Raw genomic sequence first — 57671 nt, 5'->3', positions numbered from 1 at the left:
GTCGATAATCTGAAGGGTATCTTCAAATTCACTATAAATAGCCTGCTCAGAGAGTTCTGGCTCCATCTCCTGGAAATCGGCCAATGATTCGCGTTCGCCGACCAGAACGACTTTCAGCTTCAGTGGCATTGAAGGAACGGAGACAGGGAGAGGACGCGACTCATCAAACGCTACCCAGTCAAAATATTCGCGGTTAACGATATTTTTCAGCCGCATCCACAGCAGAGGTTGCGCCAGCAGAGTACGCAAAGAGATGATGAGAATACCGCCATTTGCCTGATGCACCAGGCCTGGCTGCAAGGTAATGTCGCCATTAAACTGGCGCAGGCAGCCAAAGACTTGTTCTGCTTCTACCCAGTCGGCAGCGACAACCTGCGTTAAAGTCGCAAAATTATCATCTGCGCTAACTGCGTTACGTAAGCGAATGGTGTGGCCGGAAATCTCATAATGACCGCCCACCAGTTGGCCTGCATCGCTTTGTAGCGCACGTGCGGCATCGGCAATAAGATTCAGATACTCAGACTCATTCGGGGCCTTTGCCAGCATAAAAGAGGAGGATGCTCGCGTATGCAGTAGCTGTTCCAGCGCAAATTGCAGTCGCGGTTGAGTATCACTGAATAAAGGATCGTTTTCGTCAATCAAATGTGGCTGTGCAAATACTTCCTGATAGCTTTCGGTATCAGGCACTAAGTCACGCCATGCAAGTTTCGTAATGGTCAAAGTTGATGTTTTTTAGTCTGTTGTCAAAGATGCGATTATACCGTAACCGGCACTTCAGCACACGTGGAAAGCGATGACAAAAGACCTGTCGTGCGCGCGAAAGCTCACAGGATGGAGATTCTTTTCATCACACAGTTAAAAAACTGATATTCTGTAAAGAGTTACACGGTAACATTGAGATCGCTATGAAATATCAACAACTTGAAAATCTGGAAAGCGGTTGGAAATGGAAGTATCTGGTGAAGAAACACCGTGAAGGGGAGTTAATTACCCGTTACGTAGAAGCCAGTGCCGCCCAGGAAGCCGTTGACGTGTTGCTATCGCTGGAAAATGAACCCGTGCTGGTAAATGGCTGGATTGACAAGCATATGAATCCAGAGCTGGTCAATCGCATGAAGCAGACAATTCGGGCCAGACGGAAACGCCATTTTAATGCGGAACATCAGTACACGCGTAAGAAATCAATCGATCTGGAATTTATTGTCTGGCAACGGCTGGCAGGTCTTGCACAGCGGCGCGGTAAAACACTTTCCGAAACGATTGTCCAGCTGATTGAAGATGCGGAAAACAAAGAGAAATATGCAAATAAAATGTCTTCTTTGAAGCAGGATTTGCAGGCCTTACTGGGTAAGGAATAACTTGCCAGGGTTATTTACTTTACTGAAGACGAAAAAAAACCCCGCATGAAGCGGGGTTTTTTACCAGACGAGAACTTAAGCCTGCGGCTGAGTTACAACGTCTTTGATGCCTTTAACTTCGATCTCTACGCGACGATCCGGAGCCAGGCAGTCAATCAGTGCAGCGCGTTGTTTCACGTTGTCACAGGTGTTGCCGGTAACCGGGTTGGATTCGCCCATACCACGTGCGGAGATCTTGTCAGACGGGATACCTTTAGAGATCAGGTAATCAACGACGGACTGAGCACGACGCTCGGACAGACCCTGGTTGTAAGCATCAGAACCGATGCGGTCAGTGTAACCCAGAACAACTACGGAACCGTCTTTCGGATCCAGGTTGCTCAGCTGGCTGTACAGCTGATCCAGAGCAGCCTGACCTTCCGGTTTCAGGGTTGCTTTGTTGAAGTTGAACAGAACGTCAGACTTCAGAGTGAAGTGCTTGGTCTGTACTTCTGGAGCCGGAGCCGGAGCCGGAGCAACTACCGGAGCTGCTTCGCCCTGACCGAAACGGTAGGAAACACCCAGGCTCAGCAGACCGTTGTCCGGACGAGTACCGATGGTGTGTGCGTCACCGATGTTGTTGGTCCACTGGTATTCCAGACGGGTAGCGATTTCAGGAGTGATCGCGTACTCAACACCACCTGCGAATACCGGGGAAACGCCGGTGTCGTGGTCTTTAAAGGATGCGCCACCAGGTACGTTAGCCTTGGTGTCTGCACGCCATACCATACCACCCAGACGAGTGTAGATGTCCAGATCGTCAGTGATTGGGTAACCCAGTTTAGCGGTCAGCTGAACGCCCTGAGCTTTGTATGCGCCATTGATGTTGTCGCCTTTGTACGGCATACGACCTAACCAGTCGTAACCCATTTCAAAGCCAACATACGGGTTAACCTGGTAACCACCAAAAGCACCTGCACCCAGTTGGTTTTCGTGGGTCGGACCATTGTTAGGAATGAAACCAGTGTCATGGTACTGGGACCAGCCCAGTTTAGCACCAGTGTACCAGGTGTTATCTTTCGGAGCGGCCTGCGCTACGGTAGCGAAACCAGCCAGTGCCACTGCAATCGCGATAGCTGTCTTTTTCATTTTTTGCGCCTCGTTATCATCCAAAATACGCCATGAATATCTCCAACGAGATAACACGGTTAAATCCTTCACCGGGGATCTGCTCAATATTAACTCTACCGATATCTTCGGCTTATGCCGAGCACCCCTGGCGATGTAAAGTCTACAACGTAGTTGAAAACTTACAAGTGTGAACTCCGTCAGGCATATGAAAAAAAAGATTTGTATAAGGCGCGTTTAACCTTTTTTGTTAACGACACTTTACAGCATAAAATCGCGGAAACCGCTTCAGACAAGCCTCCGCAGGGAAAGTTAGCCATGAGTGAAATCGTCAGACGGGCGATAAAAAAAGTTCCAGGATTAATCCTAAATTTACTTAATGATACAAATTAGAGTGAATCTTTACCCCGGAAAGTTGTCTCGTGGCGTGAGAGGATGTGCTCACTGGACGCATAATAAACCCCATTGCGTTACCTTCATTAGCGGCATCCACAAGCTCTGCATGTTCTTCTTCTGTCAGATCATCTGTTAACCAACCGATCACCACGCTGTAATTTCCCGTGCGTAAAGCGCGAACCATTGATTCCACTGTATGGCAAGGGGAAAGCTGGTTTATCTGCATCACTTTCGTTAAAGGTAGTCCAGCGGCCTGAACCCATTCACGACTCAGTTTTTGTTTTGGTGTTAACCATAGTTGCCAACGTGATTGCTGGCCGAGTTGCTGCAACAATGGCAAAAGCAGCAGTTGCGTCATCATGGGCTGATCTTCGCGATAGACAACTTCACTAATTAGCCCGGCTGTTGTGTTTTCCGTGGAGACACGCGCAATTTTGTTTGCTGCTGATGAGAACAACGAAGAACGATGTGCATAGCCTGAAGTGTACATAATCAATCCAGCCCCGTGAGTTACTGTATGAATATACAGTACATCCGGTGGCAACAAAGATCAACCCTAATTTCGGAAAGAGCCTCGCAAATTTTGTCGTTGGTGACCTGAAAACTTAAATTAATCTTGCCCCTTGATAATAAGTTGCCTATTTTCGTATTTAACGGATCCGTTAATGTGAATCATTCTTTTATATTATGATTTTAAAAGGAATTTTATGAAAAGCCTCTCTTATAAGCGGATCTATAAGTCACAAGAATACCTGGCTACGCTGGGCACTATTGAATACCGATCATTGTTTGGTAGTTACAGTCTGACCGTTGATGACACGGTATTTGCAATGGTTTCTGATGGCGAGTTGTATCTTCGGGCTTGTGAACAAAGTGCACAATACTGTGTAAAACATCCGCCAGTATGGCTGACATATAAAAAGTGTGGGCGGTTTGTTACCCTCAATTACTACCGGGTCGATGAAAGCCTATGGCGAAATCAACAAAAGCTGGTGCGCCTGTCGAAATATTCTCTGGACGCTGCGCTTAAAGAGAAAAGTACGCGCAATATCCGGCAACGGCTGAAAGATTTACCCAATATGTCTTACCATCTTGAGGCTATTCTTGGGGAAGTGGGGATTAAGGATGTACGGGCGTTACGTATTCTTGGGGCGAAAATGTGTTGGTTGCGACTGCGGCAACAGAACAGTCTGGTGACAGAAAAAATCTTATTTATGCTCGAAGGCGCAATTCTCGGTATTCATGAAGCTGCGCTCCCGGTGGCACGCCGCCAGGAGCTTGCAGAATGGGCAGATTCAATTACGCCGAAACAGGAGTTTCCTGCGGAACTTGAGTAATTCTGCGCTGCAGACGACCAATTTCTGGTAGTAATGCAATCAATAATCCGACTTGCTGTACAACCAGAGGTTCTTTGCTGTCTGCCCGTGGTTCAAGTTGCTGCATCTGTTGTTTCAGGTCAGCTAATGCCTGATTGACGCGTTCTTCATCGGCTGGTTGATGATGTAGCGCGTCATCCACATAGCAGACTGCGTCATCAAGAAACGCCAGAATTTCAGGGTTAGTTAACTGCTCACGGTGTGCGCCGAGGGCAGAAATGTAACTGGTAAACGTATGGTTAAGGCACAGTAACCGGAACGCGTCCTCGCGAATTTGCGGTGTGACATTCGGTTCGCTGGACATATTCGACACCACCGACGCCAGCTCTGCATCACGATTGTGCGCATCGCGACGAGCAATACGATATGCCAGACGGTTATCGCGCCCCTGGTGGTATTGTTCGAGAATAGCATCGAGATAACGGCAGTTAGCATCGGTTGCGCGCTCAAGCATTCGGGGCAGATTACGAAACCGCCAGTCTGGCCAGATGTAACTTACCGCAGCCCATGCAATGGCACATCCGATCAGCGTATCGATTACGCGAGGCAATGCCACTTCAAAACCTTCACCCAGCAAGTTAAAGCACAGTAGCACCAGAAGCGTAATGAACATTGTTGCATGAGCGTATTGCACGTTACGGAAGGCAAAAAAGAGAACACCGGTAATGACCAGCAGCACCAGTTGCCCTTCCAGTGACGGCACAAACCACAGCACAGGAATGCCAATCGCAATACCCACCAGCGTACCAATAATCCTTAACTTCAGGCGGTGGCGCGTGGCGTTATAGTTTGGCTGGCAGACAAATAAACTTGTCAGCAAGATCCAATACCCGTGATGCATCCCGGTTATCTGAATGATGGCGTAGCCGAAGCACAAGACCAGTGACATTCTTACCGCATGACGGAAGAGGGCGGATTCCGGCGTGAAGTGACGGCTAAGACGCAGCCAGATATCGCTCAACCCGTGCGGGCTGTCATCTGCGAGTTCATTTTCGTCATTATTATGGGGCAGCGCCTGAGCCTGTTCTGATTCAATTGTTGCCAGTTGGGCATCAATGGCGCGTAAATTGTTCAGCAAAAATCCCAGTGTTTTGAGTAAATCGGCGGGTGCGCCGTTATCGCGCATTCGCTCCAGCGCAGCATCAATATGCGTAAAAGCGCGATCAAAATGTGGATCGTGTTGATAAGGCTGACGCAGCAAAATACAGCGTGACAGTTGCTGGCAGGCCTGTCCCTGCATTGACATCAGTCGCTGGAAACGGAACAGCACGTCACTGTGGCGAAAATGTTCCCGCAACGTTTGATACTGAATATGGGAAGAGCTGGCACGCTCGTGGATATCCTGCGCCACAAAGTAGTAATGCAATGTGCGACGTGTTCCCCGCTGACCACGATCGCCGCGTAAGCGAGTCAGCAACGAGAGTTTCGTCTGATTCAGTGTCGCCATCAGTTGCCCGTTGGCGAGAGCCAAATCGTACAGCGGTGCCTGGCTTTCATCCTCTATATCAGGATCGAACATGCGTGATTTCAGTTCCAGATAACGCGCCAGTTGTTCATAGCAACGCGCCAGATTGTCCTGCAATGGGCGGACAGGGAACAGTAGGTGACCGATAAGCGTCAGGACGTTGTACCAGACGGCACCGGCAAGCAGATACATCGGCTGCTGATACCAGTGCTCATACAGAGACGTTCCCAGCATGGTGTAGATAGCGATCAGCAACGCGCCAAAAGCGATTGTTGCATAGCGTTGACCCAGACCGCCGAGCAAAATGAAACCGCTGGTGGAGAGCGTTAAGCCAATGGCAAACAGCCAGGGCCAGGGAAACAGCAATTCTACCGAGGCCGAGGCGATAAAAAAGCAGAATAGCGTAATGATAAGGTTACGCAGACGCCCAGCCAGTCGGTCGTCGAGATCGGTCAGCGCCGCTGCCACCATCCCCAGGGTCAGCGGAATCGTCAGTTTTACATCACCCAGCCACCACGGAAATGCAGTAGTACCACAAAGCGCAATAAAAATACGCGCGTAATACAGCCAGGCGCTGTTCCAGGTATAGCGTTTGAGCAAAGGACTTAGCATAAAAGCCATAATGTTAGATTATTCAAAACGACGTCGCGCATTGGCTTCACGCGCAGCACGAGCTGTTTCCACAGAAACTACGCGGCGACCGACTGGCCACAGTGCAATAGCGGCAATTTTAAAATTCGCAATGCCAACCGGAATGCCAATGATGGAAATGCATTGTGCGATACCTGTCGCAATGTGCATCAGGCATAACCACCAGCCAAAGAAAATCAGCCAGAAAATATTCAGTACCGTACCGCCAGTATTCAGCAGCACATTTTTACCTGCCGGATTCAGTTCATCGACATGAATGGCCTCATTGCCATAAGGCACCAGAGACAGTTTGGTGATCTCCCAGCAGGATCGTGTCAGCGGTAAGGTAAAAATCAGCACAATACTGACCAGGGTCGCCAACAGCCAGCCCAGAGTGGTGGCAAATCCGCCAAGCACAAAGTTCAGAATGTTCAAAACGGTACGCATAAAACCTCGCTTTACTGTGGTTTTCAGTAATGGGCGGCAATTGTAACGTTTTTTTGGGCTGGAGCACGTTTTCTCTGACGGTTACACTGATAAGAAATAACATCGTGTGGATCTACAGAGTCATGGAACTGAAAGCGACAACTCTTGGCAAACGTCTGGCACAGCACCCTTACGATCGGGCGGTGATCCTCAATGCCGGGATAAAAGTCTCCGGCGATCGTCACGAATATCTCATTCCTTTCAATCAATTACTGGCGTTTCACTGTAAACGCGGTCTGGTATGGGGTGAGCTGGAATTTGTACTGTCTGATGAAAAAGTAGTGCGTCTGCACGGCACCGAATGGGGTGAGACGCAGCGTTTTCACCGTCATCTTGATGCTCTCTGGCGGCGCTGGAGCGAAGAGATGAGCGAAATTGCGGCTGGTGTATTACAGCAGCAATTGGATCTTATTGCCGCGCGCACCAACGATAATAAATGGCTGACGCGGGAGCAAACTTCTGGCGTGCAGCAACAAATCCGCCAGGCTTTGTCGGCGTTGCCGTTGCCGGTCAATCGACTGGAAGAATTCGATAACTGCCGTGAGGCGTGGCGCAAATGTCAGGCCTGGTTGAAAGATATTGAAGGCGCTCGGTTGCAGCATAATCAGGCGTATACCGAAGCCATGCTTAACGAGTATGCGGATTTTTTCCGTCAGGTTGAATCTTCACCACTTAATCCGGCACAGGCTCGGGCAGTCGTTAATGGCGAACATTCCCTGTTAGTGCTGGCAGGCGCAGGAAGCGGTAAAACGTCGGTGCTGGTAGCGCGTGCAGGCTGGTTGCTGGCGCGTGGTGAAGCGTCCCCTGAGCAAATTTTATTGCTGGCGTTTGGTCGCAAAGCCGCTGAAGAGATGGACGAGCGTATTCGCGAACGGCTGCATACCGAAGACATTACCGCACGCACGTTTCATTCACTGGCGCTGCATATTATTCAGCAATGTAGCAAAAAAGTACCCACAGTCAGCAAACTGGAAAATGACACCGCTGCCCGGCATGAACTCTTTATTGCTGAGTGGCGTAAGCAATGCAGCGAAAAGAAAGCGCAGGCGAAGGGTTGGCGGCAATGGCTGACGGAAGAAATGCAGTGGTCAGTGCCAGAAGGTAACTTCTGGGATGATGAAAAATTACAGCGTCGTCTTGCCTCACGCCTCGATCGCTGGGTAAGTCTGATGCGGATGCACGGCGGTGCACAGGCAGAAATGATTGCCAGCGCGCCCGAAGAGATTCGCGATCTGTTCAGTAAACGTATCAAGTTGATGGCCCCGTTATTAAAAGCCTGGAAAGGTGCGCTGAAGGCAGAAAACGCCGTCGATTTTTCGGGCCTTATTCACCAGGCGATTGTGATTCTGGAGAAAGGTCGCTTTATCAGCCCGTGGAAACATATTCTGGTTGATGAATTTCAGGATATCTCGCCGCAGCGCGCAACGTTGTTAGCGGCATTACGCAAGCAAAACAGCCAGACGACGTTGTTTGCCGTTGGCGATGACTGGCAGGCGATTTACCGCTTCAGTGGCGCGCAAATGTCGCTCACCACGGCTTTCCATGAAAACTTTGGTGAAGGCGATCGCTGTGATTTAGACACGACTTACCGTTTTAACAGTCGTATCGGTGAGGTGGCAAACCGGTTTATTCAGCAGAACCCAAGTCAGTTGAAAAAGCCGCTAAATAGCTTAACCAATGGAGACAAAAAAGCCGTCACGTTATTGGATGAGAGCCAGCTTGACGCTTTGCTGGATAAGCTCTCTGGTTATGCCAAACCGGAAGAGCGCATTCTGGTTCTGGCGCGTTATCACCACATGAGGCCTGCCAGCCTGGAAAAAGCGGCAACACGCTGGCCGAAGTTGCAAATCGATTTTATGACTATTCATGCCAGCAAAGGGCAACAGGCGGATTACGTGATTATTGTTGGCTTGCAGGAGGGGAGTGATGGCTTCCCGGCCGTGGCACGTGAGTCGATTATGGAAGAGGCGCTACTGCCGCCGGCTGAGGATTTCCCGGACGCCGAAGAACGACGGTTAATGTACGTTGCGTTGACCCGCGCACGACATCGGGTATGGGTGCTGTTCAACAAAAACAATCCTTCACCCTTTGTGGAAATATTGAAAAATCTGGATGTGCCGGTGGCGAGAAAACCGTAAGAAACAGGTGGCGTTTGCCACCTGTGCAATATTATTTCAGGCGATCCGCGAGATAACGCTGATAATCGGGGATCAGGATATCTACCGCGTCGTTGAAATGCGGCGACTGGATAATGAAATCAGCCGTTGCCACGTTGGTGGCGACCGGAATGTTCCACACCGTCGCCAGACGCAGCAACGCTTTTACGTCAGGATCGTGCGGCACGGCATTTAGTGGGTCCCAGAAAAAAATCAGCACATCAATTTTCCCTTCCGAAATCAATGCGCCCACCTGCTGGTCACCGCCCATTGGGCCGCTCAACATGGCGTTAACATTCATACCGGTAGCGCGGGAAATTAAGTTACCCGTGGTGCCCGTTGCATAAAGTTCGTGCTGTTCCAGTAATGGTTGATGCCGTTCCACCCAGCTCATGAGCATTTGTTTACAGTGATCGTGTGCCACCAGCGCAATATGTTTCCGCGCTGGTAAAGTGCGAGTCGTCAGTTCCATAATTTACATCCATAGTTAACTTTCCTACAGATTACTGTAAGCACTTATCGCTGCAAGATAAAGACCGAAAAAGCCTGCGCACAGGCACAAAAATCTCAGGAAGATGGTTGTTTTTCCGCCCATTGCAGGAAGTTATTGCGCGTTTGCGGATCTGCCAGTTTAAACCAATACTTCAGCCGTTGTTCAGTGAGCACCTGGGACTGTGGCGGAATAGCATCCAGTTCGGAAACACCAGAAAGCAGTGTACTGTCATCTGCCATCATGGTGGCAAATTGCGGTAGAGAAGCGCGTTTCGCGGATTTGTTATAACGCTCGACCTCGACTTCATAATCAATCGTTTTTGCGGTTGAAGTAATAGCCAGAATATCCAGCTTTACCGGAATCGGCGTCGCATCGCCATCTAACAATTCAAGGCGCGGCGTTGTGTCGAAATGGTTGGCTTCCCGTTCATTCTCCAGGCGTGGCAGGCGAAAGTTCACCTGGCTAATGAGCTGTGTATTAAAACTGACGACCAGCGGCGGAGAGATATAAAGCCGTTCTTCACTACTGGAAAGATGGATAGTTTTCTCGACGCGAAACACTAACTGATGCGGTCCATTATCCAGTTCAATGCTGTCCGCACCGCGCAGCAAAGAGCTTGAAACCTTCTTGCCGTCGAGTACCAGAAGATCAATATCGCTGGACAGCCGTAGCGTGGTGGCAAAAACGGATACCGGCAAACATAATGCAATCAAGGTGGTCAAAATGCCGGTTTTCATAGATAGCTCCTGTCTAATGACCGCCTGAATAATAATGTATCAAAATTTTTCTTTAATCATACTTACTAACATATAGACATGTTTTCCGCTTTTGCTCTCATTCATTCGTATTAGCTGCATGGTTGGTATGTTGGGATTGTCGTACACTTTGATAAATAGTCTGGAGGAAATGATGAAAGAGACCGATATTGCAGCCATTTTAACGTCCACTCATACCATTGCGCTGGTAGGGGCAAGTGATAAACCCGACCGTCCAAGTTATCGCGTGATGAAATACTTGCTTGATCAGGGCTATCACGTCATCCCGGTCTCACCTAAAGTCGCCGGTAAAACGCTGCTGGGTCAGCAGGGCTACGGCACGCTGGCAGAAGTTCCGGAAAAAGTCGATATGGTCGATGTTTTCCGTAATTCAGAAGCCGCGTGGGGCGTGGCGCAGGAAGCTATCGCCATTGGGGCAAAAACCTTATGGATGCAGCTAGGAGTGATTAATGAGCAAGCGGCAGTACTGGCACGTGATGCCGGGTTACAGGTAGTTATGGATCGCTGTCCGGCAATTGAGATCCCTCGCCTGGGGCTGGCTAAATAAAAAATACCCGGAAGGTTTTTGCCTTCCGGGTATTTGTATGGGGATTAGTTACGCAGACGCGGCGCCTGGAGTTGTTTGCGGATGGTCTGCGCCAGCTCATCCATAGATGGCTGTTCAGGATGTTCATCCTGCAATTCGCTACTTAGCTGGGCTTCAGCCAGGTAGGTATGAACCGGTAGGCCGTTGTCATCCTCCATCACCACGTGATACCACGGAGCGGCGCGAAGCTCATCGTTCACCGCCAGCTCATCAGGCGACGGTTCAGAGAGCGAATAAACCGGGTCGATATCCACGACCACTCCGAGATAACCTAACAGGGAATGGCGGACCTGCTGGCCGATACCGAATTTGCTGGCAATCATAGTCACCTCCCGGGAAATCTTCACCTTTGATATAAGGGTAAAATTCCACATTTCAAGTTACATGACGCGACAGGCAAACCCTTTCAGATATAGCCCTTCCGGGTAGGTAGCGATCACCGGATGATCGGCTGCCTGACGGAACTGCTCTATAAATTGTATATCACGACCGGCATCAATTGCGGCATCCGCGATGATTTTCTGAAATAAATCGCTGGTCATCAGGCCTGAACAGGAGAACGTCAGGAGAACACCGCCCTCATTCAGCAACTGAATCGCCAGCATGTTGATGTCTTTATAGCCACGGCAGGCGCCCATCAACTGGCTTTTGTTCTCAACAAACTTCGGCGGGTCCATTACGATAACGTCAAATTTTTCCCCGCGATCGCGATAAGTACGCAGCAATTTAAAGACGTCATCACGCACGAACTCTGCCTTGCTCAGATCCAGTTTGTTCAGCTCAACGTTCTGCCGTGCAATATCCAGTGCTTCCTGGGAGGTATCGACGCTGACAACATGGCTGCAACCGCCCATTAATGCCGATACTGCGAAACCACCGGTATAGGAGAAACAGTTCAGTACGCGTTTATTTTCAACGTAGCGGCGCGTTGCCAGTCGGCTGTCGCGCTGATCCAGGTAGTAGCCTGTTTTGTGTCCGTGTTGAATGTCCACCAGCAGTTTCATGCCGTGTTCTTCAATCGACAGCAGGGCAGGTGGCAGTTCGCCAGTGACTGGCCCCTGGGTCAGCTCCATTCCTTCTTTTTTACGTACTGCGACGTCGCTGCGATCGTAAATCGCACATTCCGGGTATAGCGTTTGTAGGGCGCTGATCAATGCCGCGCGCTGATACTCTGCGCCAGCACTCAGCAGTTGCAGCACCAGAAAATTACCGAAACGATCGATAGTTATACCCGGCAGGCCATCAGACTCACCGGCAATTAAACGATAGCTATCGAGGCCATCTTTTTTCGCCAGCCAGTCGCGCCACTTTTGCGCCTGTTGTAAGCGTCGGGTGAAAAAGGCAATGTCGATGGATTCCGAGGGATCGAAAGTCCAGACGCGAGCACGGATTTGCGAAGCCGGCGAATAAGCGCCGCGTGCTAACCATTTTCCCTGATGATCAACAATATCGATGGTTTCACCGAGGCTGGCTTTACCTTCCATACGGGCAACGGCTCCGGAAAAGACCCACGGATGGCGACGAAGTAATGATTTTTCGCGCCCTTTGGCTAACACTAAACGTACACTCATAATTTACTATTCTGTCGATGCAAAGAAATGGGCGCCATTGTCCGGAGTTTTCCATGGATTTGCAACGCAGCTATAAGGATAAGGAGAGCGGTAATGTCGAAAGTATGCATAATTGCCTGGGTCTATGGGCGAGTTCAGGGGGTAGGCTTTCGCTATACCACGCAGTATGAAGCGAAAAAACTGGGATTAACCGGCTATGCCAAAAACCTTGACGATGGCAGCGTGGAAGTGGTCGCGTGTGGTGAAGAAGGACAGGTGGAAAAATTAATGCAGTGGTTAAAGAGTGGCGGCCCGCGTTCTGCGCGTGTGGAACGGGTACTTAGCGAGCCGCATCATCCCTCGGGGGAATTAACTGATTTTCGTATCCGTTAAATACATTTTACTGGTTTTGGCAGGCCAGCAATTTTGGTGGCTTGCTTTGCCGGGCCTTTGGGGAACAGTCGGTATAAATAGCGGCTGTTACCTTTTTCTTCGCCAAACTTATTCGCCATCGCTTTTACCAGCATACGAATCGCTGGAGAAGTATTGAATTCCAGATAGAAATCACGCACAAAACGCACCACTTCCCAGTGTTCTGGCGACAGCGTAATTCCTTCGTTCTCTGCAATCACCACCGCCAGCGGTTCACTCCACTGGCTGCTTTCTTTGAGATAGCCTTCGGTATCCGTTTCTATCTCTTTACCTTCGAAGATCAGCATAATTTTTTACTACCTTAATCAGACTGGCGGCAGTGTAACAAAAAACAAAGCCCCGCATAAAGCGAGGCTCTGTAAGTGGCATAGGGCGAGATTAATCGCGGCTGGCGAAGCCCAGAATGCTCAACAGGCTAACGAAGATGTTGTACAGCGACACATACAGGCTAACCGTGGCACGAATGTAGTTCGTTTCACCGCCATGAATGATGTTGCTGGTTTCAAACAGAATCGCGCCAGAAGAGATCAGAATGAATACCGCACTGATTGCCAGATGCAGAGCAGGTAGCTGCAGGAAGATATTCGCTACCATTCCAATCAATACCACCACAATACCTGCCATCAGCATACCGCCGAGGAAAGACATGTCTTTGCGGGTAGTCAGCACATACGCAGAGCAGCAGAAGAACACTAATGCTGTGCCGCCCAGCGCCATAGCGATTACGTCGCCCATTCCGGCAGACAGGTAAGTGTTCAGAATTGGTCCGAGGATATAACCGAGAAAACCGGTAAAGGCGAACGCGGAGATAATCCCGGTCGGCTTATTCGCCGTTTTATAGGTCAGGAACATTAAACCATACATCCCCACCAGCGTCAGAATCAGACCCGGAGATGGCAGCATCAGAACTGTACTGGCCGTTGCGGTAATCGCCGAAAAGGCCAGCGTCAGGCTCAGCAGGAAATAGGTATTACGCAGCACCTTATGGGTGCTAAGTAGCGATGTACGGTCATGTGAAGAACTAACTATACGATCCATGGAGTCACTCTCTATGACAGGTGTAATTAATAAAGCAGCATAATGATATTGCCGAAAGCTACCCAGAGGTTTTACCCATCTTTACGCATTTGATCTGGAACAGATTTAGCAAAGACAGAGTAAGCCATTGGGGATGACATAACGGCATGGCGATTTTGACAGGTAAAAGAAAAAGGGGTTAGCATTTAGCTAACCCCTTATCTTATTTGGCGGAAGCGCAGAGATTCGAACTCTGGAACCCTTTCGGGTCGCCGGTTTTCAAGACCGGTGCCTTCAACCGCTCGGCCACACTTCCGGAATGACGCGAACTATAAACATCCCGATGCGTCGTGTAAACCCCCAATGTGTTTGTTTGCCTGAAAAACAGACAAAATCGTGTTGATTGCGTGAAATAACAGCAATTTGCATATTCCATCGCCATAAAAATCGCTTCATAACCTTCCTGCGGTAAACCTTAAGGAAAATAAGGTTCATTTTTATCGTTAAAAGATAAATCCACACACTCTGTATTGTTTTGTGCAAAAGTTTCACTACGCTTTATTAACAATACTTTCTGGCGACGTGCGCCAGTGCAGAAGGATGAGCTTTCGTTTTCTGTCTCTCTCGTGAAGCGATGGTTTGCCTTGCTCCAGGGACGTCGCTTGCCGACCAAAAGCGCCCGGCACTCCAGCCGGTGTCGCAAGGAGAAGAGACGTGCTATATGAATAACGAGGAAACCTTTTACCAGGCTATGCGACGTCAGGGGGTTACCCGGCGAAGTTTTCTTAAATATTGCAGTCTGGCTGCCACGTCGCTGGGATTAGGCGCGGGGATGGCACCAAAGATTGCCTGGGCGCTGGAGAATAAACCGCGCATTCCAGTGGTGTGGATCCACGGTCTTGAATGCACCTGCTGTACCGAATCTTTTATCCGTTCTGCTCATCCGCTGGCGAAGGATGTCATTCTTTCCCTTATTTCTCTCGACTACGACGATACTCTGATGGCTGCCGCAGGCACTCAGGCAGAGGAAGTCTTTGAAGACATTATCACGCAATACAACGGCAAATATATCCTCGCAGTAGAAGGTAACCCGCCGCTGGGCGAGCAGGGGATGTTCTGTATCAGTAGCGGTCGACCGTTTATTGAGAAACTCAAACGTGCAGCTGCCGGAGCCAGTGCAATTATTGCCTGGGGCACCTGTGCGTCCTGGGGCTGTGTGCAAGCCGCGCGACCTAATCCAACGCAGGCAACGCCTATCGACAAAGTTATTACCGACAAACCCATTATCAAAGTACCTGGCTGCCCGCCGATCCCGGATGTGATGAGCGCCATTATTACTTACATGGTGACGTTCGATCGCCTGCCGGATGTCGACAGAATGGGGCGTCCGTTGATGTTCTATGGTCAGCGTATTCACGATAAATGCTATCGCCGCGCCCACTTTGATGCCGGAGAGTTCGTGCAGAGTTGGGATGATGACGCCGCGCGTAAAGGTTACTGCCTGTACAAAATGGGCTGCAAAGGGCCAACCACTTATAACGCCTGTTCCTCTACCCGCTGGAATGATGGGGTCTCCTTCCCGATTCAGTCTGGTCACGGCTGCCTGGGCTGTTCTGAAAATGGTTTCTGGGATCGCGGTTCGTTCTATAGCCGCGTGGTCGATATTCCGCAGATGGGAACGCACTCTACCGCCGATACCGTGGGCTTAACCGCACTTGGCGTCGTGGCAGCGGCTGTTGGTGTACATGCAGTCGCCAGCGCCGTTGACCAGCGCAGACGTCATAACCAGCAACTTGCAGAAGCCGAACAACAGCCGGGCAACGAGGATAAACAGGCATGAGCACTCAGTACGAAACTCAGGGATATACCATCAATAATGCCGGACGTCGCCTGGTGGTCGATCCGATTACGCGCATCGAAGGTCATATGCGCTGCGAAGTGAATATTAACGATCAGAATGTGATCACCAATGCAGTTTCCTGCGGCACTATGTTTCGCGGGCTGGAGATCATCCTGCAAGGCCGCGATCCGCGCGATGCGTGGGCGTTCGTTGAACGTATCTGCGGCGTCTGCACTGGCGTACACGCTCTGGCTTCGGTCTATGCAATTGAGGATGCCATAGGCATTAAAGTGCCGGACAACGCCAATATCATCCGCAACATTATGCTGGCGACCCTCTGGTGCCACGACCATCTGGTCCACTTCTATCAGCTCGCCGGGATGGACTGGATAGATGTGTTAGATGCGCTGAAAGCCGACCCACGGAAAACGTCAGAACTGGCGCAAAGCCTCTCCTCGTGGCCGAAATCATCCCCTGGCTATTTCTTCGACGTACAAAACCGACTGAAGAAATTTGTTGAAGGCGGGCAGTTGGGGATTTTCCGCAACGGCTACTGGGGGCACCCGCAGTACAAACTGCCGCCGGAAGCCAACCTGATGGGCTTTGCTCATTATCTCGAAGCCCTCGATTTCCAACGGGAGATCGTCAAAATTCACGCCGTTTTTGGTGGTAAAAACCCACATCCGAACTGGATTGTCGGCGGGATGCCGTGCGCCATTAACATTGACGAAAGCGGCGCGGTCGGGGCGGTCAATATGGAACGCCTGAACCTGGTGCAGTCGATTATCACCCGCACGGCGGATTTTATTAACAACGTGATGATCCCCGACGCCTTAGCCATCGGTCAGTTCAACAAACCGTGGAGCGAAATCGGCACTGGTCTTTCTGATAAATGTGTCCTCAGCTACGGCGCATTCCCGGATATTGCCAACGACTTTGGCGAGAAAAGTCTGCTGATGCCTGGCGGCGCGGTGATTAACGGCGACTTCAACAATGTGCTGCCAGTGGATTTGGTTGATCCGCAGCAGGTGCAGGAGTTTGTCGACCACGCCTGGTATCGTTATCCCAACGATCAGGTCGGGCGTCATCCCTTCGATGGCATTACCGATCCGTGGTACAACCCTGGCGATGTTAAAGGCAGCGATACCAACATTCAGCAGCTGAATGAACAGGAACGCTACTCGTGGATCAAAGCGCCACGCTGGCGCGGTCATGCGATGGAAGTGGGGCCGCTGGCGCGCACGTTAATCGCCTACCACAAAGGTGATGCAGCGACCGTTGAGTCGGTCGATCGCATGATGTCGGCGCTGAACCTGCCGCTTTCCGGTATCCAGTCAACGTTAGGCCGCATTCTGTGCCGCGCGCACGAAGCGCAGTGGGCCGCAGGCAAGTTGCAATATTTCTTCGACAAGCTGATGACCAACCTGAAAAACGGCAATCTTGCCACTGCCTCTACCGAAAAATGGGAGCCTGCGACCTGGCCGAAAGAGTGCCGTGGCGTCGGTTTTACCGAAGCACCGCGCGGGGCGTTAGGTCACTGGGCCGCCATTCGCGATGGCAAGATTGATCTCTACCAGTGCGTGGTGCCGACCACCTGGAACGCCAGCCCGCGCGATCCCAAAGGGCAGATTGGTGCTTATGAAGCGGCGCTGATGAACACCAAAATGGCGATCCCCGAGCAACCGCTGGAGATCCTTCGTACTCTGCACAGCTTTGACCCGTGCCTCGCCTGTTCAACACACGTGCTGGGCGACGACGGTAGCGAGCTTATCTCCGTGCAGGTGCGTTAACAGCGAAGGAGAATCATCATGCAACAGAAAAGCGACAACGTTGTCAGCCATTATGTCTTTGAAGCACCTGTGCGGATATGGCACTGGCTGACGGTGTTATGCATGGCGGTGTTGATGGTCACCGGTTACTTTATCGGCAAGCCGCTGCCTTCGGTCAGCGGCGAGGCGACGTATCTGTTCTATATGGGCTACATCAGGTTAATTCACTTCAGCGCAGGGATGATTTTTACCGTGATATTGCTGATGCGGATTTACTGGGCGTTCGTTGGTAATCGCTATTCACGCGAGCTTTTCATCGTACCGGTATGGCGTAAAAGCTGGTGGCTGGGTGTGTGGTATGAAATCCGCTGGTATCTGTTTCTGGCAAAACGCCCGAGTGCCGATATTGGTCATAACCCCATCGCCCAGGCGGCGATGTTCGGCTATTTCCTGATGTCTGTCTTTATGATCGTCACCGGTTTTGCGCTGTTCAGCGAACACAGTCAGTACGCTATCTTCACACCGTTTCGTTACGTGGTGGAATTTTTCTACTGGACGGGTGGCAACTCGCTGGACATTCACAGCTGGCATCGGTTGGGCATGTGGTTGATTGGCGCTTTTGTGATCGGTCATGTCTATATGGCGCAGCGTGAAGACATTATGTCCGACGACACGGTGATCTCCACGATGGTGAACGGCTACCGCAGCCACAAGTTTTTTAAAGTCAAAAGCAACAAGGAGCGTTCATGAGCGAGCAGCGCGTGGTGGTGATGGGGCTGGGCAACCTGCTGTGGGCCGATGAAGGTTTCGGCGTGCGGGTGGCGGAACGGCTATATGCCCATTATCACTGGCCCGAAAACGTGGAGATTGTCGATGGCGGCACTCAGGGGCTGAATTTGCTGGGCTACGTTGAAAGCGCCAGCCACTTGTTGATCCTCGATGCCATTGATTATGGGCTGGAGCCAGGAACGCTACGGACGTATGCCGGAGAGCGCATTCCGGCATACCTCAGCGCGAAGAAAATGAGTCTGCACCAGAACAGTTTCTCCGAAGTGCTGGCGCTGGCGGATATTCGTGGGCATTTGCCTGCACAAATCGCCCTGGTCGGGCTGCAACCGGCAATGCTCGACGACTACGGCGGCAGCCTGAGCGAGCTGGCGTGTGAACAACTGCCAGCAGCAGAACAGTTGGCGCTGGCGCAACTGGCTGAGTGGGGAATAGTGCCGCATCTGGCAGAGGAATCACGCTGTCTCAACTATGACTGTCTGTCGATGGAAAATTATGAAGGCGTTCGCTTACGCCAGTACCGGATGACGCTGGAGGAGCAGGGATGATCAATGACTCTCCTTTTAATGCGTTGTGGCAGCGTATGCTGGCGCGTGGATGGACACCTGTCACAGAATCCAGCCTTGATGACTGGCTATCGCAGGCACCAGACGGCGTAGTGCTGTTAAGCAGCGATCCGAAACGCACGCCGGAGGTCAGCGATAATCCGGTAATGATTGGCGAATTACTGCGCGAATTTCCAGACTATGTTTGGCAGGTGGCGGTAGCCGATCTTGCACAGAGCGAAGCCATCGGCGATCGCTTTGGTGTTTTTCGCTTTCCCGCCACACTGGTGTTTACCGGCGGTAGCTATCGCGGCGTGCTGAATGGTATTCACCCGTGGGCGGAGCTGATAAACCTGATGCGTGGGCTTGTCGAACCGCAACAGGAGCGAGCCTCATGAGTGACACTTTTTTCCATTTGCTGGGGCCAGGAACGCAACCTGACGACGACAGTTTCAGTATGAATCCGCTGCCGATCACCTGCCAGGTGAATGATGAACCGAGCATGGCGGCACTGGAACAGTGTGCACATAGCCCGCAGGTGATTGTGCTGTTAAACGAACTGCAACAACAGCTAAGTCAACGTATCCCCCCTTTGGGCGAGGTGCTGGCAGTCGATCTGTTCAATCTCAACGCTTACGATCGCCACTTTATCAATACGCTTCTCGGGGAAGGGGAAGTGTCAGTTCGCATCCAACATGTTGATGGCAGTGAAAGTGAAATTCAGGAGGCGATCTTCTGCGGATTATGGCGAGTGCGCAGACGTTGCGGCGAACAGTTGCTGGAGGACAAACTGGAGGCTGGCTGCGCGCCGCTGGCATTGTGGCAGGCGGCAACGCAAAACGTCTTGCCGACAGATTCGCTGTTACCGCCGCCCATTGATGGTCTGATGAATGGCCTACCGTTGGCTCATGAAATACTGGCACATGTATGTAATCCTGACGCGCAGCCGCACAGCATTAATCTGACGCAATTGCCCATCAGCGAGGCTGACCGACTTTTTCTCTCGCGCCTTTGCGGGGCGGGGAATATTCAGATTCGCACTATTGGCTATGGCGAGAGCTATATCAACGCCACCGGGTTACGCCATGTCTGGCATTTACGCTGCACGGACACCCTAAAAGGCCCGCTGCTTGAGAGTTATGAAATCTGCCCTATACCGGAAGTTGTGCTGGCAGCGCCGGAAGATTTGGCGGATTCTGCGCAGCGGTTGGGCGAGGTGTGCCAGTGGCTGGTGGAAAACGAGCAACAGTGAAAACGGCGGCAAATGTCGCTTTCAGTCTTATGAATATCGCAATCAGCGAATACAACCACCTACAAACTGTAAGGGTAAAAAGGGAGATCTACTATTAAAGGGTTATTTCCCTCTCTTCGCCTACAGGAGTTCGCATGTGGGATGTTATTGACTTATCGCGCTGGCAGTTTGCACTGACCGCGCTGTACCACTTTTTATTCGTGCCCCTTACCCTGGGGCTGATTTTTTTGCTGGCTATCATGGAAACCATTTACGTGGTCACCGGCAAAACAGTCTACCGCGATATGACGCGTTTCTGGGGTAAGCTCTTCGGTATCAACTTCGCTCTCGGCGTGGCCACCGGCCTGACGATGGAGTTTCAGTTTGGTACTAACTGGTCATTCTATTCCAACTATGTGGGCGACATTTTTGGCGCACCGCTGGCGATGGAAGCATTAATGGCCTTCTTCCTCGAATCCACCTTTGTCGGGCTGTTCTTCTTCGGCTGGCAACGGCTGAATAAATACCAGCATCTGCTGGTTACCTGGCTGGTGGCATTCGGTTCCAATATCTCCGCATTGTGGATTTTGAATGCCAACGGCTGGATGCAGTTCCCGACCGGCGCGCATTTCGATATCGACACCCTGCGTATGGAGATGACCAGTTTCAGCGATCTGGTTTTTAACCCTGTCAGCCAGGTGAAGTTTGTCCATACGGTGATGGCGGGTTATGTGACCGGGGCGATGTTCATTATGGCGATCAGCGCCTGGTATTTACTGCGCGGACGGGAGCGTGATGTTGCGCTACGTTCGTTTGCCATCGGCTCGGTCTTTGGCACACTGGCGATAATCGGCGCGCTGCAACTTGGAGACAGTTCTGCTTATGAAGTCGCACGCGTTCAGCCGGTAAAACTGGCAGCAATGGAAGGGGAGTGGCAAACCGAACCCGCACCTGCGCCGTTCCATCTTGTTGCCTGGCCGGAACAGGATCAAGAACGTAATGCCTTTGCCATCAAAATTCCCGCACTGTTAGGGATCCTCGCCACTCACTCATTAGATAAGCCCGTTCCGGGGCTGAAAAATTTGATGGCTGAAACCTATCCACGCTTGCAACGTGGACGTATGGCCTGGCTGCTGATGCAGGAGATCTCGCAGGGCAACCGTGAGCCGCATGTTCTGCAGGCGTTTCGTAATCTGGAAAGCGATCTCGGTTACGGCATGTTGCTCTCCCGCTATGCGCCGGATATGAATCATGTCACACCTGCGCAGTATCAGGCGGCGATGCGTGGCGCTATTCCACAGGTTGCGCCGGTGTTCTGGAGTTTCCGCATCATGGTGGGCTGCGGTTCGCTGCTGTTACTGGTAATGCTGATTGCGTTCGTTCAGACGCTGCGCGGCAAAATCGACCAGCATCGTTGGGTGCTGAAAATGGCGCTCTGGAGTTTGCCACTGCCGTGGATTGCCATTGAAGCCGGGTGGTTTATGACCGAGTTTGGTCGTCAGCCGTGGGCGATTCAGGACATTTTACCGACATACTCCGCGCACTCCGCATTAACCACGGGCCAACTGGCTTTCTCACTGATCATGATCGTAGGGCTTTATACCCTGTTCTTAATCGCCGAAGTCTACCTGATGCAGAAATATGCCCGTCTGGGGCCGAGCGCGATGCAGAGTGAACAACCGACGCAGCAACAGGGGTAAAGGAGAGAATCATGTTTGATTATGAAACATTGCGCTTCATCTGGTGGCTGCTGATTGGCGTCATCCTGGTGGTCTTTATGATCTCCGATGGATTTGACATGGGGATTGGCTGTCTGCTGCCGCTGGTGGCGCGTGATGATGATGAACGTCGGGTATTGATTAACAGCGTTGGCGCGCACTGGGAAGGCAATCAGGTCTGGTTGATTCTTGCGGGCGGGGCATTATTTGCCGCCTGGCCCAGAGTCTATGCAGCGGCGTTTTCTGGCTTTTACGTGGCGATGATTCTGGTGCTGTGCTCGCTGTTCTTTCGCCCGCTGGCTTTTGATTATCGTGGAAAAATCGCCGATGCACGCTGGCGTAAAATGTGGGATACCGGTCTGGTCATCGGTAGTCTGGTGCCGCCGGTGGTCTTCGGTATCGCGTTCGGTAATTTGTTACTTGGCGTGCCGTTTGTCTTCACGCCGCAATTACGCGTGGAGTACCTCGGTTCTTTCTGGCAATTGCTGACACCGTTCCCATTACTGTGTGGTTTGCTCAGTCTGGGCATGGTGATTTTGCAAGGGGGCGTCTGGTTACAACTAAAAACAGTCGGTGCTATTCACCTGCGTTCGCAACTGGCGACCAAACGCGCTGCGCTGTTGGTCATGCTGTGCTTTTTGCTGGCGGGGTACTGGCTGTGGGTGGGTATTGATGGCTTCGTATTGCTTGCCCAGGATGTTAACGGCCCGTCCAATCCGTTAATGAAACTGGTTGCCGTACTGCCCGGTGCCTGGATGAATAATTTTGTTGAATCGCCGATATTGTGGATCTTCCCGCTGCTGGGGTTTTTCTGCCCGTTACTGACAGTGATGGCGATTTATCGTGGTCGCCCCGGTTGGGGATTTCTGCTGGCATCATTGATGCAATTTGGCGTTATCTTCACGGCAGGTATCACGCTGTTTCCGTTTGTCATGCCTTCGAACATCAGTCCGATCTCCAGCCTGACGCTGTGGGACAGCACCTCCAGTCAGCTGACGTTGAGCATTATGTTAGTAATTGTGCTGATATTTTTGCCTATTGTGTTGCTCTACACTGTGTGGAGCTACTACAAAATGTGGGGGCGCATGACAACTGAAACTCTTCGCCGTCACGATAGTGAGTTGTACTAAGGAGGGATGATCAATGTGGTATTTATTGTGGTTCGTCGGAATTTTGTTGATGTGTTCACTCTCCACCGTGGTGTTGGTATGGCTGGAACAGCGTCTGAAAGGTTGATTTGACGCACAACGAACGTAGGCCTGATGAGACGCATCAGCGTCGCATCAGGCAATAATGCGAAACATGAAAAACGGAAACCTGGCGATGAAAGCGATTTTGATCCCCTTTTTTTCTCTTTTGCTTCCGTTAACACCGCTACCTGCATTTGCTCAGGGGGCGCCGGAACTGAAGCTGGAAAGTGTAGTGATTGTCAGCCGTCATGGTGTGCGAGCACCCACCAAATCTACGCAACTCATGCAGGACGTTACTCCAGACACCTGGCCTGGCTGGCCGGTGAAGCTGGGTTGGCTGACACCACGAGGCGGTGAGCTGATCTCTTATCTCGGACATTACCAACGCCAACGCCTGGTGGCTGACGGTTTACTGGCAAAAAATGGTTGCCCGAAAGCTGGGCAGGTCGAGATTATTGCCGATGTCGACGAGCGCACTCGTAAAACAGGTGAAGCCTTTGCTGCCGGGCTGGCTCCCGATTGTGCAATAACCGTACATACTCAGTCAGACACTTCCCGTCCCGATCCGTTATTTAATCCCCTGAAAACCGGTGTTTGCCAATTGGATAAAGTGAACGTGACTGAGGCGATTCTCAGCAGGGCAGGCGGCTCTCTCGTTGATTTTACCGATCATCGGCAAACGGCATTTCACGAACTGGAGCGGGTACTCAATTTTCCGCAATCAAGTCTGTGCCTCAAACGAGAGAAACAAGACGAAAGCTGTTCGTTCACGCAGGCATTACCCTCTGAACTCAAGGTGAGTGCTGATAACGTCTCATTAACAGGTGCGGTAAGCCTCGCATCCATGCTGACGGAGATCTTTCTCCTGCAACAAGCACAGGGAATGCCGGAGCCTGGCTGGGGACGAATCACTGATTCACATCAGTGGAACACCTTGTTAAGTCTGCATAATGCGCAGTTTTATTTGCTGCAACGTACCCCTGACGTGGCTCGTAGCCGTGCCACACCGTTGTTGGATTTAGTTCTGACGGCGCTGACGCCAAACAACCCGCAAAAATCGATCTATGGAATTACGCTACCGACTTCACTGTTGTTTATTGCCGGGCACGATACCAACCTGGCGAATCTCGGCGGCGCACTGAAGCTTAACTGGACGCTGCCGGGCCAACCGGATAACACCCCGCCGGGTGGGGAACTGGTATTTGAACGCTGGCGGCGGCTAAGTGATCACAGTCAATGGATTCAGGTTTCGCTGGTATTCCAGACCTTGCAGCAGATGCGTGATAAAACGCCGCTATCGCTAAAAACGCCGCCTGGAGAGGTAAAACTGACACTGGCAGAATGTGAGGAGAGAAACGCGCAGGGCATGTGTTCACTGGCGGATTTTACGCAAATAGTGAATGAAGCGCGCATTCCGGCATGTAGTTTACATCAGGATAAATAAACATTTGCCGCTGTTGGTCCACGCAGGCCATTGACGCGGCAAAATTCTACGCGTAATCCTGGGATGAGCACTTCTGCGTCGCGGGGACTGAATGCGGAAATATGAACCTGGACTTCTTTACGACCGTCGGAGGGGATGATGAATCCTTTGCCGCTTTTGCGATCAAAGGTTTTGACAATTCCTGTCATTTTACGGGACAAACAAATTCCTTACTAAAAATACTGCGCTGCACTATACGGGGTTAATAAAATAAAGCCAGCGATATTTAAGACCGCCGGACGGCTAAAATAAAATTTGCTTAATCATATTTATCATGCGTTAATAGCTGCGTCGGTTTGAAAGACAGACAGCATACAAAGTAGTTTACTAAAGCAGTTCTCATTATCAGGCATTATCCCCTTCTTTTGAGTCTCTCTCCTGAACACTAAGTAGTTTCTGTAATAAAGCCCTGTTTGCCGAAAGGCCCAAAATGAAGGAAGTAAAATATGTCTAATAAAATGACTGGTTTAGTAAAATGGTTTAACGCAGATAAAGGTTTTGGCTTTATCACTCCTGATGATGGCAGCAAGGACGTTTTCGTTCATTTCACCGCCATCCAGAGCAATGAATTCCGCACGCTGAATGAAAATCAGAAAGTCGAATTTTCTATTGAGCAGGGGCAGCGTGGTCCCTCGGCAGCGAACGTTGTTACGCTCTAAGGTTGCCGTTATTACTCAACATCTCCATTTCCGCTGTCCATGTTGTCATGGTTCACAGTACCGCACATCGGCATTCGATGTGACGGAGCGAAACCCTTTGGGCGCTAAGTGTATTTTCTGTAAATCGACGATGATCACCTTTGATAACGTTGCCTTGCAAATACGCACTGACCATACGCCGCTGGATTTCACAAAATAATATCAGGCTCCCTCGTGGAGCCTTTTTTATATCTTCTGTTTGCACTTATCCCTGTACGCATATTGAGCGATAACCTACTGATTATTGAATCTTTCATGCAGATGGCTTATAACATTTCTAACCTGACCAGGGGATCGGAACCAACACCTTGCTGGCGTGTTGCTGTCTTTTAAGACCAGAAGAGGTTAACAGTGAATATTGAAGAGCTAAAAAAACAAGCCGAAACGGAAATCTCCGAGTTTATTGCGCAAAAAATCGCCGAGTTGAATAAGAACACAGGGAAAGAAGTCTCTGAAATTCGCTTTACTGCGCGGGAGAAAATGACCGGGCTTGAAGGTTATGACGTCAAAATCAAAATAATGTGATTTTGTGAACATCACCCCGCACGAGGTGATGTTCCGCTTGTTGCTATTTTAATGACCAATCATTGGTGCTTGCGGAATTAAGCGTCGATACAATTCTTCTGGCACCGGGCTTTGCCATACGCCCGCATACATCGCATAACCAATCACCGCAAACATAATCCCCAGAACCAGTAGCGTCATTAACCAGCCAGACAACGCAAAGGCTTTTTTATTTGCCGCAGGTTTTTGCAGCGAAAAAGTTAATGTTGAAGCGACCGGACATGACTCGACACAGGTCATACAGCCGGTACATTCCACCGTTCTAACCTGGATTAATTTATCGACAGGTATCCGTGACGGACAATTACTTGCGCATTTGCCGCAGTCGATACAACTTTCGGCATTGCGACGAATCTTAAACGGCGAAAATAATGAAACCAGTCCCATCAGCGCACCATATGGGCAAAGATAACGACACCAGGCATGGCGAATAAACAGGCTGGCAATCAGTAAAACGATCACGCTGATTAACGTCGCTGTTCCCATATGGCGAAAGAAATCGAGCATTTTAACGTCCATCACCACGCTGTAGGGCGATAGCATAAAATAGTGAATCGCCTGAGCGGGCATCAATAACGCGATATAGAGAAAAAAACTCAACAGCAAATATTTCACTGCGCGCAGAGGAATATCCAGCCAGCGGGGAAGGGCAAATTGCCGACCAAACAGTTTTTTCCCGAGATCGCCGATTAATTCAGAAAGCGTACCAACCGGACATAGCCATGAACAAAAGGCTTTTTTCAGCAACAGACTGATGATGATAAAAGCGACCAGCAACAGCATCGCAGCGGCATGGACGGAAGGTAATTGACCTGTCTCAAGGCTGTATTTCAGATTCATCAGACCGGCAATCGGTAGCCAGCCTTCGATGCCTCCCGGTCTGGCGACAAATGTCGTACTACCTGCCGTTTCGTAATAGCGCACCCAGTACCAGAAGGTGACGGCAATATAAATATTGATTGCTAACAGTAATAATTGCGTCGCTTTACGCCAGGTCGTGGCATTGCGCCAGTCATTCCACGGTAATTTGCCGCCCGTCGTGCCTGGCCGCCGCTGCCAGCGGGTTCTTTTTTTCTCTGTCATGATTTTGCCAGCCCGTTAAGTTGCATAATAAATGCCACTATTCTAAATATTCTTAACTGGCTGATATTGATTCAAATCGCGTTCAGGTCTTTCTTATTCAACCACGCTTCCAGAGCGGCAACACTGCGTGTAATTTCTTCGTGTGGGAGGGGCGCAGATAATGGCTGCTGCTCCAGTTGCGCGCATAGCTGGCTGGCGCTACGCATTCCCAGACTCGCGCAGCTGCTTTTTAGCTGGTGCGCGGCACGTTTGATTTTTTCGCAGTCCTGCCTGGCGCGGGCTGCGTCTATTTCATCGAGAAGTGGCAGGGCATGTTGTGTAAATAATGCCAGCCATTCGCGAATCTTCTCCGTCCCCATTAACTGAGCATCTTCATGGAGTTGCGATACATCCAGCGATTGATCGTTATTGGTTTGCAGTTGGAGATAGTGCGCCAGTAACTGACCGAGCACTTCACGCGGCACCGGTTTAGGGATTATCCCGCGAAAGAGCGAACTGGTTCGCTGGCGTAGCGTTTCGTCGATGACATGGGCGCTAAAGCCAATCAAAACCAGCGACGGATATTGCTGTGCCAGTTGCCGGGCAAGGGTAATTCCATCGATATCCGGCAGATCAAAATCCACCAGTGCGGCAGCAAACGGTTCGCTATTTTGCAACGTCTCTATTGCCTGCGCGGCATTTCCCACGGCAACGACCTGCGCACCACTGGTGTTCAGCATCTCAACGGTAATTCGCTGGGTTAGCGGGTTATCTTCAATTAACAGCAAACGTACACCATCCAGACGTACAGCCTGATTGACTGTTTTGCACACGGGTGCAGTGGCAACACGTAACGGCAAGCGTAAACAAAAACAGCTTCCAACCTCCGGCGTGCTGGTGGCGCTCAGTTCGCCGCCCATCGCCTGAGCCAGACTGCTACTGATTGTTAGCCCCAGCCCGGTGCCGCCGCGTTTGCCACTCACCTGAACAAATGGCTGGAAGATTTCTACTAGTTTCGCGGGAGCAATACCGCAGCCGCTGTCTTCTACTTCGACCAGCCATTGCTCGCCATCAGTGCGACTGCGCAGAACGATCTGCCCCTTGTCAGTGAAACGCAGGGCGTTGCTCAACAGATTGGTAATAACCTGGCGAATACGTCGCGGATCGCCCATTAACGCGGTCGGCATATCATCGGCAATTTCCATTGCCAGTCGAATCGGACGACCTTTCACCCGTCCGCCCATTAATTGCAGGGTACTTTCCAGCAGCGGGCGTGGTTCAAAGGGTTCATCGCTGACCGAAACATTCTTGCCGCCTGCTTCGATAGCCGAATAATCGAGAATATCGTTAAGGATGGTCAGCAGCGATTCTCCAGAGTCGGTAATTGCCCGCAAATCATCACGCAGGGCGTTAAGTGCGGGGTTATCTGCCAGCAGTTGCGCGGTGCCGAGAATACCGTACAGCGGTGTGCGGATCTCATGACTCATCGCCGCCAGAAATGCCGATTTTGCCTGGCTGGCTTTTTCTGCTTCCGCCCGTGCCTGTCGGTGTTCTACTACCAGCTCCTGCAATTCGGCCGTGCGTGCTTTGACCTGCGCCGCCAGTTGTTCGCGGTGGCGATTAAGCGCATGAACACTGCTGCGAAACGCATCCATCAGCCGCCCAATGGTATCCAGTTCCCGCACGCCAGCGGTTTCCGGGAAAGGGGAGTCGATATCGCCGTCCAGCAAGCGTTGCAGCGCCTGCGTTTGTTCGGCTAGTGGGCGAGTGACTGAACGATAAACCACACGCCAGAGGATCAGAATCAGTGCGCAAAGTGAAACTATTCCCAGCAATAACAGGCTGTATTGCCCGCGTGTACTGGCTTTTTCCAGATGCGCCAGTCCGTGCTGATTACGCAGCTCAATGGTGTCGACCAGCTGACTGACTTCGCTACTAAACTGCGCGAACTGGGCGATGTTATTTTGGGTGAGAGTTTGCAGGCGATTGCTGATTTCATTGTCCTGCTGATAAAGCACCAGTAAATCGCTATAACGGCGAACGGTAGATAACGTAGTTGCGACCTGCGCACGAACCCCCGGATCTTCAACACGTATTTGCCGACGTTGCAGAATTTTCACTGCATTATTGAGCTGATTTTCCAGCATTGACGAATTTTTCTGGATCTGCTCCAGCCCCAGATTCATCACCATTTGCTGTACCCGCAGGGCGCTAAGGCGCAGTTCATTCATCTGGTTAACATACTCAAGATCGATATCAATCAGCCTGTCGAGTGCGCTTTCTGCGGCCTGACGCTGATGTTGTTCGATCAAATCGTAAATCCCGGCCTGGGTAGCTCCGGCGGAGGTTGCAGCGTTATTCGCCTGACCTTGCGCCAGGCGTGCGATTTCATCGGCGGCGGCGACAATCTGCTGACTGAGTTGCTGTTGTTGCTGGCGCAGTTGCAAACGCTGCCCCACCAGCTCCCCTTGTTGACGTAACGAACGGGAGATCTCCTGCTCCTGTTGTTCAATCGCGGAGGTGTCAAAACCTTGTTCCCGTAACGCTTGCAGCAATGCGTTAATCTTCAGGCTTTGTGCGGTGAGCATTCGCCCCTGAGCCTGCCACATCTTTTCGTTATCGGCACTGGTCAGGTTCTGCGCGGCGAAAAGTTCCCAGGCGCTGGCTTCGCTCAACTGGCGCGCCATATTCATGGTAGGAATCAATGCCTGAGTATTGGCTTTTTCCACCTCGCTGACAAAACGCAGGTTGTACCATCCCACCAGGGTACTGGTCAGGGTTAACAGCGCCATCAGGGCAAAGCCCATCCAGAGTCTTCGGGTCAGGGTTAAATTCACGGCCGGTGCACTAAGGTGAAAAAGGTTGAGTCGCAAAGCGGAATGCATCTAGCATAAAGCCTTATTATTGATGAGGCTATCATGCGCGTACTGCTATTTTTACTTCTTTCTCTTTTCATGTTGTCGGCATTTTCGGCTGATAACCTGTTGCGCTGGCATGATGCGCAGCATTTCATGGTGCGAGCCTCTATGCCGCTTAAAGCCAAACGCGCATGGAAACTGTGTGCGCTTTACCCCAGCCTGAAAGATTCATACTGGTTATCGTTGAACTATGGAATGCAGGAGGCCGCTCGCCGCTACGGTGTGGATTTAAAAGTGCTGGAGGCAGGCGGTTACAGTCAGTTAGCTACCCAGCAAGCACAAATCGACCAGTGTAAACAGTGGGGCGCAGAGGCCATTTTGCTCGGTAGTAGCACGACGTCATTTCCCGATCTGCAAAAGCTGGTAGCAAGTCTGCCAGTGATCGAACTGGTGAATGCCATTGACGGCTCACAGATAAAAAGCCGCGTTGGCGTGCCCTGGTTTCAGATGGGTTATCAGCCAGGGCGATATCTGGTGCAATGGAGCCACGGAAAACCACTGAACGTACTGTTGATGCCTGGCCCCGATAACGCAGGGGGCAGTAAGGAGATGGTCGAGGGATTCCGCACAGCCATTACCGGAAGTCCGGTACGTATTGTTGATATTGCGCTAGGTGACAACGATATTGAAATCCAGCGCAACCTGTTGCAGGAGATGCTGGAGCGCCATCCAGAAATCGACGTCGTTGCCGGAACGGCCATTGCGGCAGAGGCGGCAATGGGCGAAGGGCGCAACCTGAAAACGCCGCTTACCGTGGTGTCGTTTTATCTTTCACATCAGGTGTATCGCGGGCTGAAGCGGGGAAGAGTGATTATGGCTGCCAGCGATCAAATGGTCTGGCAGGGGGAACTGGCGGTCGAGCAGGCTATCAGGCAATTACAGGGACAATCGGTGTCTGATAATGTCAGCCCACCGATTTTAGTTCTGACGCCGAAAAATGCTGACCGTGAACATATCCGCCGCTCGCTGTCGCCAGGGGGATTTCGTCCGGTCTATTTTTATCAGCACACATCAGCGGCTAAGAAATAACCTTCGCCATGTTGCGTCACCAGTAAATCCGCGCTGAGTTTATGGCGTAAACGACGAATTAACACATCGACGGTGCGCAGGTCAGGGTTTTCCACCCGACGCGCAGAGAGCATACGCAGCAGACGTTCACGGCTGAGAATTTCGCCGGGATTGGTCACAAACGCCACCAGCATTTCATACTCTGCGCGGGTCAGTTTAATCGGCTCGCCATCCCGCTCCAGCGTATGGCGCGACACATTCAGGCAATAACCCGCAAAGCGATAGCAGTTGTCCTGAGTGAGCGGTTGAGCCTGTCGCGCGAGGTCGATGCGCCAGAGCAGATTTTTCACCCGCACCACCAGTTCGCGCAGTTCCAGCGGTTTGGTGACGTAATCGTCTGCGCCCATTTCTAGTCCGACAATGCGGTCAATCCGATCGCTGCGTCCGGTAACCAGAATAATCCCCACCGTTGAGCGTTCCCGCAGGGCGCGGGTTAACATCAGGCCATTTTCATCGGGCAAGTTGATATCCAGCAGAATTAAATCTACCAGCTGATTCTGCATAATTTCCCGCAGCCCGGCACCGCTCGCCGTAACGGAAACGGTATACCCCTCCTGAGTGAAGTAGGATTGTAATCGTGCCTGGGTAACTGGCTCATCTTCAACAATAACAATGTGATGTGGCATCAGAGGGTTTTACTCATTCTGTTCATATCTGTTCATATTCTGCCGTAAGCCGTTCATCCTGACCAGTGCCGCTGTTCATATTTACTCATTAAGATCGCTTCACTAAACCATAATTTTACAGGGGCTATTATGCGGAAACTCTGGAACGCGCTACGCCGACCCAGTGCTCGTTGGTCGGTACTGGCGCTGGTCGCTATTGGGATTGTGATTGGCATTGCGCTGATTGTGTTGCCACACGTTGGGATCAAAGTCACCAGCACAACCGAATTTTGTGTCAGTTGCCACAGTATGCAACCGGTGTATGAAGAATATAAACAGTCGGTGCATTTCCAGAACGCCTCCGGCGTGCGAGCTGAATGCCATGACTGTCATATCCCGCCGGATATTCCAGGCATGGTGAAGCGCAAACTGGAAGCGAGCAACGACATCTACCAGACCTTTATTGCCCACTCCATTGATACACCTGAAAAATTCGAAGCCAAACGCGCGGAACTTGCCGAGCGTGAGTGGGCGCGAATGAAAGAAAACAACTCGGCAACCTGCCGCTCCTGCCATAACTACGATGCGATGGATCATGCGAAGCAGCATCCGGAAGCGGCACGTCAGATGAAGGTGGCAGCGAAAGATAATCAATCCTGCATCGACTGTCATAAAGGTATTGCCCACCAGTTACCGGATATGAGTAGCGGCTTCCGTAAGCAGTTCGATGAGTTGCGCGCCAGTGCTAATGACAGTGGTGACACGCTGTACTCTATTGATATTAAGCCGATTTATGCGGCGAAAGGCGATAAAGAAGCCTCTGGTTCTCTGCTGCCTGCTTCGGAAGTGAAAGTCCTTAAACGTGACGGCGACTGGCTGCAAATTGAAATTACCGGCTGGACGGAAAGCGCCGGACGTCAGCGTGTACTCACCCAATTGCCAGGTAAACGCATCTTTGTTGCCTCGATTCGTGGTGATGTGCAGCAGCAGGTGAAAACGCTGGAGAAAACCACCGTAGCCGACACCAATACCGAGTGGAGCAAGTTACAGGCCACCGCGTGGATGAAAAAAGGCGACATGGTGAACGATATCAAACCGATCTGGGCTTATGCGGATTCGCTGTACAACGGCACCTGTAATCAATGCCACGGCGCACCGGAAATCTCCCACTTTGACGCTAATGGTTGGATTGGCACGCTCAACGGCATGATTGGCTTTACCAGTCTAGATAAACGTGAAGAACGCACCTTGCTGAAATATCTGCAAATGAATGCGTCTGACACCGCAGGTAAGGCTCACGGCGATAAGAAGGAAGAAAAATAATGAACAATAACGATCTCTTTCAGGCATCACGTCGACGTTTTCTGGCACAACTCGGCGGCTTAACTGTCGTCGGGATGCTGGGGCCGTCACTGTTAACGCCGCGCCGTGCGAATGCGGCGCAAGCAGCTACTGAGGCTGTCACCTCGAAAGAGGGCATTCTGACTGGATCGCACTGGGGAGCTATCCGCGCGACGGTGAAGGATGGTCGCTTTGTGGCGGCAAAACCGTTCGAACTGGATAAATATCCGTCGAAAATGATCGCCGGGTTGCCGGATCACGTACACAACGCGGCGCGTATTCGTTACCCGATGGTACGCGTGGACTGGCTGCGTAAGCGCCATCTGAGCGATACCTCCCAGCGCGGCGATAACCGCTTTGTGCGCGTGGGCTGGGATGAAGCCCTCGACATGTTCTATGAAGAACTGGAACGCGTACAGAAAACTCACGGGCCGAGTGCCTTGCTGACCGCCAGTGGTTGGCAATCGACGGGGATGTTCCATAACGCTTCGGGGATGCTGGCGAAAGCTATTGCCTTACATGGTAATAGCGTTGGTACGGGCGGAGATTACTCCACCGGTGCTGCGCAGGTGATCCTGCCGCGCGTGGTTGGCTCAATGGAAGTGTATGAACAGCAGACCTCCTGGCCGCTGGTATTGCAAAACAGCAAAACCATTGTGCTGTGGGGTTCCGATTTGCTGAAAAACCAGCAAGCGAACTGGTGGTGCCCGGATCACGATGTTTATGAATATTACGAGCAGCTAAAAGAGAAAGTTGCCGCAGGTGAAATTGAGGTCATCAGCATCGATCCGGTTGTGACGTCAACTCACGAGTATCTGGGGCGCGAGCATGTAAAACACATTGCGGTTAACCCGCAAACTGACGTGCCGCTGCAACTGGCGCTGGCGCATACGTTATACAGCGAAAACCTGTACGACAAAAATTTCCTCGCTAACTACTGTGTGGGTTTTGAGCAGTTCCTGCCGTATCTGCTGGGCGAGAAAGACGGTCAGCCGAAAGATGCCGCATGGGCTGAAAAACTGACCGGCATTGATGCCGAAACTATTCGTGGGCTGGCGCGGCAGATGGCGGCGAACAGAACGCAGATTATTGCAGGCTGGTGCGTACAACGTATGCAGCACGGTGAACAATGGGCGTGGATGATTGTCGTTCTGGCGGCGATGCTGGGGCAAATTGGCCTGCCAGGTGGTGGCTTTGGTTTTGGCTGGCACTATAACGGCGCAGGCACGCCGGGGCGTAAAGGCGTTATTCTGAGTGGTTTCTCCGGCTCTACGTCGATTCCGCCTGTTCACGACAACAGTGACTACAAAGGCTACAGCAGCACCATTCCGATTGCCCGTTTTATCGATGCGATCCTCGAACCGGGGAAAGTGATCAACTGGAACGGTAAATCGGTAAAACTGCCGCCGCTGAAAATGTGTATTTTTGCCGGAACTAACCCGTTCCATCGCCATCAGCAGATCAACCGCATTATTGAAGGCTGGCGCAAGCTGGAAACGGTTATCGCCATAGATAACCAGTGGACCTCAACCTGCCGCTTTGCCGACATCGTGCTGCCTGCGACCACGCAGTTTGAGCGTAACGATCTCGACCAGTACGGCAACCACTCCAACCGTGGCATTATCGCCATGAAACAGGTCGTGCCGCCGCAGTTCGAGGCGCGCAACGACTTTGATATTTTCCGCGAGCTGTGCCGCCGCTTTAATCGCGAAGAAGCCTTTACCGAAGGGCTGGACGAAATGGGCTGGCTGAAACGCATCTGGCAGGAAGGTGTACAACAAGGCAAAGGGCGCGGCGTTCATCTGCCAGCGTTTGATGACTTCTGGAATAACAAAGAGTACGTCGAGTTTGACCATCCGCAGATGTTTGTTCGCCACCAGGCATTCCGCGAAGATCCGGATCTCGAACCGCTGGGCACGCCGAGTGGCCTGATTGAGATCTACTCGAAAACCATCGCCGATATGAACTACGACGATTGTCAGGGGCATCCGATGTGGTTTGAGAAAATCGAACGCTCCCACGGTGGGCCTGGCTCGCAAAAGTATCCGTTGCATCTGCAATCTGTGCATCCGGATTTCCGACTTCACTCGCAGTTATGTGAGTCGGAAACGCTGCGTCAGCAATATACGGTAGCGGGTAAAGAGCCAGTGTTCATTAACCCGCAGGATGCCAGCGCGCGCGGTATTCGTAACGGTGATGTGGTACGCGTGTTTAACGCTCGCGGTCAGGTGTTGGCAGGAGCAGTAGTTTCTGACCGCTATGCGCCCGGCGTGGCGCGAATTCACGAAGGGGCATGGTACGATCCAGATAAAGGTGGCGAGCCTGGTGCGCTGTGCAAATACGGTAACCCCAACGTGTTGACCATCGACATCGGTACTTCGCAGCTGGCGCAGGCGACCAGTGCGCACACTACGCTGGTGGAAATTGAGAAGTACAACGGAACAGTGGAGCAGGTGACGGCGTTTAACGGCCCCGTGGAGATGGTGGCGCAGTGCGAATATGTTCCCGCGTCGCAGGTGAAATCATGACCACGCTGACAGCACAACAGATTGCCTGTGTTTACGCCTGGCTGGCGCAGTTGTTCTCCCGTGAACTGGACGATGAACAACTGACGCAAATCGCCAGTGCGCAGATGTCTGAATGGTTTTCTTTGCTGAAAAGCGAACCGCCGTTAGCTGCGGCGGTGAACGAACTGGAAGCTAAAATCGCCGCATTGACGGTTCGTGACGACGCCCGTCTGGAACTCGCCGCTGACTTTTGCGGCCTGTTTCTGATGACCGACAGACAAGCGGCGCTGCCTTATGCATCGGCCTACAAACAGGACGAGCAAGAGATTAAACGCTTGTTAGTTGAGGCGGGGATGGAAACCAGTGGCAATTTCAACGAACCGTCAGATCATCTGGCGATCTATCTGGAGTTGTTAAGTCATCTGCATTTTTCACTGGGAGAGGGGACTGTTCCTGCGCGAAGAATCGACTGTTTGCGGCAAAAAACGCTAACGGCACTGTGGCAATGGTTACCTGAGTTTGCTGCGCGTTGCCGTCAGTATGATAGCTTTGGTTTTTACGCGGCACTAAGCCAGTTGTTGCTTGCGATAATCAATAGAGATAATGCCGATTTGTAAGCCTGATACGACGCGTTAAGCGTCGCATCAGGCATTATGGCAGAGCCGCCGGATGCGGCGTGAACGCCTATCCGGCCTACGGGAACAGTGCCCATCGTAGGCCTGATAAGACGCGTTAAGCGTCGCATCAGGCAACAAACTCACGGATGAGCCACAAACCGGGAAAGCCGCTGGCGCAGCAGGCGGTTTTCCTGCCTCAGGTGCGCAATATCATCCATTAACGTCAGTGCCACCGCGATCCCCGGCCAGTCCAGCGCCAGTTCCTGACGCAGACGTACCGCGCGTTGCACCACAATGGCGGCATGGTCGTCAAATACCCAGGTTGTTTCCTGGATCTCACGCGGTTCAACCACCCCCAAACCGACAATTTCATTCAACTCCTCTTCAGAGATGCCGGTATGCAGGCAAAATTCGGTAATGGTAAAAGTCACCGTAACATTAGCCATCATGCTTTCCCCCAATCTTTACGTGGATCAAAAGACGACTGGGCGTCTGCCAGTTGTTGCCACAGCGCGGTAGTGTTCTCATCCGGTTTCGGTGGCATGACGATTTTCAGCACTGCATACAGGTCGCCGGTCTGTTTTTTGCTCACCAGACCTTTGCCTTTAACGCGTAATCGTTGCCCGGCCTGACTGCCTGGCGGGATAGTCAGCAAAATGCTTTCTTTCAGTGTTGGAATGGTGACTTTAGCACCCAGCGCCGCTTCCCACGGGCTAACCGGCACCACAATTTCCAGATCCTGGCCGACAATATCAAACAGCGGATGTGGCGCAATATGAATCACCAGCCACAAATCGCCATTTGGGCCGCCGTTTTCGCCCGGCGTCCCCTGGCCTTTCAGACGGATGCGTTGACCATTGCCGACGCCCGCCGGGATCTTCACATTCAGCGTTTTCGGGATTTCCTGCTCGATCATGCCAAAGGCGTTATAAACCGGCAGGTTATAGCTGATGGTACGCTTATGCTCAGTAAGCGTTTCTTCGAGGAATACCGCCACTTCGATTTCAATATCGTGGCCGCGTGTGGCGGGGCGTTGACGGCTCTGGCGGGCATGCTGACCGAAAATTGACGAGAAGATATCGTCAAAATCTTCGGCGTTAAAACTCTGACCGTCGCCATGCTGGAACTGACGGCTAAATTGCGGATCGTTGCGATGTTGCCACATCTGATCATACTCAGCGCGACGTTGCTCATCACTCAACACTTCCCACGCTTCAGCGACCTCTTTGAAGCGGGCTTCGGCATCCGGTTCTTTGCTGACATCAGGATGGTATTTACGGGCCAGTCGACGATAGGCGGTCTTGATTGTCTTGAGATCGTCCGTCGGTTTCACGCCCATGATGGCGTAATAATCCTTTAATTCCATAGCGTTATCTCGCGTAAATCAATACAGACAAAGGGAAACCCCTGATAAGGTATCAGTGTTAAGTGTAGGGGAAATCAGAAAAAATCGTAGGCCAGAGACAACAACATAACTAAAAATGATATTTTCAGCCTGAATGTTGGCAGGTGAAAGAGGGGATGTTTAACCTTCAGGGATGCCCCATGACTATCTTGCCAGGGGGCAGAAAATGGGTACTTATCCCGCTTTTACCGCAGTGACCATCACTTCAACCAGAATCTCCGGGCGGGCCATCTCCGCTTGTACGGCAGCACGTGCCGGGCTATATCCTTCTGGCATCCAGCTAACCCATACGTCGTTGAACTCGGCAAAATCGCGGCTGATATCTTTTAACCATATCTGAGCAGACAAGAGATGAAATTTATCACTGCCAGCTTTAGCAAGTAATGCGTCGATTTTCTCCAGCACTTCGCGCGTTTGTTGCGCGATGGACGGAGTATTGCTCTTCGGTGTCTGACCGGAGAGAAAAACAAGATTGCCATATTCCACACTGGCGGCAAGACGCGGTTGTGGGTTATTACGTTTGATATTCAAGCTGATTGGCTCCATGTCAGTCCATCAAGTGAAATTGCAGGATCTTCTCCCGACAGCAGAGCGCCTAACACCACGGCACTACCCGCCGCCAGCGTAAAGCCCAGACTGCCCTGACCAAGATTCATCCATAGATTTTGATACTTCGCCCGTCCTAATAGCGGCGGACCCGCAGGGGTGGATGGACGCATACCCGTCCATAATTCGGCCTCATCGATACCTTGCAGTTGCGGAAAACTGGCAGCTACGATCTGTTTTAAGGCGCCAATGCGTTCAGAGCGCAGTTCAGTACCGTCATAGCCAATATCGACCATGGCGGCGATGCGCAACCGGTCACCGAGCCGGGCATAGACAATTTTATGACCATAGTCGGTGACACTGATTTGTGGTGCGATCCCCATTTTTTGTGGGAAGGGGAGCGTCAGACTGTAGCCTTTCAGACCACAGAGCGGTACGTGAGTCCCGGTTCCGGCAAGCAAATGCGTGCTGCCATTACCGGCGGCAACGACATAATCATCCGCAACCAGCGTTCCAGTGCGGGTGGTAATAGACTCAATGCGCTCACCTTTATTGTTCAACTGCAAAACTTCGCAATCGGTCTGTAGCGAAAAATTCGCACTGGCATTAAGTTTGGCAAGTAATGCCTGACAGAACTTATAGCAGTCCGCCGTTTCATCGCCGGGGGAGTAAATACCACCGCACAGGGAATGACCAATATGTTTTAGTGCTGGTTCAAGATGAACACACTCTTCGCGTGATAAAGTCTGTTGAAATTGCGGATCAATGCCTTTTGCTGCTTTGGCTAAATCTTGCTGGCGGCGATGAATAATCAGTTTGCCAGAACGGCGCCAGTGAAAATCATCAAGATTATCCTCCAGCAGCCACTCTTCCATGACCTGACGACTTAACAGTGATAAGCGTAAAATATGGTCGCCATTGAGTTTATTTGTCCGGCTATTACAGGACATTAAAAACGCCAGCAACCAGCGCCACTGGCTAAATGACATGCGCAAACGCATATTCAGAGGGGAGTCACTTTTCCCCATCCACTTAAGCCCCTGCATCGGTACGCCTTTATCCGCCAGAGGGGCCACGTAGCGATAGCTGAGTTGCCCGCCATTAGCGAAACTGGTGGCGACGCCTGCCTGACCGTTGCGTTCTAACAATTGCACCTGATGGCCCTGTTTTACCAGAACCCATGCTGTCGCCAGACCAATTACCCCGCCGCCAATAACTACAATGCGTTTTTTCATCACCTGAGATATCCACCGCTAATAAATGCGTTGGGGGTATGTCAAAACATTTAGGCCTGAGGAGCAATTGACTTTTTATTTTCAGGGTATAACTCAAGGTTAATGGCTCGCAGTTGCTGACGTAATTGCTGACAGAGGAAATCGACAAATTTTTGTGTAATAGGGCTAAGCGAAACATCGGCACGGCGTAGTAAGCAAAGATCAATTTTTATTGGTGGTTCGATGGAGTGAATTGTCTCTGCCGGGAGGTTATGACGGGCAGAGAAAATATCGGTAATACTGCATCCCATTCCTCGTTTTACAAATTCAGTCGCCATGTAATATGTCTGGACATTCAGGCGCGTCGTCAAAAAATCACGCCGTTTGGCTATTGCATCGGAAAGGGAATAGGGGCCGGGAGAAATCCAGCGTTGTTGGTCAATCTTGTCTATTTCTACCGCGCCCTGTCGATAGTCCCGGTCGATATAAACCAGCGGAACTTCGGCTATCAGCGTCGTCATAATCTCCCCCTGTTGAATCGGCTGTAGCGTCAGAGCCAGATCAATCTCACGCAGATCAAGCTTTTTAACCAACGTTTCGGTGTGCTCTGTCGTCAGTGTCATTACCAGATTCGCATTCTGCTGGTAAAACGCGGTGACTATTTCTGGCACCAGACTTAACCCCAGACTTGGCAGGCATCCCAGGGCTATTTTGGCTCGCGGATCTCGCGTCAGGTTATCGGCCAGCAGTCGCAGGTTATCGAGTTCGTGATAAATCGACTGCGCTTTTTCAAAAAGTGTGATCGCTTCGCTGGTTGGAAGAAGCTTGCCACGAACTCGCTGAAAGAGCTGAAAACCGAGTTTTTGTTCAGCGTTTTTTAACGCTTTACTGGCAGCCGGCTGGGAAATATTCAGCGATTCCGCAGCCCGGGAAAGTGTCCCGCATGTCATCACGGCATAGAAGATTTCCAGGTGGCGCAGTTTCATTAAGAGTTAACCCAGAGTTATAGACGATAGATAAAAAGTCATTTCATGGTAACACCAAGTTAACATAAATTTAATCTGTAACGCCTGTTCTGGTAACAATGCGTTATTTGCCCACCTAAAGGGGTTAATTACGAACTCAGAATAATACCTGTAGTACCCGGACAAACCCTCAGTGCATTTTGCTAACAATAATAACGAGGGGGGATATTTTCTGAGCTGTCCAAATACATCGGCTGATATTGATGGTCGATTCGATGGGGTTAAGGAGTTATATGAGTGACTCAATGCTCGCTGGTGGTTCGCTAACCAGACAAAATATCACCAAAAAGAATGTCATTATTGGTTTACTGTTGGTTGTTTTTTTACTGACAGCGTTCTGGTGTCAGGGGCGTCCAGGTAATGAACTCGGACTGCTTGGTTTTACACCGCTGGTAGCGTTAGCGGTGCTCTCGTTGATAGGCGTCGATATTGTTCTGGCAGTTATTTCATCGATTATTATTGCGATGATAATGACCTCCACCGGCTTACCAGAAATGGGCACCATGCTGGCAAAATCGACGGGATCGTTTATCGCCACTGTAGGTCTGATCATCATGCTTGGTGCCGGTGTCGGGGAAGTGGCAACACGTACCGGAGCCGCCGTTGAACTGGTCAAATTTGTGGTACATCGTATCGGGCTTTCCAGCCAGACGCGGGTCAAATTTGGCATCGTTGTATCTTCCATTCTCATCTGTGGCGCGCTGGGCACTATGGCAGGCGGTAATGCCATTATTGTCGCGGTGATTATTCCTGTGGCGGCGGCAGTACGGCTGACACCGCCTACGGTGGCTGCACTGATGATGACGGCGGGGTCCGTGGGATTGTTTACCGGGCCATTTACCCCCAGTACCGTGACGATTTTACAACTCGGCGGCCTGACTTATCCGCAATACCTGATGTACGTTGGATTACCAATGAGCGCCGTGACGTTATTCGCTGGCTGGATCATGGCCGGGCGAATTCAGAAGATGACGGAAGGAAAATTACACTACGAAGTGGATCTCTCTGAGAAAACTCAGGAAGAAGAGGAACCCGCCCGCGTTCGCCGTCGCAAGCTCAGCGCGCTGGCATTTGCCGCAACCATTATTGTTATGGCGGTTATCGGTGTAGTGATAAAAGCAGGTTTTAGTTTTGCCATTATCGTGATGTTACTGGTGGCTTTGTTCACTGGACTGGTGGGAGGATTAAGCCCTGCCGGGATACTGCAGGCGCTGTATAAGGGGTGTGGCAGACTGGTGTGGATGTTTCTGCTCTACTGGCTGTATAACCCGATTCTGGAACTTATGGATAGCCTGCAGGCGTATCAGGGATTGCTCGAATACACCCAACCACTGTTAACCGGGATATCTCCGGCATGGCTTTGCTTCTGTATTTTTGCCTTTAACATTATCGGTCATGTGCCAGGCGCCGCTGTTGCTCAGATGACCTTTACGCACAAAATATTTGGTCCAATGTTGATGGCTGCGGGAGTGCCGCCACAGGGGACAACGGCGGTATTGTTAGCCTCATCGCAAGTGGACTGGTTTGGGCCTTTCCCTTCATCGGATATGTTTGGTCAAATGGGGCTGGCACAATCAACTCACCTGAAATATATGCTTTATAACGGTTGGACCATTGTCATTGCCAATATCATTCTTTTTGCCGTGCTGTTTCAGGTATTAGTTTAACGATACAAACCAGGCGATAGCGCAGCGACTGTCCGCTATCGCCTGGTGCTCTGCAAGTTTCCCGCCTCGTTATCTGCTAATTTGCGAACCTGTTCCCGGAAAAAAGTCATATTTCTGTCACACTCTTTAATCATTGATAACAAAAGAGGTGTGAGGAATGAAAAAAACGCTAATCGCCGCAGCCGTGGCAGGGATGGCTTTGCTTTCTTCAAATGCTCAGGCACAGGCTGTACCGGAAGGCTATCAGCTACAGCAAGTGCTGATGATGAGTCGCCATAACTTACGTGCGCCGCTGGCAAATAATGGCAGCGTGCTTGAGCAGTCGACGCCGAATAAATGGCCGGAATGGGATGTTCCTGGCGGGCAGCTCACCACTAAAGGTGGCGTGCTGGAAGTGTATATGGGTCATTACATGCGTGAGTGGCTGGCAGAGCAGGGGATGGTAAAGTCGGGTGAATGCCCGCCGCCGGACACCGTTTATGCCTACGCAAACAGCCTGCAACGGACCGTCGCTACCGCGCAGTTCTTTATTACCGGCGCATTCCCTGGATGTGATATTCCTGTTCATCACCAGGAAAAAATGGGCACCATGGACCCAACCTTTAACCCGGTAATCACCGATGATTCCGCCGCATTCAGTGAGCAGGCGGTGGCGGCAATGGAGAAAGAGTTCAGCAAACTACAACTGATGGACAGCTATCAGCTACTGGAAAAAATCGTTAACTATAAAGACTCTCCAGCCTGTAAAGAGAAGCAGCAATGTTCGCTGGTGGATGGCAAAAATACTTTCAGTGCGAAGTATCAACAAGAGCCGGGCGTTTCTGGACCGTTGAAAGTCGGCAACTCGCTGGTGGATGCTTTCACTTTGCAATACTACGAAGGTTTCCCGATGGATCAGGTGGCGTGGGGGGAAATTAAATCTGACCAACAGTGGAAGGTGTTGTCGAAGCTGAAAAACGGCTACCAGGACAGCCTGTTTACCTCACCGGAAGTAGCGCGCAATGTTGCGAAACCGCTGGTCAGTTATATCGACAAAGCCCTGGTCACCGATCGCGCCAGCGCACCGAAAATCACTGTGTTGGTAGGGCATGACTCTAATATTGCCTCGCTGCTCACCGCGCTGGATTTTAAACCCTATCAGTTGCATGACCAGAACGAACGCACGCCAATTGGCGGCAAAATCGTTTTCCAGCGTTGGCATGACAGCAAAGCCAATCGTGATTTGATGAAGATCGAGTATGTATACCAGAGCGCGGAACAGTTACGTAATGCCGATGCGTTAACGTTGCAGGCTCCGGCTCAGCGGGTGACGCTGGAATTAAGCGGTTGCCCGATAGATGCTAATGGTTTTTGTCCGATGGATAAGTTTGATAGCGTGTTGAATGAAGCGGTGAAATAACAGAAAACTCCCCCGTCAGCTGCGGGGGAGTCACTGGTTAAACGTTTTTACGTTCGATGGTCTGTTCGCCCCAAAAAAGCGAATCTTTATCGGTTTTGGCAAAGGCTTTGACTAACACTTCATCGCTACCTTCTTCCCAAATTTTTTCCGCCATTTTCTCATCGTACCCGGCGACTTCAAAAATGGCCTCGGCTATTTCCGGTGACGTGTTGCGCAGAGATGCCCATTCACCCACGTGATGAGCTTTCGCTTCTTGAGTTGGCATGTGTATCCTCCTGTTGAAGATTAGCCATTAAGTTTGACTGCCAGACCAGCAACATATTCCCCCTGGTAACGTGCGATAGACAACTCTTCCTGACTGGGCTGGCGCGAACCGTCACCGCCTGCAATGGTGGTCGCGCCATAAGGCGTTCCGCCGCGAACCTGCGAGACGTCAAATAACTCTTGTGCTGCGTAGCCAATAGGGACAATCACCATGCCGTGATGTGCAAGGGTCGTCCAGGTTGAAGTGATAGTTTGTTCCTGACCGCCGCCGGTGCCGGTCGAACTAAAGACGCTTGCCAGTTTGCCGTACAGAGCGCCGGAAGCCCACAGGCCGCCAGTCTGATCCAGGAAAGTACGCATCTGGCCTGACATATTGCCAAAACGGGTTGGTGTACCAAAAATAATCGCGTCGTAATCGGCCAGTTCTTGCGGGGTTGCAACGGGCGCAGTTTGCGTTTTACCGCCTGCTTTTTCGAATAATTGCGGCTGCATGGTTTCCGGTACACGCTTAACGACAACTTCTGCGCCATCGACTTTGCTTGCGCCTTCGGCGACTGCTCGCGCCATCGTTTCGATATGTCCGTACATGGAATAATAAAGCACCAGAACTTTAGCCATTTCTAACCACTCCTCGTGTTATCTCTATTCCGTAGCGATTCGCTACCACTCATTTAAAGATAAGACGTCCTATTCAGAGTGCAAATTTCACAACCACTTATTTGATTTATAACAATTTTCACAAGCATGTAATTTTGTCGCAAAATGATACATTTTTATCCCATAGCGTTTTTTTAATCATAAGAGCGGCTTATGGCTGATTACCGGAAATGATATCTATTCTCGCTAAGAAGCTGTTGCAGGATATTACCAAACGCAGGCTTACCCGCGTCAGTTCACTAAGCTTAGTCCCACGTAGCGAAAATATGGCACCCGCCATACGCCGCGTTAATCCTGGGCACTATGATGACGGAGGTCAGTAATGGCAAACCATCGAGGCGGTTCCGGCAATTTTGCAGAAGACCGCGAAAGAGCATCAGAAGCAGGTAAAAAAGGTGGACAGCACAGCGGGGGGAATTTCAAAAATGACCCGCAGCGCGCATCTGAAGCAGGAAAAAAAGGGGGCAAAAGCAGTCACGGCAAAAGCAACAACTAGCCGGGCTACTCTATGACGAATGCGTTTTGTCTGACGCCCGTCAATACGCCACTGCCGCCGGTAATTCCGGCGGTTTTTCGTTCTGGTACTCTTCTTAATATCCTTGTGTTAATACCTTTCTCGCTCATTTCACCATTATTCATTTGTACCGTGAATGTTGATGGTCGAGGCATCGTGCTGATTTTGCTATCCTGTTGCCAGTCTACAAGAGGGGTGAGCGCATGACGCAGGGCGCAGTGAAAACAACGGGTAAACGTTCGCGTGCAGTGAGTGCGAAGAAAAAAGCGATTCTTGGTGCGGCGCTGGACACTTTTTCACAATTCGGTTTTCACGGCACAAGGCTGGAACAGATCGCAGAGTTGGCGGGCGTGTCAAAAACCAATCTGCTGTATTACTTCCCGTCGAAAGAGGCGCTGTATATTGCCGTGCTGCGGCAAATTCTCGATATCTGGCTGGCACCGTTAAAAGCGTTTCGTGAAGATTTTTCCCCGCTGGCGGCGATCAAAGAGTACATCCGTCTGAAGCTGGAAGTTTCCCGTGATTATCCGCAGGCTTCGCGCCTGTTCTGTATGGAGATGCTGGCGGGCGCGCCGCTGTTAATGGATGAGCTGACGGGGGATTTGAAGGCGTTAATTGATGAGAAATCGGCGCTGATTGCCGGTTGGGTCAAAAGCGGAAAACTCGCGCCGATTGACCCGCAGCATCTGATTTTTATGATTTGGGCTTCCACCCAACATTATGCCGATTTCGCTCCCCAGGTGGAGGCGGTGACAGGCGCCACGTTGCGCGATGAGGTGTTTTTCAATCAAACGGTTGAAAACGTGCAGCGGATTATTATTGAAGGGATTCGACCACGTTAATGATTGCCGGAGGAGGTTGCAACATCCTCCGGCAAGCTCTTAACCGATCGTCATTAAACTGGCGTTACCGCCGGCGGCAGCGGTATTCACACTCAGCGAACGTTCGATATACAGCCGTTCCAGAAGGATATTGCTTTCGCCACGGGCAAAACCCTGCACCGAAACAATCGCACCGTCACGCGCGGCAACCGCTTCACACAGTGCACGAAGCTGATCCGAATCACCGTGGAAGATCACCGCATCAAACGGTTGAGCGGTAATATTTTCCGCTTTCGCCAGTTGAATACGTTCGCTGACTGCCGATGGCAATGCCTTCACTAACTGACGATGCAGTGCGTCATCCGTCCACAGCACCCGGCTGCCAACGGCCAACACGGCGGCAAGCTGAGTTAATGCATCCTGTTCATCATCCGCAATACATAACACGCGCTCACGCGGCAGCAGCGTCCAGGTGTTGCGTTCACCCGTCGGCCCTGGCAGCAATCGCTGTGTTCCTGCCTGCGCCAGCTCACCATATTGCGCACATAACGTCTGCAATTCTGTCCGGTTTGCAGCCCATTCCCGTAGTGCATTCAGTGGCTGGATCAATGCGGCTTTCAACTGCGCATCGACCGGATACTCTGCATCCTGACGCGCGAGCGTCACCGCCAGCGCGCTTTCCGGGCGATTCGCCAGCAGACGGTAGAGATAGAGCGGACCGCCTGCTTTCGGACCTGTACCGGACAACCCTTCGCCGCCGAACGGCTGCACACCAACCACTGCGCCAACCATATTACGGTTAACATACAGGTTACCGACATGCGCCGAGCCAGTGACCTGGGCAATGGTTTCATCAATACGCGTATGGACACCGAGCGTCAGACCATAACCGGAAGCGTTAATCTGCTCGATCAGCTCCGGCAATTGATTACGGTTGTAGCGCACCACATGCAGCACCGGACCAAAGACCTCTTTTTGCAATTCGGCAAAGTCATCCAGTTCGATCAGCGTCGGAGCAACAAAAGTGCCGCTTTGCCATTCACGGGCATCTTCGCTGTTTTCCCGCACCGCCTGGAACACCGGACGGCCTTTGCCGCGCATAGTCTGAATATGACGCTCAATATTGGTTTTCGCTTCGCTATCAATTACCGGCCCGATATCGGTGGTCAGGCGACCCGGATTACCCATCCGGCACTCAGCCATTGCGCCGCGCAGCATTTTCAGCGTGTGGTCGGCAATTTCATCTTGCAGGCACAGCACACGCAGTGCCGAACAACGTTGACCTGCACTGTCGAACGCCGAGGCCAGCACATCTATTACGACTTGTTCGGTCAGTGCTGAAGAATCGACAATCATCGCGTTCATGCCGCCGGTTTCAGCGATGAGCGGAATAGGGCGACCCTGAGCGTCCAGGCGGCTGGCGATATTGCGTTGCAGTAACGTAGCGACTTCGGTTGATCCGGTAAACATCACCCCGCGCACGCGATCATCACCCGTCAGTTGCGCGCCCACGGTTTCACCCCGACCTGGCAGCAATTGCACCACGCCTGGCGGTACACCCGCTTCCAGCAAAATGGCGATCCCTTGCGCGGCAATCAGCGGCGTTTGTTCTGCCGGTTTTGCCAGTACGCTGTTACCTGCCGCCAGTGCGGCGGCGATCTGCCCGGTGAAAATCGCCAGCGGGAAGTTCCACGGGCTGATACACACCACTGGCCCTAATGGACGATGAGTTTCGTTAGCGAAATCGTCCCGCACCTGTCCGGCGTAGTAGTGGAGAAAATCGACAGCTTCGCGCACTTCGGCGATGGCGTTACTGAAGGTTTTCCCGGCTTCACGCACCAGAATACCAATCAGTTGCTGCATCTGGCTTTCCATCAGCACGGCAGCTCGATGCAAAATCGCCGCGCGTTCAGCCGGAGGAGTGGCAAACCAGATTGGCGCATTATTAACCGCATTTTCCAGTGCCTGTTCCACTTCACGCGGCGTGGCTTCACGCACATAACCCACAATATCTTTCGGTTCCGCAGGGTTAATAACGGGTGACATCTCACCTGCCGCTACCGGTTGTTCCAGCATTGGCAAGGCCTGCCATTTTTGCAGTGCACTGTTGAGCAGGGCAGAGGAGAGCGATGCCAGACGGTGTTCGTTGGCGAGATCTAACCCTGCCGAGTTGTCGCGCCCCTGACCGTAAAGATCGCGCGGCAGCGGAATTTTCGGATGCGGTAGCCCTGTTTGCCCTTCCTGTTGCGCCATTTTTTCTACGGCAGTGACCGGATCGGCGACCAGTTCATCCAGTGGCAAAGAGGTGTCGGCAATACGGTTAACAAACGAGGTGTTTGCACCGTTTTCCAGCAGGCGGCGCACCAGATACGCCAGCAGCGTTTCATGTGTGCCAACCGGGGCATAAATACGACACGGACGGTTAAGTTTGCCGTCGGCAACTTTCCCGGTGACCTGCTCATACAGTGGCTCGCCCATACCATGCAGGCACTGGAACTCGTACTGACCCGGATAGTAGTTTTGACCCGCCAGTTGATAAATTGCCGCCAGCGTATGGGCGTTGTGCGTCGCGAACTGCGGGTAGATTAGATTTGGCACTGCCAGCAGCTTTTTCGCACAGGCAAGATAAGAAACGTCGGTATACACCTTGCGGGTATAAACCGGATAACCTTCAAGGCCGTCCATCTGTGCACGCTTGATTTCACTATCCCAGTACGCGCCTTTCACCAGGCGAATCATCAGACGGCGACGGCTGCGGGTGGCGAGATCAATCAGGTAATCGATCACCAACGGGCAGCGTTTTTGATAAGCCTGAATAACAAAACCGATGCCGTTCCAGCCTGCCAGTTCCGGCTCGAAACAGAGTTTTTCCAACAGATCGAGGGAGATCTCCAGACGATCGGCCTCTTCGGCATCGATGTTAATACCAATATCGTACTGACGCGCCAGCAGGGTGAGTGATTTCAGACGTGGGTAAAGCTCTTCCATTACCCGGTCATACTGGGCGCGGCTGTAACGCGGATGCAGCGCCGACAGCTTGATTGAAATGCCTGGCCCTTCATAGATGCCACGACCGTTGGATGCTTTGCCAATGGCGTGAATCGCCTGCTGATAGGACACCATATACGCCTGCGCATCTGCGGCGGTCAGCGCGGCTTCGCCGAGCATATCGTAAGAGTAACGGAAACCTTTCTCTTCCAGCTTGCGGGCATTGGCTAATGCTTCCGCGATGGTTTCGCCAGTGACAAACTGTTCGCCCATCAGGCGCATCGCCATATCCACACCTTTGCGGATCAGCGGTTCACCGCTCTTACCGATAATGCGATTTAGCGAACGGGAGAGGCTGGCTTCGTTATGGGTAGAAACCAGTTTGCCGGTAAACAGCAGCCCCCAGGTGGCGGCATTAACAAACAAAGACGGGCTACGACCAATGTGTGACTGCCAGTTACCATTGCTGATTTTGTCGCGAATTAACGCATCACGGGTGGCTTTGTCGGGAATACGTAGCAACGCTTCCGCCAGACACATCAGCGCCACGCCTTCCTGCGATGACAGTGAAAACTCCTGCAATAATCCCTGAACCATGCCTGCGCGACCACTGGCGTTTTTTTGATTACGCAGTTTATCTGCCAGTTGATATGCCAGTTTGTGCGCCTGTTCCGCAATCGGCTGCGGCAGGCGAGCTTGTTCCAGCAGCATAGAAACCGCTTCGGTTTCCGGGCGGCGATAGGCAGCGGTGATGGCAGCACGGGAAACTGACTGCGGCAAAATTTGCTCGGCAAAGTCGAGGAATGGCTGGTGTGGTTCCTCTGCCGGAGTCGGTGCTTCATCGCTCTCATTGGCAGCGCCAGAAAGCAGCGCAGGCAGCTCCGGCAGGGTATCGCTGTTCTCCAGTTGTTCAAGATAAGAAAAAATCGCCTGCTTAATTAACCAGTGTGGCGTGCGATCGATACGTGTCGCGGCTGACTTAATACGCTCACGCGTCGCGTCGTCCAGCTTAACCCCCATGGTGGTGGTTCCCATGCCATTACTCCTGTTGTTCTGAAAGGTGCAACTTAACGTTATTGTGAAATATCCATTATGTTGCAACTTTGTGCAACCATGTTAAATGTGACTTACGTAGCAAGCTTAAAAATGAATGAAATGTTAATAAAAGAAATCGATATGACAGGGAATAAAAAAATAACGCAGACTTTTTCTCTGCGGCAGTTAACATTTTTGAAAGGTGCAACCGCAAAAAATGTGAGGGAGTGCAACCTGATGAAAAATAGTATCGCTGGGCACTAAAATTTAATGTAAATGATGTGTTAAATCGATTGTGAATAACCAACGCTTCCGGCAGGATACGGTCGCCCTGGTAAACATAAACTCTGTTACCCCGTTCCGGTGGCAGATATAACGGCGAGTTTCGACATTGCCGATAATAATTTTTTGGAGACTTTAGATGGCTATTAGCACACCGATGTTGGTGACATTTTGTGTCTATATCTTTGGCATGATATTGATTGGGTTTATCGCCTGGCGATCAACGAAAAACTTTGACGACTATATTCTGGGCGGTCGCAGCCTTGGGCCGTTTGTAACGGCATTATCGGCGGGGGCGTCGGATATGAGCGGCTGGCTGTTAATGGGATTGCCGGGCGCAGTGTTTCTTTCCGGGATTTCCGAAAGCTGGATCGCTATTGGCCTGACATTAGGCGCGTGGATTAACTGGAAACTGGTGGCCGGGCGGTTGCGTGTGCATACCGAATACAACAATAACGCCTTAACCCTGCCGGATTATTTCACCGGGCGCTTTGAAGATAAAAGCCGTATTTTGCGCATTATCTCCGCGCTGGTTATTTTGCTGTTCTTCACCATTTATTGCGCTTCGGGCATTGTGGCAGGCGCGCGTCTGTTTGAAAGCACCTTTGGCATGAGCTACGAAACGGCTCTGTGGGCAGGTGCAGCGGCGACCATCCTTTATACCTTTATTGGCGGCTTCCTCGCGGTGAGCTGGACCGATACCGTACAGGCCAGCCTGATGATTTTTGCCCTGATCCTGACGCCGGTTATTGTAATCATTAGCGTTGGTGGGTTTGGCGACTCGCTGGAAGTGATCAAACAAAAGAGCATTGAAAACGTTGATATGCTTAAAGGGCTGAATTTTGTCGCCATTATCTCGCTGATGGGCTGGGGGCTGGGTTACTTCGGGCAGCCGCATATTCTGGCGCGTTTTATGGCGGCGGATTCTCACCACAGCATCGTCCATGCGCGTCGTATCAGTATGACCTGGATGATCCTCTGCCTTGCTGGGGCGGTGGCTGTCGGCTTCTTTGGGATTGCTTACTTTAATGATCATCCGGCGGTAGCAGGTGCGGTAAACCAGAACGCTGAACGCGTGTTTATCGAACTGGCGCAAATTCTGTTTAATCCGTGGATTGCCGGGATCCTGCTGTCGGCGATTCTGGCGGCGGTGATGTCAACCTTAAGCTGCCAACTGCTGGTGTGCTCCAGTGCGATTACCGAAGATCTGTACAAAGCATTTCTGCGTAAACATGCCAGCCAGAAAGAACTGGTGTGGGTAGGGCGTGTTATGGTGCTGGTGGTGGCGCTGGTGGCCATTGCGTTGGCAGCGAACCCGGAAAACCGCGTGCTGGGGCTGGTGAGCTACGCGTGGGCAGGCTTTGGCGCGGCGTTTGGTCCGGTGGTGCTGTTCTCGGTGATGTGGTCACGCATGACGCGCAACGGCGCGCTGGCGGGGATGATCATCGGTGCGCTGACGGTTATCGTCTGGAAACAGTTCGGCTGGCTGGGTCTGTACGAAATTATTCCGGGCTTTATCTTCGGCAGCATTGGGATTGTGGTGTTTAGTTTGCTGGGTAAAGCGCCGTCAGCGGCGATGCAAAAACGCTTTGCCGAAGCAGATGCGCACTATCATTCGGCGCCACCGTCACGGTTGCAGGAAGGTTAAGGGAAGGCGTTTTACCGAAAATTCCACGTCATAATGGGAAGCAGACAGAGGGCAATCAGTGATTGCCCTCTGTGTTTTCTCTCAAAATATTTTTACATTTCCTCATCATTATCACTACATTCCGCTTGTATTTTTCTTTACCGTAATGATAATCGCTATCACTGCGATTTACTTTTCTTTGCATAGATTGACTCAGAAAAACGTTTAAGGGTGGGTGGCATGTTTGTTCCGTTTCTCATTATGTTGCGCGAAGGACTTGAAGCCGCGCTGATTGTCAGTTTGATTGCCAGCTATCTTAAGCGCACCCAGCGAGGCCGATGGATTGGTGTGATGTGGATTGGCGTGTTGCTTGCCGCTGCGTTGTGCCTGGGTTTGGGTATCTTCATTAATGAAACCACCGGCGAATTCCCGCAAAAAGAGCAGGAGCTGTTTGAAGGGATCGTGGCGGTGATCGCCGTGGTGATCCTCACCTGGATGGTTTTCTGGATGCGCAAGGTGTCGCGCAACGTCAAAGTGCAACTGGAGCAGGCGGTCGATAGCGCATTGCAGCGCGGGAATCATCACGGCTGGGCGCTGGTGATGATGGTCTTTTTTGCCGTTGCACGGGAAGGGCTGGAGTCGGTCTTTTTCCTGCTGGCGGCATTTCAGCAAGATGTCGGGATCTGGCCGCCGCTCGGTGCAATGCTTGGCCTCGCCACGGCCGTGGTGCTTGGTTTCCTGCTCTACTGGGGCGGTATTCGCCTCAATCTTGGCGCATTTTTCAAATGGACCAGCCTGTTTATTCTCTTCGTCGCCGCAGGGCTGGCAGCAGGTGCCATTCGCGCATTTCATGAAGCCGGATTGTGGAACCACTTTCAGGAAATCGCCTTCGATATGAGCGCGGTGCTCTCAACTCACTCGCTGTTCGGCACGCTGATGGAAGGTATTTTTGGGTATCAGGAAGCGCCGAGCGTCAGCGAAGTCGCCGTCTGGTTTATTTATCTCATCCCGGCGCTGGTGGCGTTTGCTCTGCCGCCACGTGCAGGAACGACAGCGTCTCGCTCCGCGTAACAAATACGACGCAAACTCTTGCTTAGTTACAACATACTTTAAAGGGATAGTCTCGTCATGACCATTAACTTCCGCCGTAGCGCACTGCAATTAAGCGTGGCTGCGCTGTTCTCTTCTGCTTTTATGGCTAGCGCCGCTGATGTTCCGCAGGTCAAAGTAACCGTGACGGATAAGCAGTGCGAACCAATGACTATTACGGTTAACGCCGGGAAAACGCAGTTTATCATTCAGAACCACAGTCAGAAGGCGCTGGAGTGGGAGATCCTCAAAGGCGTGATGGTGGTGGAAGAGCGGGAAAATATCGCCCCTGGTTTTAGCCAGAAAATGACGGCGAATTTACAGCCTGGTGAATACGATATGACCTGCGGTCTGCTGACTAACCCGAAAGGGAAGTTGATCGTCAAAGGCGAGGCGACGGCGGATGCGGCGCAAAGTGATGCACTGTTAAGCCTCGGCGGTGCAATTACCGCATATAAGACGTATGTCATGGCGGAAACTACGCAGCTGGTGACCGACACTAAAGCCTTTACCGACGCCATTAAAGCGGGCGATATCGAAAAAGCGAAAGCACTGTATGCGCCGACGCGCCAGCACTATGAGCGCATTGAACCGATCGCTGAACTGTTCTCCGATCTGGATGGCAGCATTGACGCCCGTGAGGATGATTACGAGCAAAAAGCCGCCGACCCGAAATTCACCGGTTTCCACCGTCTGGAAAAAGCCTTGTTTGGCGACAACACCACCAAAGGAATGGATCAGTACGCTGACCAGCTTTATACCGATGTGGTCGATTTGCATAAACGCATCAGTGAACTGGCTTTCCCACCTTCAAAAGTGGTCGGCGGCGCAGCCGGACTGATTGAGGAAGTGGCAGCCAGCAAAATCAGTGGTGAAGAAGATCGTTACAGCCACACCGATCTGTGGGACTTCCAGGCCAACGTTGAAGGCTCGCAGAAAATTGTCGATCTGCTGCGTCCACAATTGAAAAAAGCTAACCCGGAACTGTTAACAAAAGTCGATACCAACTTCAAAAAGGTCGATACCATTCTGGCGAAATACCGTACCAAAGACGGTTTTGAAACCTACGACAAGCTGACCGATGCCGACCGGAACGCACTGAAAGGCCCGATTACCGCGCTGGCGGAAGATCTGGCGCAACTTCGTGGTGTGCTGGGGCTGGACTAAGCATTATGCAGTATGAAGATGAAAACGGCGTGAATGAACCCTCGCGCCGACGTTTACTGAAAGGGATTGGCGCGCTGGCGCTGGTGGGAAGTTGCCCGGTGGCTCATGCACAAAAAGCGCAAAGTGCACCGGGTACGCTTTCGCCGGATGCGCGCAATGAGAAACAGCCGTTTTATGGCGAACATCAGGCGGGGATTGTGACGCCACAGCAGGCCGCAATGATGCTGGTGGCGTTTGATGTACTTGCCAGTGATAAAACCGATCTTGAGCGGTTGTTTCGTTTGTTGACTCAGCGTTTTGCTTTTCTGACTCAGGGCGGAATGGCACCAGAAACGCCAAATCCGCGCCTGCCGCCACTCGATTCCGGTATTCTTGGCGGCTACATTGCGCCTGATAATCTCACCATCACGTTGTCTGTTGGTCACTCGTTGTTTGATGAGCGGTTTGGCCTTGCGCCACAGATGCCGCAAAAGTTGCAGAAGATGACGCGTTTCCCCAACGACTCGCTTGATGCAGCGTTATGTCATGGAGATGTGTTGCTACAGATTTGCGCCAATACCCAGGACACGGTGATCCACGCGCTGCGCGATATCATTAAACACACGCCGGATTTGCTCAGCGTGCGCTGGAAGCGGGAAGGGTTTATTTCCGATCATGCGGCGCGTAGTAAAGGCAAAGAGACGCCGATTAATTTGCTGGGCTTTAAAGACGGCACTGCTAATCCCGACAGCCATAATGCGAAGTTGATGCAAAAAGTGGTGTGGGTCACGGCAGATCAGCAGGAACCTGCCTGGACTATCGGTGGTAGCTACCAGGCGGTGCGGTTGATTCAGTTTCGGGTGGAATTTTGGGACAGAACGCCACTGAAAGAACAGCAGATGATTTTTGGTCGTGATAAGCAAACCGGTGCTCCGCTAGGAATGCAGCACGAGCATGATGTGCCCGATTACGCCAGCGATCCTGAAGGGAAGGTGATAGCACTGGACAGCCATATCCGGCTGGCGAATCCACGCACGCCAGAGAGTGAGTCCAGCCTGATGTTGCGCCGTGGCTACAGTTATTCACTGGGCGTCACCAACTCCGGGCAACTGGATATGGGGCTACTGTTCGTTTGCTACCAACACGATCTGGAAAAGGGCTTCCTGACAGTACAAAAAAGGCTGAACGGCGAGGCGCTGGAGGAATACGTTAAACCTATCGGTGGCGGTTATTTCTTTGCGTTGCCAGGGGTGAAGGACGCGAACGATTATCTCGGAAGCGCATTATTGCGGGTTTAATGTTTTTAGGCGGATAGGCGTTACGCCGCATCCGACGTTCGTGCGCGGATGCCTGATGCGATGCTGGCGCATCTCATCAGGCCTACAATCGGTGTAGGATCGGTAGGCAGGATAAGGCGTTACGCCGCATCCGACGTTCGTGCGCTGGTGCCTGATGCGATGCTGGCGCATCTTATCAGTTCTACAATCGGTGCCGGATCGGTAGGCAGGATAAGGCGTTTACGCCGCATCCGGCAAGCGCAAGGCACATTTTACCAGCACCGCGAATCCTGCTGAAAGCACACAGCTTTTTCCATCACTGTCATCACTCTGTCATCTTTCCAGTAGAAACTAATGTCATCAAAATGGTGTTTTATGGTTAAATATAAGTAAATTTATTGTTGCAATAAAGGCAAAAACTGTTGTACTTATTAAGTAACAGCGGTAGTTCCCGGCAGTGATAGTCAGTCACTATGGAGATCGCGGATGGTAACGTCCTGTACTGGACAATGTTTTGTTAAGCAACGCTTCACCACTCGCGGAGAGTTCTCCTCCGGTAGTCATCTCGTCACTCTGTATTTTTACCCACTTCCTTTCTTTATTCGTGTTACCGACGCCTTTAACGGTGCGCGTAGCCGTTTTCGGTGTTATCTCCAAAAGCAAACTATGGCTTACAAGGAAGCCAACCCTCTGATGTTCGTGCGCATAATCGCGCTGCCAACGGCGCGTGTGATGAATACAAACAACTCAAGGTGCTCTCCATGGGAAGACAAAAAGCAGTGATCAAAGCTCGTCGCGAGGCAAAACGTGTGCTGAGACGGGATTCGCGCAGCCATAAACAGCGTGAAGAAGAATCGGTCACCTCGCTTGTGCAGATGAGCGGCGTAGAAGCCATTGGCATGGCTCGCGACAGTCGCGATACCTCGCCAATCCTCGCGCGAAATGAAGCGCAATTGCACTATCTGAAGGCTATTGAGAGTAAGCAACTGATATTCGCCACGGGCGAAGCCGGGTGTGGTAAAACCTGGATCAGTGCGGCAAAAGCGGCAGAAGCCCTGATACATAAGGATGTCGATAGAATTATCGTCACCCGTCCAGTTCTGCAAGCCGATGAAGATCTTGGCTTCTTACCTGGAGATATCGCAGAAAAGTTTGCTCCTTATTTTCGTCCGGTCTACGACGTGCTGGTTCGGCGGTTGGGCGCTTCCTTTATGCAATACTGCCTGCGACCGGAGATAGGGAAGGTCGAAATCGCGCCGTTCGCCTATATGCGTGGACGTACCTTTGAAAATGCAGTCGTCATCCTTGATGAGGCGCAGAATGTGACTGCCGCGCAAATGAAAATGTTTTTAACCCGCCTCGGGGAAAACGTGACGGTTATTGTTAACGGAGATATTACACAGTGCGATTTACCTCGCGGTGTGCGCTCCGGATTATGTGACGCGCTGGAACGTTTCGAAGAAGATGAAATGGTCGGGATTGTCCGATTTAGTAAAGAGGATTGCGTACGTTCGGCACTTTGCCAACGTACGCTACATGCCTATAGTTGAGATTTTTAATGGTACAGAGCCCTGGCGTGGAGTGCACCCCAAAAGTTGGACACTCAGCTGAGTAAGGTGCAGTCCACTTACGTACGGGCTCTTCTTAAAATATAGCGATGAGGGGGGGATTGACTCGCTTCGCTCGCCCTGCGGGCAGTCCACTCACTGCGTTCGCGGACTGTCCAACTGGCTGTCGCCAGTTGTCGAACCCCGGTCGGGGTTTCTCATCCCCCGGTGTTGTGCAATATGCGAAAAAAAAGCCCGTACTTACGTACGGGCTCTTCTTAAAATATGGCGGTGAGGGGGGGATTCGAACCCCCGATACGTTGCCGTATACACACTTTCCAGGCGTGCTCCTTCAGCCACTCGGACACCTCACCAAATTGTCGTTCCTGTCTTGCTGGAACGGGCGCTAATTTAGGGAAATCACGGCCTGAGGTCAACAAACTTTTTAAAAAAATAGCGCGTTTATTCAAACTTCAATCAATCTGCAACTTTAATAAGCAAAGTTTGCTTTTTTTACCACCAGCAGTGGATTTGTTATGCTGAGGAGCTTTATAGATCATAATGATAAGCGCGGGTAAATTCCGCAAAACCGCTTTCGGGAGTCAGTATGGATATCATTTTTTATCATCCTGTGTTCGATACCGCCTGGTGGATTGATGCGCTGGGTAAAGCTATTCCTCAGGCCAGAGTCAGAGCATGGAAAACCGGTGATAATCATCCTGCGGATTATGCTTTGGTCTGGCATCCACCTGTTGAAATGCTGGCAGGTCGTGATCTTAAGGCCGTGTTCGCATTAGGTGCCGGCGTTGATTCGATTTTGAGTAAATTACAGACATACCCTGAAATGCTGAAACCGTCTATTCCACTTTTTCGCCTGGAAGATACGGGTATGGGCGAGCAAATGCAGGAATATGCTGTCAGTCAGGTGCTCCATTGGTTCAGACGTTTTGACGATTATCGAGCGCAGCAAAATGCTTCGCTTTGGCAACCTCTGCCTGAGTATCAACGGGAAGATTTTACTATCGGCATCCTGGGGGCTGGCGTATTGGGCAGTAAAGTCGCACAGAGCTTGCAGATCTGGCGTTTTCCGCTGCGTTGCTGGAGTCGTAGCCATAAAAGCTGGCCCGGCGTACAAAGTTTTGCCGGAACTGAAGAGTTAGGAAAATTTTTGAGCCAATGCCGTGTATTAATTAATTTATTACCGAATACGCCTGAAACCGTCGGCATTATTAATCAACAATTATTAGAAAAATTACCGGATGGCGCATATCTCCTCAACCTGGCGCGTGGCGTTCATGTGGTGGAAGATGACCTGCTCGCGGCGCTGGATAGCGGTAAAGTTAAAGCGGCGATGCTGGATGTTTTTAATCGTGAACCTTTACCGCCTGAAAGCCCGCT

56 protein-coding genes, 2 tRNA genes and 1 pseudogene (2 of these 59 cut by a window edge) are annotated in these 57671 nt (G+C 51.5%); 34 read left to right on the top strand and 25 right to left on the bottom strand.

The features are described 5' to 3' along the window. Positions 1-720, bottom strand: partial view of an AAA family ATPase gene (locus tag BEG40_RS04080; RefSeq protein ID WP_105284926.1) — the start only. 1041 nt of this gene lie to the left of the window's left edge; 720 of the gene's 1761 nt are visible here — the first part of the coding sequence; it begins with the start codon at positions 718-720; its stop codon lies off the left edge, out of view. A 185-nt stretch (positions 721-905) separates the two neighbouring features. Here BEG40_RS04080 and matP point away from each other — a divergent pair, with 185 nt between their 5' ends. Further along, on the top strand, positions 906-1358 hold the full coding sequence (gene matP / locus BEG40_RS04075; protein WP_000877169.1) for a macrodomain Ter protein MatP: 453 nt from the start codon (positions 906-908) through the stop codon (positions 1356-1358). Positions 1359-1433: 75 nt separating this feature from the next. On the opposite strand, the gene ompA is transcribed toward matP, so the two are convergent. After that, on the bottom strand, positions 1434-2486 hold the full coding sequence (ompA, locus tag BEG40_RS04070; RefSeq protein WP_016158018.1) for a porin OmpA: 1053 nt from the start codon (positions 2484-2486) through the stop codon (positions 1434-1436). 355 nt (positions 2487-2841) lie between these two features. Further along, the gene (sulA, locus tag BEG40_RS04060; protein WP_000288696.1) at positions 2842-3351 is read right to left on the bottom strand and encodes an SOS-induced cell division inhibitor SulA; all 510 of its coding nucleotides are present in this window, start codon (positions 3349-3351) and stop codon (positions 2842-2844) included. Between the two features lie 217 nt (positions 3352-3568). Here sulA and sxy point away from each other — a divergent pair, with 217 nt between their 5' ends. Further along, positions 3569-4198, top strand: a complete 630-nt coding sequence (sxy, locus tag BEG40_RS04055) for a CRP-S regulon transcriptional coactivator Sxy (protein WP_000839140.1) — start codon at positions 3569-3571, stop codon at positions 4196-4198. Here the strand turns inward: sxy and yccS are convergent. After that, a complete protein-coding gene (gene yccS, locus BEG40_RS04050; protein WP_000875031.1) occupies positions 4161-6323 on the bottom strand; it encodes a YccS family putative transporter in 2163 nt (720 codons plus the stop codon). The genes sxy and yccS overlap by 38 nt on opposite strands. A 9-nt stretch (positions 6324-6332) precedes the next feature. Continuing rightward, entirely contained in the window at positions 6333-6779 is a 447-nt protein-coding gene (locus tag BEG40_RS04045) for a YccF domain-containing protein (RefSeq protein WP_001261238.1), read from the bottom strand. Between the two features lie 122 nt (positions 6780-6901). Between BEG40_RS04045 and helD the strand changes: the two genes are divergently transcribed. Beyond that, positions 6902-8956: a DNA helicase IV gene (helD, locus tag BEG40_RS04040; protein ID WP_105284925.1), complete on the top strand. Its 2055-nt coding sequence runs from the start codon at positions 6902-6904 to the stop codon at positions 8954-8956. Between the two features lie 31 nt (positions 8957-8987). Here helD and mgsA read toward each other — a convergent pair whose 3' ends face one another. Together mgsA and BEG40_RS04030 are read right to left on the bottom strand one after the other, a co-directional pair. Further along, positions 8988-9446, bottom strand: a complete 459-nt coding sequence (gene mgsA / locus BEG40_RS04035; RefSeq protein ID WP_000424179.1) for a methylglyoxal synthase — start codon at positions 9444-9446, stop codon at positions 8988-8990. A gap of 95 nt (positions 9447-9541) precedes the next feature. Continuing rightward, positions 9542-10204 carry a DUF2057 family protein gene (locus BEG40_RS04030; RefSeq protein WP_000847775.1) on the bottom strand — a complete coding sequence of 221 codons (663 nt, stop codon included), beginning with the start codon at positions 10202-10204 and terminating at the stop codon, positions 9542-9544. 172 nt (positions 10205-10376) lie between these two features. On the opposite strand from BEG40_RS04030, the gene BEG40_RS04025 reads away from it, so the two are divergent. Then, complete coding sequence (locus tag BEG40_RS04025) at positions 10377-10790, top strand: CoA-binding protein (protein WP_010348869.1); 414 nt, start codon at positions 10377-10379, stop codon at positions 10788-10790. Positions 10791-10834: 44 nt separating this feature from the next. On the opposite strand, the gene hspQ is transcribed toward BEG40_RS04025, so the two are convergent. Together hspQ and rlmI are read right to left on the bottom strand one after the other, a co-directional pair. Beyond that, positions 10835-11152 carry a heat shock protein HspQ gene (gene hspQ / locus BEG40_RS04020; protein ID WP_001295356.1) on the bottom strand — a complete coding sequence of 106 codons (318 nt, stop codon included), beginning with the start codon at positions 11150-11152 and terminating at the stop codon, positions 10835-10837. Between the two features lie 57 nt (positions 11153-11209). Continuing rightward, positions 11210-12400 (bottom strand): 23S rRNA (cytosine(1962)-C(5))-methyltransferase RlmI, encoded by a 1191-nt coding sequence (gene rlmI, locus BEG40_RS04015; RefSeq protein WP_105284924.1) that lies wholly within the window; start codon positions 12398-12400, stop codon positions 11210-11212. A 93-nt stretch (positions 12401-12493) separates the two neighbouring features. Here rlmI and yccX point away from each other — a divergent pair, with 93 nt between their 5' ends. Next, on the top strand, positions 12494-12772 hold the full coding sequence (gene yccX / locus BEG40_RS04010) for an acylphosphatase (protein ID WP_000048236.1): 279 nt from the start codon (positions 12494-12496) through the stop codon (positions 12770-12772). Here the strand turns inward: yccX and tusE are convergent. From tusE to BEG40_RS03995, 3 genes are all read right to left on the bottom strand, one after another. Further along, positions 12769-13098 carry a sulfurtransferase TusE gene (gene tusE, locus BEG40_RS04005; RefSeq protein ID WP_000904443.1) on the bottom strand — a complete coding sequence of 110 codons (330 nt, stop codon included), beginning with the start codon at positions 13096-13098 and terminating at the stop codon, positions 12769-12771. The two genes, yccX and tusE, sit on opposite strands and share 4 nt — an antisense overlap. A 91-nt stretch (positions 13099-13189) precedes the next feature. Beyond that, entirely contained in the window at positions 13190-13849 is a 660-nt protein-coding gene (gene yccA, locus BEG40_RS04000; RefSeq protein WP_000375136.1) for an FtsH protease modulator YccA, read from the bottom strand. A gap of 207 nt (positions 13850-14056) precedes the next feature. Continuing rightward, positions 14057-14144: transfer RNA gene (locus tag BEG40_RS03995), tRNA-Ser, on the bottom strand. 405 nt (positions 14145-14549) lie between these two features. Between BEG40_RS03995 and hyaA the strand changes: the two genes are divergently transcribed. The 10 genes from hyaA to BEG40_RS03940 all read left to right on the top strand — a co-directional run bounded on the left by hyaA (position 14550) and on the right by BEG40_RS03940 (position 24351). Then, positions 14550-15668 (top strand): hydrogenase 1 small subunit, encoded by a 1119-nt coding sequence (gene hyaA, locus BEG40_RS03985; protein WP_010344442.1) that lies wholly within the window; start codon positions 14550-14552, stop codon positions 15666-15668. Then, positions 15665-17458 carry a Ni/Fe-hydrogenase large subunit gene (hyaB, locus tag BEG40_RS03980; RefSeq protein WP_000107374.1) on the top strand — a complete coding sequence of 598 codons (1794 nt, stop codon included), beginning with the start codon at positions 15665-15667 and terminating at the stop codon, positions 17456-17458. Before hyaA ends, hyaB begins: the two co-directional genes overlap by 4 nt. 18 nt (positions 17459-17476) lie before the next feature. Then, positions 17477-18187: a Ni/Fe-hydrogenase b-type cytochrome subunit gene (gene hyaC, locus BEG40_RS03975; RefSeq protein ID WP_105284923.1), complete on the top strand. Its 711-nt coding sequence runs from the start codon at positions 17477-17479 to the stop codon at positions 18185-18187. Then, positions 18184-18771 carry a hydrogenase 1 maturation protease gene (hyaD, locus tag BEG40_RS03970; protein WP_105284922.1) on the top strand — a complete coding sequence of 196 codons (588 nt, stop codon included), beginning with the start codon at positions 18184-18186 and terminating at the stop codon, positions 18769-18771. The genes hyaC and hyaD overlap by 4 nt, the downstream gene beginning before the upstream one ends. Next, entirely contained in the window at positions 18768-19166 is a 399-nt protein-coding gene (gene hyaE / locus BEG40_RS03965) for a hydrogenase-1 operon protein HyaE (protein ID WP_000606444.1), read from the top strand. Before hyaD ends, hyaE begins: the two co-directional genes overlap by 4 nt. Further along, a complete protein-coding gene (locus BEG40_RS03960) occupies positions 19163-20020 on the top strand; it encodes a hydrogenase expression/formation protein (protein WP_105284921.1) in 858 nt (285 codons plus the stop codon). The genes hyaE and BEG40_RS03960 overlap by 4 nt, the downstream gene beginning before the upstream one ends. Positions 20021-20154: 134 nt before the next feature. Beyond that, positions 20155-21699 carry a cytochrome bd-II oxidase subunit 1 gene (appC, locus tag BEG40_RS03955; protein WP_105284920.1) on the top strand — a complete coding sequence of 515 codons (1545 nt, stop codon included), beginning with the start codon at positions 20155-20157 and terminating at the stop codon, positions 21697-21699. Positions 21700-21710: 11 nt separating this feature from the next. Then, positions 21711-22847, top strand: coding sequence for a cytochrome d ubiquinol oxidase subunit II (gene appB, locus BEG40_RS03950; protein WP_105284919.1), 1137 nt, complete (start codon positions 21711-21713; stop codon positions 22845-22847). Positions 22848-22860: 13 nt separating this feature from the next. Further along, on the top strand, positions 22861-22953 hold the full coding sequence (gene cbdX / locus BEG40_RS03945; RefSeq protein ID WP_000270308.1) for a cytochrome bd-II oxidase subunit CbdX: 93 nt from the start codon (positions 22861-22863) through the stop codon (positions 22951-22953). 87 nt (positions 22954-23040) lie between these two features. Beyond that, positions 23041-24351, top strand: coding sequence for an AppA family phytase/histidine-type acid phosphatase (locus BEG40_RS03940; RefSeq protein WP_105284950.1), 1311 nt, complete (start codon positions 23041-23043; stop codon positions 24349-24351). Here BEG40_RS03940 and cspH read toward each other — a convergent pair. Beyond that, positions 24339-24551, bottom strand: a complete 213-nt coding sequence (gene cspH, locus BEG40_RS03935; protein WP_000087760.1) for a cold shock-like protein CspH — start codon at positions 24549-24551, stop codon at positions 24339-24341. The genes BEG40_RS03940 and cspH overlap by 13 nt on opposite strands. Positions 24552-24836: 285 nt before the next feature. Between cspH and cspG the strand changes: the two genes are divergently transcribed. The 5 genes and pseudogenes from cspG (at position 24837) to BEG40_RS03920 (ending at position 25613) form a co-directional block, all read left to right on the top strand. Continuing rightward, positions 24837-25049 (top strand): cold shock protein CspG, encoded by a 213-nt coding sequence (cspG, locus tag BEG40_RS03930; protein ID WP_000066493.1) that lies wholly within the window; start codon positions 24837-24839, stop codon positions 25047-25049. Positions 25050-25059: 10 nt separating this feature from the next. After that, a complete protein-coding gene (ymcF, locus tag BEG40_RS03925; RefSeq protein WP_072073013.1) occupies positions 25060-25248 on the top strand; it encodes a cold shock small protein YmcF in 189 nt (62 codons plus the stop codon). Next, positions 25190-25421, top strand: a pseudogene (locus tag BEG40_RS21690) (protein YmcE). The gene ymcF and the pseudogene BEG40_RS21690 overlap by 59 nt, the downstream one beginning before the upstream one ends. Further along, positions 25400-25450, top strand: a complete 51-nt coding sequence (locus BEG40_RS22270; RefSeq protein ID WP_135486412.1) for a hypothetical protein — start codon at positions 25400-25402, stop codon at positions 25448-25450. Before BEG40_RS21690 ends, BEG40_RS22270 begins: the two are co-directional and overlap by 22 nt. Beyond that, a complete protein-coding gene (locus BEG40_RS03920) occupies positions 25440-25613 on the top strand; it encodes a GnsA/GnsB family addiction module toxin (RefSeq protein ID WP_001019202.1) in 174 nt (57 codons plus the stop codon). The genes BEG40_RS22270 and BEG40_RS03920 overlap by 11 nt, the downstream gene beginning before the upstream one ends. Before the next feature lie 48 nt (positions 25614-25661). On the opposite strand, the gene BEG40_RS03915 is transcribed toward BEG40_RS03920, so the two are convergent. Together BEG40_RS03915 and torS are read right to left on the bottom strand one after the other, a co-directional pair. Beyond that, entirely contained in the window at positions 25662-26735 is a 1074-nt protein-coding gene (locus BEG40_RS03915) for a 4Fe-4S binding protein (protein ID WP_000136747.1), read from the bottom strand. A gap of 71 nt (positions 26736-26806) precedes the next feature. Then, positions 26807-29551: a TMAO reductase system sensor histidine kinase/response regulator TorS gene (gene torS / locus BEG40_RS03910; protein WP_105284949.1), complete on the bottom strand. Its 2745-nt coding sequence runs from the start codon at positions 29549-29551 to the stop codon at positions 26807-26809. An 81-nt stretch (positions 29552-29632) separates the two neighbouring features. On the opposite strand from torS, the gene torT reads away from it, so the two are divergent. Continuing rightward, entirely contained in the window at positions 29633-30661 is a 1029-nt protein-coding gene (torT, locus tag BEG40_RS03905) for a TMAO reductase system periplasmic protein TorT (RefSeq protein WP_105284917.1), read from the top strand. Here the strand turns inward: torT and torR are convergent. Then, complete coding sequence (gene torR, locus BEG40_RS03900; RefSeq protein ID WP_105284916.1) at positions 30634-31326, bottom strand: two-component system response regulator TorR; 693 nt, start codon at positions 31324-31326, stop codon at positions 30634-30636. The two genes, torT and torR, sit on opposite strands and share 28 nt — an antisense overlap. Positions 31327-31455: 129 nt before the next feature. Here torR and torC point away from each other — a divergent pair, with 129 nt between their 5' ends. The 3 genes from torC to torD are packed head-to-tail and all read left to right on the top strand — an operon-like array spanning position 31456 to position 35770. Then, positions 31456-32628 carry a pentaheme c-type cytochrome TorC gene (torC, locus tag BEG40_RS03895; RefSeq protein ID WP_105284915.1) on the top strand — a complete coding sequence of 391 codons (1173 nt, stop codon included), beginning with the start codon at positions 31456-31458 and terminating at the stop codon, positions 32626-32628. Then, entirely contained in the window at positions 32628-35174 is a 2547-nt protein-coding gene (torA, locus tag BEG40_RS03890) for a trimethylamine-N-oxide reductase TorA (protein WP_105284914.1), read from the top strand. The genes torC and torA overlap by 1 nt, the downstream gene beginning before the upstream one ends. Further along, complete coding sequence (torD, locus tag BEG40_RS03885) at positions 35171-35770, top strand: molecular chaperone TorD (protein ID WP_105284913.1); 600 nt, start codon at positions 35171-35173, stop codon at positions 35768-35770. Before torA ends, torD begins: the two co-directional genes overlap by 4 nt. 140 nt (positions 35771-35910) lie before the next feature. Here torD and cbpM read toward each other — a convergent pair whose 3' ends face one another. The 5 genes from cbpM to admX form a co-directional block, all read right to left on the bottom strand. Next, entirely contained in the window at positions 35911-36216 is a 306-nt protein-coding gene (gene cbpM, locus BEG40_RS03880; RefSeq protein WP_105284912.1) for a chaperone modulator CbpM, read from the bottom strand. Next, a complete protein-coding gene (gene cbpA, locus BEG40_RS03875) occupies positions 36216-37136 on the bottom strand; it encodes a curved DNA-binding protein (protein ID WP_105284911.1) in 921 nt (306 codons plus the stop codon). The genes cbpM and cbpA overlap by 1 nt, the downstream gene beginning before the upstream one ends. A 213-nt stretch (positions 37137-37349) precedes the next feature. Then, the gene (locus BEG40_RS03870; protein ID WP_105284948.1) at positions 37350-37706 is read right to left on the bottom strand and encodes a RidA family protein; all 357 of its coding nucleotides are present in this window, start codon (positions 37704-37706) and stop codon (positions 37350-37352) included. Continuing rightward, positions 37703-38956 (bottom strand): D-amino acid dehydrogenase, encoded by a 1254-nt coding sequence (locus BEG40_RS03865; protein WP_105284910.1) that lies wholly within the window; start codon positions 38954-38956, stop codon positions 37703-37705. Before BEG40_RS03865 ends, BEG40_RS03870 begins: the two co-directional genes overlap by 4 nt. Before the next feature lie 50 nt (positions 38957-39006). Beyond that, a complete protein-coding gene (admX, locus tag BEG40_RS03860) occupies positions 39007-39921 on the bottom strand; it encodes an HTH-type transcriptional regulator AdmX (RefSeq protein ID WP_000776563.1) in 915 nt (304 codons plus the stop codon). 272 nt (positions 39922-40193) lie between these two features. On the opposite strand from admX, the gene BEG40_RS03855 reads away from it, so the two are divergent. Continuing rightward, positions 40194-41627: a gluconate:proton symporter gene (locus BEG40_RS03855; protein ID WP_105284909.1), complete on the top strand. Its 1434-nt coding sequence runs from the start codon at positions 40194-40196 to the stop codon at positions 41625-41627. A 157-nt stretch (positions 41628-41784) separates the two neighbouring features. Further along, positions 41785-43026: a bifunctional glucose-1-phosphatase/inositol phosphatase gene (agp, locus tag BEG40_RS03850; RefSeq protein WP_105284908.1), complete on the top strand. Its 1242-nt coding sequence runs from the start codon at positions 41785-41787 to the stop codon at positions 43024-43026. 37 nt (positions 43027-43063) lie between these two features. Here the strand turns inward: agp and BEG40_RS03845 are convergent, their stop codons facing one another. Both BEG40_RS03845 and wrbA read right to left on the bottom strand, forming a co-directional pair. After that, positions 43064-43291 carry a YccJ family protein gene (locus tag BEG40_RS03845; RefSeq protein WP_001143120.1) on the bottom strand — a complete coding sequence of 76 codons (228 nt, stop codon included), beginning with the start codon at positions 43289-43291 and terminating at the stop codon, positions 43064-43066. 20 nt (positions 43292-43311) lie between these two features. Further along, on the bottom strand, positions 43312-43908 hold the full coding sequence (gene wrbA / locus BEG40_RS03840; RefSeq protein ID WP_001151442.1) for an NAD(P)H:quinone oxidoreductase: 597 nt from the start codon (positions 43906-43908) through the stop codon (positions 43312-43314). 361 nt (positions 43909-44269) lie between these two features. On the opposite strand from wrbA, the gene BEG40_RS03830 reads away from it, so the two are divergent. Continuing rightward, complete coding sequence (locus tag BEG40_RS03830) at positions 44270-44443, top strand: con-10 family general stress protein (protein WP_001273661.1); 174 nt, start codon at positions 44270-44272, stop codon at positions 44441-44443. Between the two features lie 221 nt (positions 44444-44664). Next, positions 44665-45303, top strand: a complete 639-nt coding sequence (gene rutR, locus BEG40_RS03825) for an HTH-type transcriptional regulator RutR (protein WP_010352087.1) — start codon at positions 44665-44667, stop codon at positions 45301-45303. Positions 45304-45342: 39 nt separating this feature from the next. On the opposite strand, the gene putA is transcribed toward rutR, so the two are convergent. After that, positions 45343-49305, bottom strand: a complete 3963-nt coding sequence (putA, locus tag BEG40_RS03820; RefSeq protein ID WP_105284907.1) for a trifunctional transcriptional regulator/proline dehydrogenase/L-glutamate gamma-semialdehyde dehydrogenase — start codon at positions 49303-49305, stop codon at positions 45343-45345. A 421-nt stretch (positions 49306-49726) separates the two neighbouring features. Here putA and putP point away from each other — a divergent pair, with 421 nt between their 5' ends. The 5 genes from putP (at position 49727) to phoH (ending at position 56276) form a co-directional block, all read left to right on the top strand. Beyond that, positions 49727-51235: a sodium/proline symporter PutP gene (putP, locus tag BEG40_RS03810; protein WP_001018481.1), complete on the top strand. Its 1509-nt coding sequence runs from the start codon at positions 49727-49729 to the stop codon at positions 51233-51235. Positions 51236-51454: 219 nt separating this feature from the next. After that, positions 51455-52285, top strand: a complete 831-nt coding sequence (efeU, locus tag BEG40_RS03805) for an iron uptake transporter permease EfeU (protein WP_000497943.1) — start codon at positions 51455-51457, stop codon at positions 52283-52285. Positions 52286-52342: 57 nt separating this feature from the next. Continuing rightward, the gene (gene efeO / locus BEG40_RS03800) at positions 52343-53470 is read left to right on the top strand and encodes an iron uptake system protein EfeO (RefSeq protein WP_105284906.1); all 1128 of its coding nucleotides are present in this window, start codon (positions 52343-52345) and stop codon (positions 53468-53470) included. Between the two features lie 5 nt (positions 53471-53475). Further along, positions 53476-54747, top strand: coding sequence for an iron uptake transporter deferrochelatase/peroxidase subunit (gene efeB, locus BEG40_RS03795; RefSeq protein WP_105284905.1), 1272 nt, complete (start codon positions 53476-53478; stop codon positions 54745-54747). Between the two features lie 740 nt (positions 54748-55487). Then, entirely contained in the window at positions 55488-56276 is a 789-nt protein-coding gene (gene phoH / locus BEG40_RS03785; protein ID WP_198600202.1) for a phosphate starvation-inducible protein PhoH, read from the top strand. A gap of 283 nt (positions 56277-56559) precedes the next feature. On the opposite strand, the gene BEG40_RS03780 is transcribed toward phoH, so the two are convergent. After that, a tRNA-Ser gene (locus BEG40_RS03780) sits at positions 56560-56647 on the bottom strand. A gap of 233 nt (positions 56648-56880) precedes the next feature. Here BEG40_RS03780 and ghrA point away from each other — a divergent pair. Then, a protein-coding gene (gene ghrA / locus BEG40_RS03775) for a glyoxylate/hydroxypyruvate reductase GhrA (protein WP_105284903.1) crosses the window boundary here: on the top strand, positions 56881-57671 show its 5' portion. 148 nt of this gene lie beyond the right edge of the window; the window shows 791 of its 939 coding nt (coding positions 1-791); its start codon is at positions 56881-56883; the stop codon falls past the right edge of the window.

Origin of the sequence: Escherichia sp. MOD1-EC5495, assembly GCF_002965965.1 — a bacterium.
In the GTDB taxonomy this organism is placed as follows: Bacteria; Pseudomonadota; Gammaproteobacteria; order Enterobacterales; family Enterobacteriaceae; genus Escherichia; species Escherichia ruysiae.
The sequence above is the reverse complement of the archived record's forward strand: the minus strand, read 5'-3'. Positions and strand labels throughout refer to the sequence as shown.

Bases quoted from the DNA above. Each gene is read 5' to 3' on its own strand.
- hyaD (WP_105284922.1), top strand. From the start codon at position 18,184: ATGAGCGAGCAGCGCGTGGTGGTGATGGGGCTGGGCAACCTGCTGTGG.
- putP (WP_001018481.1), top strand. From the start codon at position 49,727: ATGGCTATTAGCACACCGATGTTGGTGACATTTTGTGTCTATATCTTT.
- phoH (WP_198600202.1), top strand. From the start codon at position 55,488: ATGGGAAGACAAAAAGCAGTGATCAAAGCTCGTCGCGAGGCAAAACGT.
- agp (WP_105284908.1), top strand. From the start codon at position 41,785: ATGAAAAAAACGCTAATCGCCGCAGCCGTGGCAGGGATGGCTTTGCTT.
- BEG40_RS03855 (WP_105284909.1), top strand. From the start codon at position 40,194: ATGAGTGACTCAATGCTCGCTGGTGGTTCGCTAACCAGACAAAATATC.
- yccS (WP_000875031.1), bottom strand. From the start codon at position 6,323: ATGGCTTTTATGCTAAGTCCTTTGCTCAAACGCTATACCTGGAACAGC.
- appC (WP_105284920.1), top strand. From the start codon at position 20,155: ATGTGGGATGTTATTGACTTATCGCGCTGGCAGTTTGCACTGACCGCG.
- ompA (WP_016158018.1), bottom strand. From the start codon at position 2,486: ATGAAAAAGACAGCTATCGCGATTGCAGTGGCACTGGCTGGTTTCGCT.
- BEG40_RS03915 (WP_000136747.1), bottom strand. From the start codon at position 26,735: ATGACAGAGAAAAAAAGAACCCGCTGGCAGCGGCGGCCAGGCACGACG.
- rutR (WP_010352087.1), top strand. From the start codon at position 44,665: ATGACGCAGGGCGCAGTGAAAACAACGGGTAAACGTTCGCGTGCAGTG.
- torT (WP_105284917.1), top strand. From the start codon at position 29,633: ATGCGCGTACTGCTATTTTTACTTCTTTCTCTTTTCATGTTGTCGGCA.
- helD (WP_105284925.1), top strand. From the start codon at position 6,902: ATGGAACTGAAAGCGACAACTCTTGGCAAACGTCTGGCACAGCACCCT.
- BEG40_RS03845 (WP_001143120.1), bottom strand. From the start codon at position 43,291: ATGCCAACTCAAGAAGCGAAAGCTCATCACGTGGGTGAATGGGCATCT.
- torA (WP_105284914.1), top strand. From the start codon at position 32,628: ATGAACAATAACGATCTCTTTCAGGCATCACGTCGACGTTTTCTGGCA.
- cbpA (WP_105284911.1), bottom strand. From the start codon at position 37,136: ATGGAATTAAAGGATTATTACGCCATCATGGGCGTGAAACCGACGGAC.
- BEG40_RS04030 (WP_000847775.1), bottom strand. From the start codon at position 10,204: ATGAAAACCGGCATTTTGACCACCTTGATTGCATTATGTTTGCCGGTA.
- sxy (WP_000839140.1), top strand. From the start codon at position 3,569: ATGAAAAGCCTCTCTTATAAGCGGATCTATAAGTCACAAGAATACCTG.
- BEG40_RS03865 (WP_105284910.1), bottom strand. From the start codon at position 38,956: ATGAAAAAACGCATTGTAGTTATTGGCGGCGGGGTAATTGGTCTGGCG.
- tusE (WP_000904443.1), bottom strand. From the start codon at position 13,098: ATGCTGATCTTCGAAGGTAAAGAGATAGAAACGGATACCGAAGGCTAT.
- cbdX (WP_000270308.1), top strand. From the start codon at position 22,861: ATGTGGTATTTATTGTGGTTCGTCGGAATTTTGTTGATGTGTTCACTC.
- hyaC (WP_105284923.1), top strand. From the start codon at position 17,477: ATGCAACAGAAAAGCGACAACGTTGTCAGCCATTATGTCTTTGAAGCA.
- hyaE (WP_000606444.1), top strand. From the start codon at position 18,768: ATGATCAATGACTCTCCTTTTAATGCGTTGTGGCAGCGTATGCTGGCG.
- BEG40_RS04045 (WP_001261238.1), bottom strand. From the start codon at position 6,779: ATGCGTACCGTTTTGAACATTCTGAACTTTGTGCTTGGCGGATTTGCC.
- yccX (WP_000048236.1), top strand. From the start codon at position 12,494: ATGTCGAAAGTATGCATAATTGCCTGGGTCTATGGGCGAGTTCAGGGG.
- cbpM (WP_105284912.1), bottom strand. From the start codon at position 36,216: ATGGCTAATGTTACGGTGACTTTTACCATTACCGAATTTTGCCTGCAT.
- BEG40_RS03830 (WP_001273661.1), top strand. From the start codon at position 44,270: ATGGCAAACCATCGAGGCGGTTCCGGCAATTTTGCAGAAGACCGCGAA.
- yccA (WP_000375136.1), bottom strand. From the start codon at position 13,849: ATGGATCGTATAGTTAGTTCTTCACATGACCGTACATCGCTACTTAGC.
- rlmI (WP_105284924.1), bottom strand. From the start codon at position 12,400: ATGAGTGTACGTTTAGTGTTAGCCAAAGGGCGCGAAAAATCATTACTT.
- mgsA (WP_000424179.1), bottom strand. From the start codon at position 9,446: ATGGAACTGACGACTCGCACTTTACCAGCGCGGAAACATATTGCGCTG.
- BEG40_RS03940 (WP_105284950.1), top strand. From the start codon at position 23,041: ATGAAAGCGATTTTGATCCCCTTTTTTTCTCTTTTGCTTCCGTTAACA.
- wrbA (WP_001151442.1), bottom strand. From the start codon at position 43,908: ATGGCTAAAGTTCTGGTGCTTTATTATTCCATGTACGGACATATCGAA.
- appB (WP_105284919.1), top strand. From the start codon at position 21,711: ATGTTTGATTATGAAACATTGCGCTTCATCTGGTGGCTGCTGATTGGC.
- BEG40_RS04025 (WP_010348869.1), top strand. From the start codon at position 10,377: ATGAAAGAGACCGATATTGCAGCCATTTTAACGTCCACTCATACCATT.
- torD (WP_105284913.1), top strand. From the start codon at position 35,171: ATGACCACGCTGACAGCACAACAGATTGCCTGTGTTTACGCCTGGCTG.
- torC (WP_105284915.1), top strand. From the start codon at position 31,456: ATGCGGAAACTCTGGAACGCGCTACGCCGACCCAGTGCTCGTTGGTCG.
- hspQ (WP_001295356.1), bottom strand. From the start codon at position 11,152: ATGATTGCCAGCAAATTCGGTATCGGCCAGCAGGTCCGCCATTCCCTG.
- BEG40_RS03960 (WP_105284921.1), top strand. From the start codon at position 19,163: ATGAGTGACACTTTTTTCCATTTGCTGGGGCCAGGAACGCAACCTGAC.
- admX (WP_000776563.1), bottom strand. From the start codon at position 39,921: ATGAAACTGCGCCACCTGGAAATCTTCTATGCCGTGATGACATGCGGG.
- cspG (WP_000066493.1), top strand. From the start codon at position 24,837: ATGTCTAATAAAATGACTGGTTTAGTAAAATGGTTTAACGCAGATAAA.
- efeB (WP_105284905.1), top strand. From the start codon at position 53,476: ATGCAGTATGAAGATGAAAACGGCGTGAATGAACCCTCGCGCCGACGT.
- torR (WP_105284916.1), bottom strand. From the start codon at position 31,326: ATGCCACATCACATTGTTATTGTTGAAGATGAGCCAGTTACCCAGGCA.
- sulA (WP_000288696.1), bottom strand. From the start codon at position 3,351: ATGTACACTTCAGGCTATGCACATCGTTCTTCGTTGTTCTCATCAGCA.
- hyaB (WP_000107374.1), top strand. From the start codon at position 15,665: ATGAGCACTCAGTACGAAACTCAGGGATATACCATCAATAATGCCGGA.
- putA (WP_105284907.1), bottom strand. From the start codon at position 49,305: ATGGGAACCACCACCATGGGGGTTAAGCTGGACGACGCGACGCGTGAG.
- efeU (WP_000497943.1), top strand. From the start codon at position 51,455: ATGTTTGTTCCGTTTCTCATTATGTTGCGCGAAGGACTTGAAGCCGCG.
- matP (WP_000877169.1), top strand. From the start codon at position 906: ATGAAATATCAACAACTTGAAAATCTGGAAAGCGGTTGGAAATGGAAG.
- hyaA (WP_010344442.1), top strand. From the start codon at position 14,550: ATGAATAACGAGGAAACCTTTTACCAGGCTATGCGACGTCAGGGGGTT.
- efeO (WP_105284906.1), top strand. From the start codon at position 52,343: ATGACCATTAACTTCCGCCGTAGCGCACTGCAATTAAGCGTGGCTGCG.